This window comes from Burkholderia anthina (assembly GCF_902498995.1).
In the GTDB taxonomy this organism is placed as follows: Bacteria; Pseudomonadota; Gammaproteobacteria; order Burkholderiales; family Burkholderiaceae; genus Burkholderia; species Burkholderia anthina.
In genome coordinates, this window is record NZ_CABVLY010000011.1 from 1 (window position 1) to 57671 (window position 57671).

General features: G+C 66.5%; 47 protein-coding genes and 2 pseudogenes (1 of these 49 running past the window's edge). 24 read left to right on the plus strand and 25 right to left on the minus strand.

The window, feature by feature from the left end:
• Positions 1-824: RNA-guided endonuclease InsQ/TnpB family protein (locus tag BME24068_RS15785; protein WP_174926598.1), on the minus strand; the 824-nt coding region annotated here is incomplete at its 3' end.
• Positions 825-831: 7 nt separating this feature from the next.
• Between BME24068_RS15785 and tnpA the strand changes: the two are divergent.
• Positions 832-1315: pseudogene (gene tnpA / locus BME24068_RS15790) on the plus strand (IS200/IS605 family transposase).
• A gap of 42 nt (positions 1316-1357) precedes the next feature.
• Positions 1358-2290 carry an AraC family transcriptional regulator gene (locus BME24068_RS15795; RefSeq protein WP_174926599.1) on the plus strand — a complete coding sequence of 311 codons (933 nt, stop codon included), beginning with the start codon at positions 1358-1360 and terminating at the stop codon, positions 2288-2290.
• A gap of 262 nt (positions 2291-2552) precedes the next feature.
• Here the strand turns inward: BME24068_RS15795 and BME24068_RS15800 are convergent, their stop codons facing one another.
• On the minus strand, positions 2553-3812 hold the full coding sequence (locus tag BME24068_RS15800) for a hypothetical protein (protein ID WP_174926600.1): 1260 nt from the start codon (positions 3810-3812) through the stop codon (positions 2553-2555).
• A gap of 678 nt (positions 3813-4490) precedes the next feature.
• On the opposite strand from BME24068_RS15800, the gene BME24068_RS15805 reads away from it, so the two are divergent.
• From BME24068_RS15805 to BME24068_RS15820, 4 genes are all read left to right on the plus strand, one after another.
• Positions 4491-4817: a hypothetical protein gene (locus BME24068_RS15805; protein WP_174926601.1), complete on the plus strand. Its 327-nt coding sequence runs from the start codon at positions 4491-4493 to the stop codon at positions 4815-4817.
• A gap of 139 nt (positions 4818-4956) precedes the next feature.
• Positions 4957-5277, plus strand: a complete 321-nt coding sequence (locus tag BME24068_RS15810) for a hypothetical protein (protein WP_174926602.1) — start codon at positions 4957-4959, stop codon at positions 5275-5277.
• A gap of 11 nt (positions 5278-5288) precedes the next feature.
• Entirely contained in the window at positions 5289-7625 is a 2337-nt protein-coding gene (gene bamA, locus BME24068_RS15815) for an outer membrane protein assembly factor BamA (protein WP_174926603.1), read from the plus strand.
• 82 nt (positions 7626-7707) lie between these two features.
• Positions 7708-10044 (plus strand): LPS-assembly protein LptD, encoded by a 2337-nt coding sequence (locus tag BME24068_RS15820; RefSeq protein WP_420887523.1) that lies wholly within the window; start codon positions 7708-7710, stop codon positions 10042-10044.
• A gap of 150 nt (positions 10045-10194) precedes the next feature.
• Here BME24068_RS15820 and pqqE read toward each other — a convergent pair whose 3' ends face one another.
• The 7 genes from pqqE to BME24068_RS15855 all read right to left on the minus strand — a co-directional run bounded on the left by pqqE (position 10195) and on the right by BME24068_RS15855 (position 15911).
• Positions 10195-11319: a pyrroloquinoline quinone biosynthesis protein PqqE gene (gene pqqE / locus BME24068_RS15825; RefSeq protein ID WP_174926605.1), complete on the minus strand. Its 1125-nt coding sequence runs from the start codon at positions 11317-11319 to the stop codon at positions 10195-10197.
• 1 nt (position 11320) lies between these two features.
• Positions 11321-11602, minus strand: a complete 282-nt coding sequence (gene pqqD / locus BME24068_RS15830) for a pyrroloquinoline quinone biosynthesis peptide chaperone PqqD (RefSeq protein WP_096508948.1) — start codon at positions 11600-11602, stop codon at positions 11321-11323.
• Entirely contained in the window at positions 11599-12318 is a 720-nt protein-coding gene (pqqC, locus tag BME24068_RS15835) for a pyrroloquinoline-quinone synthase PqqC (protein WP_096508949.1), read from the minus strand. The genes pqqD and pqqC overlap by 4 nt, the downstream gene beginning before the upstream one ends.
• A 4-nt stretch (positions 12319-12322) precedes the next feature.
• Positions 12323-13246, minus strand: a complete 924-nt coding sequence (gene pqqB, locus BME24068_RS15840; protein WP_096508950.1) for a pyrroloquinoline quinone biosynthesis protein PqqB — start codon at positions 13244-13246, stop codon at positions 12323-12325.
• 64 nt (positions 13247-13310) lie between these two features.
• The gene (gene pqqA, locus BME24068_RS15845; RefSeq protein WP_006410019.1) at positions 13311-13385 is read right to left on the minus strand and encodes a pyrroloquinoline quinone precursor peptide PqqA; all 75 of its coding nucleotides are present in this window, start codon (positions 13383-13385) and stop codon (positions 13311-13313) included.
• Between the two features lie 288 nt (positions 13386-13673).
• Complete coding sequence (locus BME24068_RS15850) at positions 13674-15680, minus strand: sigma-54-dependent Fis family transcriptional regulator (protein ID WP_174926606.1); 2007 nt, start codon at positions 15678-15680, stop codon at positions 13674-13676.
• A gap of 24 nt (positions 15681-15704) precedes the next feature.
• Positions 15705-15911 carry a hypothetical protein gene (locus BME24068_RS15855; protein WP_174926607.1) on the minus strand — a complete coding sequence of 69 codons (207 nt, stop codon included), beginning with the start codon at positions 15909-15911 and terminating at the stop codon, positions 15705-15707.
• Between the two features lie 84 nt (positions 15912-15995).
• Between BME24068_RS15855 and BME24068_RS15860 the strand changes: the two genes are divergently transcribed.
• Positions 15996-17003 carry an alpha/beta fold hydrolase gene (locus BME24068_RS15860; RefSeq protein ID WP_174926608.1) on the plus strand — a complete coding sequence of 336 codons (1008 nt, stop codon included), beginning with the start codon at positions 15996-15998 and terminating at the stop codon, positions 17001-17003.
• Here BME24068_RS15860 and BME24068_RS15865 read toward each other — a convergent pair.
• The 4 genes from BME24068_RS15865 to BME24068_RS15880 all read right to left on the minus strand — a co-directional run bounded on the left by BME24068_RS15865 (position 16988) and on the right by BME24068_RS15880 (position 21372).
• Positions 16988-19279 (minus strand): TonB-dependent receptor, encoded by a 2292-nt coding sequence (locus tag BME24068_RS15865; protein WP_174926609.1) that lies wholly within the window; start codon positions 19277-19279, stop codon positions 16988-16990. The two genes, BME24068_RS15860 and BME24068_RS15865, sit on opposite strands and share 16 nt — an antisense overlap.
• A gap of 68 nt (positions 19280-19347) precedes the next feature.
• Positions 19348-19776, minus strand: a complete 429-nt coding sequence (locus BME24068_RS15870) for an ExbD/TolR family protein (RefSeq protein ID WP_096508952.1) — start codon at positions 19774-19776, stop codon at positions 19348-19350.
• On the minus strand, positions 19773-20492 hold the full coding sequence (locus tag BME24068_RS15875; RefSeq protein WP_174926610.1) for a MotA/TolQ/ExbB proton channel family protein: 720 nt from the start codon (positions 20490-20492) through the stop codon (positions 19773-19775). The genes BME24068_RS15870 and BME24068_RS15875 overlap by 4 nt, the downstream gene beginning before the upstream one ends.
• 10 nt (positions 20493-20502) lie before the next feature.
• Positions 20503-21372: an energy transducer TonB gene (locus BME24068_RS15880; protein ID WP_239007695.1), complete on the minus strand. Its 870-nt coding sequence runs from the start codon at positions 21370-21372 to the stop codon at positions 20503-20505.
• A gap of 634 nt (positions 21373-22006) precedes the next feature.
• Here BME24068_RS15880 and BME24068_RS15885 point away from each other — a divergent pair.
• From BME24068_RS15885 to proP, 7 genes are all read left to right on the plus strand, one after another.
• Positions 22007-23734 (plus strand): methanol/ethanol family PQQ-dependent dehydrogenase, encoded by a 1728-nt coding sequence (locus BME24068_RS15885; RefSeq protein ID WP_096509036.1) that lies wholly within the window; start codon positions 22007-22009, stop codon positions 23732-23734.
• Positions 23735-23808: 74 nt separating this feature from the next.
• On the plus strand, positions 23809-25071 hold the full coding sequence (locus tag BME24068_RS15890; RefSeq protein WP_174926611.1) for a c-type cytochrome: 1263 nt from the start codon (positions 23809-23811) through the stop codon (positions 25069-25071).
• Positions 25072-25142: 71 nt separating this feature from the next.
• On the plus strand, positions 25143-25466 hold the full coding sequence (locus BME24068_RS15895; protein WP_174926612.1) for a high-potential iron-sulfur protein: 324 nt from the start codon (positions 25143-25145) through the stop codon (positions 25464-25466).
• Positions 25467-25482: 16 nt separating this feature from the next.
• The gene (locus tag BME24068_RS15900) at positions 25483-27339 is read left to right on the plus strand and encodes a sigma-70 family RNA polymerase sigma factor (RefSeq protein ID WP_174926720.1); all 1857 of its coding nucleotides are present in this window, start codon (positions 25483-25485) and stop codon (positions 27337-27339) included.
• Between the two features lie 257 nt (positions 27340-27596).
• Entirely contained in the window at positions 27597-29591 is a 1995-nt protein-coding gene (acs, locus tag BME24068_RS15905) for an acetate--CoA ligase (protein ID WP_174926613.1), read from the plus strand.
• Between the two features lie 223 nt (positions 29592-29814).
• Positions 29815-30882, plus strand: coding sequence for a porin (locus tag BME24068_RS15910; protein WP_174926614.1), 1068 nt, complete (start codon positions 29815-29817; stop codon positions 30880-30882).
• 477 nt (positions 30883-31359) lie between these two features.
• A complete protein-coding gene (proP, locus tag BME24068_RS15915) occupies positions 31360-32829 on the plus strand; it encodes a glycine betaine/L-proline transporter ProP (protein ID WP_174926615.1) in 1470 nt (489 codons plus the stop codon).
• Positions 32830-32847: 18 nt separating this feature from the next.
• Here the strand turns inward: proP and BME24068_RS15920 are convergent, their stop codons facing one another.
• The 4 genes from BME24068_RS15920 to BME24068_RS15935 form a co-directional block, all read right to left on the minus strand.
• Entirely contained in the window at positions 32848-33939 is a 1092-nt protein-coding gene (locus BME24068_RS15920; protein WP_420887518.1) for a lactonase family protein, read from the minus strand.
• A gap of 109 nt (positions 33940-34048) precedes the next feature.
• Positions 34049-35401 carry a TRAP transporter large permease gene (locus BME24068_RS15925; protein WP_096508613.1) on the minus strand — a complete coding sequence of 451 codons (1353 nt, stop codon included), beginning with the start codon at positions 35399-35401 and terminating at the stop codon, positions 34049-34051.
• 4 nt (positions 35402-35405) lie between these two features.
• Complete coding sequence (locus BME24068_RS15930; protein WP_174926617.1) at positions 35406-35984, minus strand: TRAP transporter small permease; 579 nt, start codon at positions 35982-35984, stop codon at positions 35406-35408.
• A complete protein-coding gene (locus BME24068_RS15935) occupies positions 35981-36967 on the minus strand; it encodes a TRAP transporter substrate-binding protein (protein ID WP_096508611.1) in 987 nt (328 codons plus the stop codon). The genes BME24068_RS15930 and BME24068_RS15935 overlap by 4 nt, the downstream gene beginning before the upstream one ends.
• A 398-nt stretch (positions 36968-37365) precedes the next feature.
• Between BME24068_RS15935 and BME24068_RS15940 the strand changes: the two are divergent.
• Positions 37366-37917: pseudogene (locus BME24068_RS15940) on the plus strand (glycosyl hydrolase family 28 protein); the annotation flags it as partial.
• Positions 37918-38180: 263 nt separating this feature from the next.
• Here BME24068_RS15940 and BME24068_RS15945 read toward each other — a convergent pair.
• Both BME24068_RS15945 and abaF read right to left on the minus strand, forming a co-directional pair.
• Positions 38181-38861, minus strand: coding sequence for a GntR family transcriptional regulator (locus BME24068_RS15945; RefSeq protein ID WP_174926618.1), 681 nt, complete (start codon positions 38859-38861; stop codon positions 38181-38183).
• Positions 38862-39060: 199 nt separating this feature from the next.
• The gene (abaF, locus tag BME24068_RS15950) at positions 39061-40440 is read right to left on the minus strand and encodes a fosfomycin efflux MFS transporter AbaF (protein ID WP_275404968.1); all 1380 of its coding nucleotides are present in this window, start codon (positions 40438-40440) and stop codon (positions 39061-39063) included.
• A gap of 587 nt (positions 40441-41027) precedes the next feature.
• On the opposite strand from abaF, the gene BME24068_RS15955 reads away from it, so the two are divergent.
• Positions 41028-41969: a dihydrodipicolinate synthase family protein gene (locus BME24068_RS15955; RefSeq protein ID WP_174926619.1), complete on the plus strand. Its 942-nt coding sequence runs from the start codon at positions 41028-41030 to the stop codon at positions 41967-41969.
• Positions 41970-42272: 303 nt separating this feature from the next.
• Here the strand turns inward: BME24068_RS15955 and BME24068_RS15960 are convergent, their stop codons facing one another.
• From BME24068_RS15960 to BME24068_RS15970, 3 genes are all read right to left on the minus strand, one after another.
• On the minus strand, positions 42273-42869 hold the full coding sequence (locus BME24068_RS15960) for an FAD-binding protein (RefSeq protein WP_203368128.1): 597 nt from the start codon (positions 42867-42869) through the stop codon (positions 42273-42275).
• Between the two features lie 109 nt (positions 42870-42978).
• Positions 42979-44139: a MurR/RpiR family transcriptional regulator gene (locus BME24068_RS15965; RefSeq protein ID WP_239007693.1), complete on the minus strand. Its 1161-nt coding sequence runs from the start codon at positions 44137-44139 to the stop codon at positions 42979-42981.
• Positions 44136-45551, minus strand: coding sequence for an FAD-binding oxidoreductase (locus BME24068_RS15970; protein WP_174926620.1), 1416 nt, complete (start codon positions 45549-45551; stop codon positions 44136-44138). Before BME24068_RS15970 ends, BME24068_RS15965 begins: the two co-directional genes overlap by 4 nt.
• Before the next feature lie 209 nt (positions 45552-45760).
• Between BME24068_RS15970 and BME24068_RS15975 the strand changes: the two genes are divergently transcribed.
• From BME24068_RS15975 to BME24068_RS16000, 6 genes are read left to right on the plus strand one after another with little or no spacing between them, the layout of a single operon-like run.
• Positions 45761-46402: a glucose-6-phosphate isomerase gene (locus BME24068_RS15975; protein ID WP_174926621.1), complete on the plus strand. Its 642-nt coding sequence runs from the start codon at positions 45761-45763 to the stop codon at positions 46400-46402.
• Positions 46333-47373 carry a shikimate dehydrogenase family protein gene (locus tag BME24068_RS15980; RefSeq protein WP_239007692.1) on the plus strand — a complete coding sequence of 347 codons (1041 nt, stop codon included), beginning with the start codon at positions 46333-46335 and terminating at the stop codon, positions 47371-47373. The genes BME24068_RS15975 and BME24068_RS15980 overlap by 70 nt, the downstream gene beginning before the upstream one ends.
• Before the next feature lie 37 nt (positions 47374-47410).
• On the plus strand, positions 47411-48187 hold the full coding sequence (locus BME24068_RS15985) for an SDR family NAD(P)-dependent oxidoreductase (RefSeq protein ID WP_239007691.1): 777 nt from the start codon (positions 47411-47413) through the stop codon (positions 48185-48187).
• A gap of 2 nt (positions 48188-48189) precedes the next feature.
• Positions 48190-49098: an MBL fold metallo-hydrolase gene (locus BME24068_RS15990; RefSeq protein ID WP_174926622.1), complete on the plus strand. Its 909-nt coding sequence runs from the start codon at positions 48190-48192 to the stop codon at positions 49096-49098.
• A gap of 26 nt (positions 49099-49124) precedes the next feature.
• Complete coding sequence (locus BME24068_RS15995) at positions 49125-50645, plus strand: xylulokinase (protein ID WP_174926623.1); 1521 nt, start codon at positions 49125-49127, stop codon at positions 50643-50645.
• Between the two features lie 32 nt (positions 50646-50677).
• A complete protein-coding gene (locus tag BME24068_RS16000; RefSeq protein ID WP_244962173.1) occupies positions 50678-51343 on the plus strand; it encodes an HAD family hydrolase in 666 nt (221 codons plus the stop codon).
• A gap of 216 nt (positions 51344-51559) precedes the next feature.
• On the opposite strand, the gene BME24068_RS16005 is transcribed toward BME24068_RS16000, so the two are convergent.
• The 3 genes from BME24068_RS16005 to BME24068_RS16015 all read right to left on the minus strand — a co-directional run bounded on the left by BME24068_RS16005 (position 51560) and on the right by BME24068_RS16015 (position 55714).
• Positions 51560-52984 carry an aldehyde dehydrogenase family protein gene (locus BME24068_RS16005; RefSeq protein ID WP_174926624.1) on the minus strand — a complete coding sequence of 475 codons (1425 nt, stop codon included), beginning with the start codon at positions 52982-52984 and terminating at the stop codon, positions 51560-51562.
• A gap of 94 nt (positions 52985-53078) precedes the next feature.
• Positions 53079-54071: a zinc-binding dehydrogenase gene (locus tag BME24068_RS16010; protein ID WP_174926625.1), complete on the minus strand. Its 993-nt coding sequence runs from the start codon at positions 54069-54071 to the stop codon at positions 53079-53081.
• A 44-nt stretch (positions 54072-54115) separates the two neighbouring features.
• Positions 54116-55714, minus strand: coding sequence for a GMC family oxidoreductase (locus tag BME24068_RS16015; protein WP_174926626.1), 1599 nt, complete (start codon positions 55712-55714; stop codon positions 54116-54118).
• Between the two features lie 288 nt (positions 55715-56002).
• Here BME24068_RS16015 and BME24068_RS16020 point away from each other — a divergent pair, with 288 nt between their 5' ends.
• Complete coding sequence (locus BME24068_RS16020; protein WP_174926627.1) at positions 56003-57256, plus strand: substrate-binding domain-containing protein; 1254 nt, start codon at positions 56003-56005, stop codon at positions 57254-57256.
• Between the two features lie 13 nt (positions 57257-57269).
• Positions 57270-57671, plus strand: the start of a protein-coding gene (locus tag BME24068_RS16025) for a sugar ABC transporter ATP-binding protein (RefSeq protein ID WP_174926628.1). 1092 nt of this gene lie beyond the right edge of the window; 402 of the gene's 1494 nt are visible here — the first part of the coding sequence; its start codon is at positions 57270-57272; its stop codon lies beyond the right edge, outside the window.

Here is a 57671-nt window from a genome sequence, read left to right on the forward strand (position 1 = left end):
TTTCGTACCTGCAAGTCCTCGATGCACACCATCGCGTGGTTTTGGCTGATCGTGGTCGTGGCTTTGTGCAGGTAGTCACGGCGGGCATTGCCGATGCGGGAATGAATACGCTGGACACGGGCTTTCGCCTTCTTCCAGTTGCTGCTGAACTTCGACTTGCGGCTCATTGCCTGCTGCGCTTTGCGCAGCCGATCCTCGTGCCGCTTGAAGCTGTTGAGCGGCGCGAGAAAGCTGCCGTCGCTCAGGGTGGCAAACCGTGCGATGCCCAGGTCGATGCCGATCGCACTAGTGGCCTGCGGCGCCGGCTGCGCGACTTCACGCCCGGTCTGGATCGACACGAACCATTTGCCCGCGTTTCGCGACACGGTGGCATTACGCACTTCGCCCAACACATCCCGGCTGTTGCGATAACGAAGCCAGCCGAGCTTGGGCAGAAAGACGCGGTTGTTGACCTGATCGAGCTTGATCTGCTTCGAGTCCGGATAGCGAAAGCTGTCGCTGTGCCCCTTCTTCTTGAAGCGCGGGAACGCCGCACGCTTGGCGAAGAAGTTCTTGTACGCTCGCTCCAGATCCTTGAGTGCGTGTTGGAGCGGATGCACCGGAGCATCTTTGAGCCAGGGCGTTTCCGTGCCGTTGCGCCACGCCGTCAAGTGCTTTGCCATTGCCACATACCCGATGAACTTGCCGCCCGCCTCGTGGTTCTCCTTCTGCAACGCCAGCGCCTTGTTGAAAACGAACCGGCATGCCCCAGCGAAGCGGCGCATCTTGCGCTGCTGCTCGCCATTAGGCGTCAGTTCGAACTTGAAAGCCTGGAGTCGTTGCATCGGGCCATTGTATGCGTGGCCCACAAGCGAGAGTCAAGCCATTCGACGTGGTCGCCATTGCGTCTTTCTGATCCGTGTGCATGTGGTCTTCCTGACCACAAGCACCGGCGCAATGTGCTTACCACGGAGATACTGAACGACATGCGCAGCATCTTAGCCAGTGTCTGTCTGGACTTCGAATCCGAACGGGTGAAGTTCGACGGTGCGGACGGCCATGTACACCTGCTGGTGCACTACCCGCCCAAGGATTCCGTGCCGTCGCTGGTGAACAGCTTCAACGGCGTCTCAAGTCGCATGAACCGGCAGAATGCGCCCGCATTCGGAAAAAGTCGTGGGGCGGGGCGCTGTGGTCTCCGTCTTGCTTTGCGGGAAATTGTGGCGGAGCGCCTATCGAAATCGTCCGCCAATACATCGAACAGCAAAAAACCGCATTAGCAGCCGCAAAGGACGCCTACGGCGTCCGCGCTATCCTTCCTCGTCCTGAAGAATGAGGTTTGACGCGCCTTCAGATCAAAAATACGGAATACTGTCGCATGAGTTCAGAAATCGAAGGCGATCCCCTATCAGACATTCTCCGGCTGCTTGACGCGCAACCGGTTGTGGCGGGCGGCTTCTCCGCTGGCGGCACGTGGGCGATCCGCTTTCCGCAACCGAACAAGATCAAGTTCTTTGCGCTGGTGAAGGGCCGTTGCTGGCTTAGCTTCGGGCCCCGGACTGAGCCGGTCGATGTCGGCGAAGGCGATGTGTTTTTATTGAATGGCGAACGCTCATTCATCCTCGCAAGCGACCGGGACGCCGAACCTGTCGAGGCGACGAGCCTGTTTTCCGGCAGCGGGAGGCGGACTGTGCAGATCGGCGACGGCTGCGGCTGCACGCAGATCGGCGGCCACGTGAAACTCGCTCCATCCAACGATGCGCTGCTCACCGACGTTCTGCCACCGCTCATTCATATCCGCGCAGACTGTGAACAGGCGGGTGTTCTCCAGTGGTTGCTCGCACGGCTGGTGAAGGAATTCGAGACTGAGAGGCCCGGCGCCAGTCTGGCCTCGGCATACCTCGTGCAGTTGATGTTTGTCGAAATGCTACGCGTTCAACTCGACACAGGCGCGGACATCCCCAACGGATGGTTGCGTGCCATCGGCGACCCGCGGCTTGGCCCCGCGTTGCGGCTGATGCACGGCGATCCGGCCAAGGCCTGGCGGCTCGACGAGCTTGCAGCAGCGGCGGCGATGTCGCGCACGGCGTTTGCCACTCGTTTCAAGTCGCTCGCAGGCATGGCACCGCTTACGTGGCTGACACACTGGCGCATGCGCATGGCAAGGCACGCACTGATTCAGGAGGCAACGCCGATCGCCGTCCTCGCGGCCAGGTTCGGATATGCGTCGGAAAGCGCGTTCAGCAGCGCGTTTAAGCGCGTGTCGGGCGTGGCGCCGAGAGACTATCGGCGTACGGGCGCCGGATCTTGATGCGGAACCGGCCGCTTGAACGTCCCGACAGCGATCATGGCGAATGGCGCTTGCTGGCCGGGTGCCGCCGTCCCCACCGGCAATCAGCCAACCGATCGCTTCGCTCCGGCATGTTCGAGCCGCCGGAGAACCCAGCGCTGCCAAGGCCACTTTTCCCGATCAAATGTGCACGCACACTTGCGACACCCCGGCATACGTCACGCCAATGACGCATCAGCCCCGGCGATGTCACCTGCACGCCGGCCTCGACCGCCCCACCCGCCTACCGCCGAGCCGCGAGAAAATTCCTCGCGGTACGCGTCAAACGCGACCACGGCCCCGCCCGTCGGCCGGCGCCCTGCTCGGCGAACCCGCCGAGCGCCGCCCTCATCATCGCCAGTTCGCTCGCGAGCGCGGTATCGCACCCGAAGCTGCCCGCCGCCGCGAGATCGACGATGCGGATCGCCTGGTCCACGCACATTTGCGCATAAGCGGCAGTGGCATCCGCATCGGCGCGCGCGCTCAACGTCGCATCGGCCAGCTTGCTCGCCCACAGCGCGAGCGCCTCGACCGGCGCGCTGCCGTCGCGCACGAGCGCGTTGCCGACTTCCATCGCGGCGAGGTGTGCGTCCTCGTTATCCGCGAACGATAGCGTCCGGCCGCGCACCGCGTGGTTGCGGTGCGCGGCACGCATCGGCGGCGTCAATCCGGTCAGGTTCGCGATCCACGCCTCCGCGGCCCCCAGATACGCGTGCGAGCGCGCCGCCAGATCGCAATCGAACACGGCGTCCGCATGGGTCGGCGCATGTCGCATCGCGAGCAGCCAGTAACCGAGGAAGGCGCGATACGCGGCGGCCGGGCCGACGTAGCCCGCATGCGCCTTGAAGAATTCGACACAGCGATCGGCCATGCGATCGCCGATGCCCGGAATATCCTCCGGCAGCTCGATGCGCAGCCCGACGATCACGCGCTCGACCGCCGGCACGTTGCGGCTGCACGCGAGCGCGAGAAACGGCAGCGCGATCCAGTGCGCGTCGTGGTGAGCGACGAGCCGGTCGCAATACGACTGCCATTGCGCGAGCGGATTGCGCGCGACGACGATGTGCAGCACATCGGGGAAGGTGCGGCGCATCCACGCCAGACGGCCGGGCGATTCGCCGAAGCGGAACACGGGAATGCAATCCCGCTCGAACGCCTGCGACATCAGCGTACGTAGAAAATATTCGATGTCGCTCGCGTATTCGGGCGTCGCCTCTTCGAACTGGTTGGCCGAAAAGGCCGTTTCGATCCGCGACATGCCGAGCGCATCGCGCCTCAGCGAATCGGACACGCTCACGGTCGGTCTTGCGCCGGAAGCCCGCATCGCCACCGCCGCGCCGTCCGATCCGGTGCTCGCGTATTGCTCGTAGTCGACCGACGCGACCATCGCGCGCAGCGGCTCGTCGTAAGCGATCACGCCGTCGAGATCGCGCAGGCACGACCACAGCCAGCCATCGGTCGCACCATATCCGGAATGCAGAAACACCGCTTGCGTCGAGTTCATGAATACCGTCGTCAGATCGTTGCGTGGGGGTTTCCATCACGTCGATCCAGTGTAGGTGCCGCTGCGTTTACCCGCGTTACGGGTTTCATTACCGGGATTTACCGTCGACGCCAACGCGGACGGAACACTCGCTGCTTCAGTTCGGGCCTGGCCGCCGACGCGGAGAAACTTACGTTTTTCTTCTGCTTCCCATATTGGTTGTGAATGCAACCATATTGCCGACGGAGCGCCGTCTGCTGGCGACACCCCGCCGCCTCGATACCGCTCGCGCCGCATATTTCAATGCAATGGTTCGAAATATTTCGTTAATTCGACTGACCCAACATCGCTTTTCGACACGAAAAACCCGCAAACAAAGGCACCTTTCGCACGACGAAGCGGAATCGATTACCGATCGAGCACATCGCCCGCTGTCACGGTCGCCAAGTCTCTCAATAATGAGCGCCTACTCTTGCGCGTGATCCCGTTCATTCCGCTTACAACGCGAGCGACGCGCTTGCGCGGAATATGACGAAACAATCCTGAAATTTATTTGACGATTGTGTGACCTATTCTTTCGTCACCGCGCACCCCGGCCCCGCCGGACGCGGCAGTTCCCCGATAGTGAAAGCGAAAGTGAAAGGCCCGATCATGGATTACACGATGCAGATGGAAGTCTCCAGCGAATCCGGAGTTCCAGTGATCAGGTTCACGATCGACGGCCACACGTGCGCGCTCGGCGTTCGCGATATCGACGAACTGATCATGCAGCTCGCAGCCGCACGCGCCGCGATGCAGCCGACGCATCCGCCCGAGCCGCCGGATAGACGCTATCCGTTGCAGGTCGACCCGTGCTGGCGCGTGGACCGGCTTGCCGACTACAACGGCGCGGTGCTGTCGATGCGCCACATCGGGATGGGCTGGATCGCGTTCGCGCTGCCGTCCGGCAATCTGATGAACCTCGTTGAAGCGCTCGCTTGCGAGCCGGAAGCGAGCGCGCCCATGAATCACGCGATGCTCAACTGATGCGCTGACGGCATTGATCGTCATCATGCCGACGATCATCGTCAAGCGATTTATTTCGTCATGCGAATCATATTGACGACTCCCGCGATGCCTCGCCGGATCGCGGCCTTCCGCTTCTTTCTTCCAGGACACGCCCATCATGCGAATCTCTTCCCCGACCATCACGCTCGCCCGGCGCACGGCTGCCTATGCTCCGTCGGATCTCGGCGCATGCGCATGGCGCCTGCTGCCGGTCGAGACGCGGCAAGCCGAAGCCGAGCCTGCCGGCATGCATGCGTTCGACGCGAACCCGATATTCCGCTGCCGGCTGGCCGGCCGTTATGCAGCGGGGCTGCCGCTGAACGCAGCCTGCGGCAACGCGTACGCGACGGTGCGCCTGCTCGCCGAATCGCATGTCGACACGGTGTCGCGACTGCGCATACGCCATGCGCAATACGACGACGGGGCCCGCCCGCAGTGAAGACGCGTTCGATGACGTTCCGCTGGCTTGCCCGGCTCTGCTGGCTCACGCCGGTCGCACTCCCCGTTCACGCGCAGCCGGCGCCGGCCGCGCAAGCGACGTCCGGCGCACCGGCATCGACCGGTTTCGCGATCCGCGACATCCGCGTGGAAGGCCTGACGCGCATCGAGCCGGGCACGGTGTTCTCGTATCTGCCGTTCAGGATCGGCGACACCTTCACCGACGACAAGGCATCCGCCGCGATCCGCGCGCTCTATGCGACCGGGTTCTTCAACGACGTGCGGATCGGCACCGAAGGCGACGTCGTAATCGTCAACGTCGCCGAGCGTTCGGTGATCGGCACGATCGATTTCTCGGGCCTGCACGCGTTCGACAAGGACGCGATCGAGAAGGCGATGAAGTCGGTTGGCCTGGTGTCCGGGCGCCCCTACGATCCGTCGCTCGTCAGCAAGGCCGAACAGGAATTGAAGCGCCAATACCTGACGCGCGGCTATTACGCGGCCGAAGTGACGACCACCGTGAGCCCGATCGACCGCAACCGCGTCGGGCTATTGTTCTCCGTCATCGAAGGGCCGAGCGCGAAGATCCGGCAAGTCGCCTTCATCGGCAACCACGTGTTCAGCGACAGCACGCTGCGCGACGAGATGCAGCTTTCCACGCCGAACTGGTTCTCGTGGTACACGAAGGACGACCTGTATTCGAAGGACAAGCTCGCGACCGATCTCGATGCCGTGCGCGCGTACTACCTCGATCGCGGCTATCTGGAATTCAACATCGATTCGACCCAGGTGGCGCTGTCGCCGGACCGCAAGGACATGGATCTGACGATCGTGCTGCACGAGGGCGCGCCGTACACGATCTCGGGCGTCCGGCTCGCCGGCGACCTGCTCGGGCGCGACGCCGAACTGACCCGCATCGTCGCGATCCACGCCGGCGAGCGGTTTTCCGCGGCGAAACTCAAGGACACGACGCAGGCGCTGATCGACAAGCTCGGCGAATACGGCTACGCGTTCGCGACCGTCAACGCCGTCCCGCGGATCGACGCGAAGCATCACACGGTCGACCTGACGCTGCAGGTCACGCCGGGCCGCCGCGTGTACGTGCGGCATATCACCCTCTCCGGCAACACGCGCACACGCGACGAGGTGATCCGCCGCGAAATGCGGCAGATGGAGGACGCGTGGTTCGACTCGTCGCGGCTCAAGCTGTCGAAGGATCGCATCAACCGCCTCGGCTACTTCACCGACGTCGACGTGACGACCGTGCCGGTCGAAGGCACCCAGGATCAGGTCGACGTGGACGTGAAAGTCACCGAGAAACCGACCGGCACGATCTCGCTCGGCGTCGGCTACGGTTCCGGCGAAGGCCCGATCATCTCGGCCGGCGTGTCGCAGGACAACGTGTTCGGCAGCGGCCAGTCGATCGCCGTCAACGCGAACACGGCCACGACGATGCGCACGCTGAGCGTGTCGCAAACGGATCCGTACTTCACGATCGACGGCGTCAAGCGCATCACCGACGTGTACTACCGAACGACGCAGCCGCTCTACTACTCGAGCACGAACGACACCAGCTTCCGGATCGTGTCGTACGGCGTGGACACGAAGTTCGGCATCCCGTTCTCCGAAAGCGACATGGTGTATTTCGGGCTGGGGCTCGAACAGGATCGCCTCGACGTCGATTCGACGACGCCGCGGAGCTACCTCGACTACGTGAACACGTTCGGCCGCGTGTCGAATGTCGCGCCGTTCACGATCGGCTGGTCGCGCGACATGCGCGACAGCGCGCTGATTCCGTCGCGCGGGTACTACATGCAGGCGAATGCGGAATACGGCACGCCGATCGGCACCGTGTCGTATTACAAGACCGACGTGCAGGCGCAGTACTACCACTCGTTCACGCGCGGCCTCGTGCTCGGCATGAACTTCCAGGCCGGCTACGGCAACGGTCTCGGCGGCCAGCCGTACCCGATCTTCAAGAACGACTTCGCGGGCGGCATCGGCTCGGTGCGCGGCTACGCGCCGAGCTCGCTCGGCCCGCGCGACGCGACGACAGGCGACCCGATCGGCGGCTCGAAGATGGTGGTCGGCAACGTCGAGATGACCGTCCCGCTGCCCGGCACCGGCTACGACCGCACGCTGCGCGTGTTCACGTTCGTCGACGGCGGCAACGTGTGGGGCACCGAAGGCAACAGCGTCGGCGCGAACGGCCTGCGCTACAGCTACGGCCTCGGGCTCGAATGGATCTCGCCGATCGGCCCGCTGAAGATCGACTATGCGCTGCCGATCGTGCGCCACGCCGGCGATCAATACCAGAAGTTCCAGTTCCAGATTGGCACGTCGTTCTGATCCCCCTGCCGGCCCGCTCGATACCGCGCGCGGGGTGACGTCACGGCGCGCGCACGCGTGCCCGGCTGCCGCGGTCGACGGCATCGCGATACCAGGCATTGCACGGTTGCGCGCGTGGGCGGTCGCGGCGCTCGTCGACGTCGCGCTGTCGGTCGCGCTCGGCGCGCCGCGCAACGCCGATGCGCAATTGCTGAACGCGGCCGCCGATCCTTACCGGATCGGCGACGCGTGGGGCCTGCGCATCGCGTCGCAGCTCGTCGAGCATCCGCTCGCGCCCGGGCAGACCGCGACGACGTTCGGCATCGGCGCGACGGCCGCCGGCACCGTCGACGAGGACTTGTCGCTGCACGGCAACGCCGAACTGCGCCGCGGCCCGTCGGTCGTGAAAGCCGATGCGATCCACTACGACGAGGATACCGACACCGCCGACGCGTACGGCCACGTGCTGATCGTGCACGACGGCAACGCCTTCTCCGGCCCCGACGCCCATCTGCGGATCGACAGCGTCGAAGGCACGATGACGTCGCCGCACTACCGCTTCAACCTCGCCAGCGGCACGGGCTCGGGTTCGCGCATCGACCTGGTCGACGACGCGCGCGAAGTGGTCTACGACGGCACGTATACGACCTGCCACTGCACGGCCTCGCCCGCGTGGTATCTGCATGCATCGCGACTCGATCTCGACAACGATGCCGGCGAAGGCGTCGCGCACGACGGCGTGCTGGTGTTCGCCGGCCTGCCGCTGTTCGCGTCGCCGTGGATGTCGTTTCCGCTGAACGGCGAACGGCATACCGGGATCCTGCCGCCCACGTTCGCGGTCAGCTCGACGAGCGGCTACGACATTGCCGTGCCGGTCTACTTCAATCTCGCGCCGAACTACGACCTGACGGTCACGCCGCGGCTGATGACCAAGCGCGGCGCGATGCTGACGACCGACTTCCGCTATCTGAGCCCGACCTATTCCGGCTCGTTCTCCGCCAGCGTGCTGCCGGACGATGCGACGACGCACACCAACCGGTATTCGATCGCGTTCCAGCATCGCGAGAACCTCGGCAACGGCTTCGCCGCGTATGCGAACTACAACCGCGTGTCCGACGCGTCGGTGCCGTCGGACTTCTCGAGCGCGAATTCGCTGGTGGTCGGCTCGCAGACGCTGTTCCAGCAGGAAGCGGGCGTCACGTGGAACCACGGCCCGTGGTCGGTGCTCGCGCGCGTGCAGAACTGGCAGTCGTTCACGACCGCGCCGCCGTACAACCGCGCACCGGAACTCGACGCGAAATACACGCGCTACAACGTCGGCGGATTCGATTTCGGCGTCGATGCGAACGCCACGCGCTTCACGATCCCGACCGCCGATTCGACCGAAGGCAACCGGATGACGTTCGATGCGCACGTGGCCTACCCGATCGTCGCGCCCGGCTGGTACGTCACGCCGATGCTGCAGTGGCACGCGGCGTCGTACGACCTGACGTCGATCGGCAGCGACGCACCCGCCGGGCAACCGAAGAATTTCACGGTCGACGTGCCGACCGCGAGCCTCGACATGGGCGCCACGTTCGAGCGCGCGGTCCGGCTGTTCGGCATCGACATGATCCAGACGCTCGAACCGCGGCTGTACTACGTCGATACGCCGTACCGCAACCAGACGTTCGCGCCCGCGTTCGACACCGCGCCGATCGACTTCGGCCTCGCGGAGATCTTCACCAGCAACCGCTTCGTCGGCGGCGATCGCGTGAGCGACATGAACCGGCTGACGGCCGGCGTCACCACGCGCTTCATCGACGCGGGCAGCGGCACCGAGCTCGCGCGTTTCGTCCTCGCGCAGGAATACTACTTCCGCGCGTCGCAGGTCACGATGCCGGACGACACGCCGCCGAGCGTCGGCCCGTCCGACGTGGTCGCGGGCGCCGCGCTCCATCTCGGCCCCACCCTCGAGCTGCAGCAGGCGGTCGAATACAACCAGTCGAGCAACGAACTCACGCAGGCGACGGCCGGTGTCGACTGGAAGCCGGCCAACGGCAAGGTGATCAATCTCGCCTACCTGTATGCACGCGCGAACGCGACGCTCGACGACGAGCCCGAAAACCAGGTGCTGCTGTCCGCGCAATGGCCGCTGACGCATGCGTTGTCGGGCGTCGGGTCGGTCGACTACGATCTGGCCGCGCACCGGCTCGTCGGCGGGCTGCTCGGGTTTCAGTATGCGGCCGACTGCTGGGCCGTCAGCGTCGCGCTGCAGAAATACACCAACTACAACGGGACGACGCAGCCGACCACCGGTACGCGTGTGCTGGTGCAGTTGCAGCTCGACGGGCTGAGCCGCATCGACAACGGACTGCTGCAGCAATTCCGCGCGAACGTGCCCGGCTATTCGACACCGACGCTGCCGGCGCCGACGTCGCGGTTCACCGACTATCCGTAAGCGCGACTCGGCGACGATGCCGCGACGCATCCCGCATCGACGCGTCACGCAGGCGCACGGGCGCACGGGCAGATCGTCGAAGCGGCATTCGTCGCGTTGCCGGAGAACGCGGCATGAAAATGACGCGCCGCGCGCCGGAATCCGCGATTCTCAGCGCATCATCGAATTGGCAACGCTCCGAAAAACCAGCGGATGCTCGTCCTGCCGCCCTGCCCGTCGCGCGAATTGCACCGCCTGTTCCACGCGACCGTGATGCGCGGACTTCGCGCACACGGGATCGGCCTCCGCCGGGTCGCCCGCCAGCATGTATGCCTGGCACCGGCACCCGCCGTGATCCGCATGCCGCTCGTCGCACGTGCGACACGGTTCGCGCATCCATGCGTCGCCGCGAAACGCGTTGAACGCATCGCTCTCGTACCAGATCTCCTTCAACGACCGGTCGCGCACGTTCGGCAACGAGAGACCGGGCAGCGCGCGCGCGGCGTGGCAAGGCAGCGCGGTGCCGTCCGGCGCGACGCCGAGAAAGACCGAGCCCCAGCCGTTCATGCACGCCTTCGGACGCTGCTCGAAATAGTCGGGCACGACGAACAGGATCTTGCAGCGCTCACCGACGAGCTTGCGGTAGCGGTTGACCGTTTCCTCGGCTTCGCGAAGTTGCTCGATGGTCGGCATCAACTGGTCGCGGTTGAGCATCGCCCATCCGTAGTACTGCGTATTGGCGAGCTCGAGAAAATCCGCGCCGAGGTCGAGCGCCATCTCGATGATCTGGCCGACGTGCGGCAGGTTGTAGCGATGCAGCACGCAGTTCAGCACCATCGGGTAGCCATGCGACTTGATCAGCCGCGCGACGCCGCGCTTGAGCTCGAACGTGCGCGTGCTCGTCAGGAAATCGTTCAGCTCGCGCGTCGAATCCTGCAGCGACAACTGGATATGGTCGAGTCCGGCCGTCCTGAGCCGGTCGATGCGCTCGACGTTCAGGCCGATGCCCGACGTGATCAGGTTGGTATAGAAACCCAGCGACCGCGCGTGCTGGACCAGCACTTCGAGGTCGTCGCGCTGCAACGGCTCGCCGCCGGAAAAACCGATCTGCGCGGCGCCGAGCGCGCGCGCGTCGCTGATCACCGTGCGCCACGCGTCGGTATCGAGCTCGGCGCCGTGCGTCGCGAAATCGACCGGGTTGTAGCAGAACGCGCAGTGCAGCGGACAGCGGTACGTGAGCTCCGCGAGCAGCCACAGCGGCGCGGACGGCTGGTTCGGATCGGATGTCGTATGCATGTCAGTCGAGCCAGCCGCGCAGCCGCGCATGATCGAGGAAGCGATAGACGTCCGACGCGAGGTCGGACGTGCTGAACAGCCGCTCGAGTTCGTCGATGATGTCGTCGAGCTCGCGCGTGCCGTCGCATCGCGCGAGGATCTCGCCCGCGCTCGGGTTGAGCTTGACCATGCCTTCCGGATACAGGAGGACGTACGCATCCTGCGCGGACTCCCATTGCAGGCGGTACATGCCCCTCAGCGAGGGGCGCAGCGGCACGCCGCTGACGGCGTCGTTGGAGTTCATACGGGATACGCCTTTTCAATCGCATCGAGAATCGACCACAGCACATCCAGCTTGAACGACAGGATGTCGAGCGCGCGCCGTTGCGCGTCCGGTGTCGTGAAATGGCTCAACGTCACCGCCAGCCCGTGCTCGACGTCGCGCTGCGCGAGCGGCACGCGGCTGCGGAAATACTGCAGCCCGTCCGCTTCGATCCACGGATAGTGGGACGGCCAGCCCGCGAGCCGGTCGAGATGAATCTGCGGCGCGAACATCTCGGTCAGCGACGAGCACACGGCTTCCTGCCACGGCGCGCGCCGCGCGAAATTGACGTACGCGTCGACGGCGAACCGCACGCCGGGCAGCACGTGCGCGAGCGACCACAGTTCGGCGCGATCGATGCCGACCGCCTCGCCGAGCCGCGCCCACGCCTCGATCCCGCCGGCCTGGTCGCCATGGCCGTCGTGGTCGAGAATGCGCTCGACCCACAGCCGGCGCGTGTCGCGGTCCGGGCAATTGGACAGGATCGCCGCGTCCTTCAGCGGAATGCTGACCTGGTAGTAGAAGCGGTTCGCGACCCAGCCGCGGATCTGCGCCGGCGAGCACGCGCCGGCATTCAGGCGCCGGTTGAACGGATGATGAATGTGATAGCGCGCTTCGAGCGCGCGCAGCTGCGCCTCGAACTCCTGCGCACTCCAGGGCGTCGCGTGCAACGCGGCGGAGGAAATCGGTGCGTTCATGTGGTCAAACCTCGAATTGCATGCCGTCGTGGGCGACTTCGATACCCTGCTCGCGCAACTGTGCACTTTGCGCGGAACCGGGGTCGAGAATCGGATTGGTGTTGTTGATATGCGTCAGGACCTTGCGCGTGCCGGCCGGCAACAGCCGAAGCCGCTCGATCATCCCGGGCCGCGCCGCGTCGCCGCATTGCGCGAGATGCCCCATGTCGGCCGCGTGCTTCGACGACAGGCCGAGGTCGATCATCTCGGTGCCGGTCCAGAACGTGCCGTCGACCAGCACGAGATCGGCGTCGCGCATCGCGGCACGCACGCCGTCGTCCATATCGGCGAGCCCGGGCGCGTAGAACGCCTGCCGGCCGCTCGTCGTGTCCTCGATCAGCAACGCGATGTTGTCGCCGGGTACGCTCGCCGCACGACGCGGCGAATAAGGCGGCGGCTTGCTGTCGACCGGCACGGCGGTGAAACGGATGCCGTCGGCGCCCGCAATTGAGAAAGGTTCGCCAGGCACGATCGTGTGGACGTCCACCCCGCAGTAGTGGCCGAGCAACGGCACGAGCGGCAGCCCCGTCGACAGGTCGTCGAGCACCGGCGCGCTCGCGTAGAGCGGCAGCGCCGACGTGCGCTCGCGCAGCATCAGCAAGCCCGTCACGTGATCGATCTGCGCGTCGCACAGCACGACGGCCGCGATCGCGCTGTCGCGAATCGCGCGGGCCGGCTGCAGATCGGGGTCGGCGCGCACCTGCGCGAGGATGTCCGGCGATGCATTCACCAGCACCCAGCCGACGCCGTCGCCGCTGACCGCGATCGACGATTGCGTGCGCGGCACGATGCCGTCGTGGCCGGCGCGTGCGCGGCGGCAGTTGCCGCAGTTGCAGTTCCATTGCGGCAACCCGCCGCCGGCGCCCGAGCCGAGTATCTTGATCTTCATCTGCGTATGCTCCCGATGCCGCCCGCATCGTGTCCGTCGATGCGGGCGGCGCTGCGCGGGTCGATCAGCGGTTGGCGATGTACATCGTGATTTCGAAGCCGAAGCGCAGGTCGGTGTACGCGGGGGTAGTCCACTGCATGATGTGTCTCCTTGTTGAGTGAGTCAGTCGAAAAACCGCATCGATCGAGCGGCCGATACCCGTTCAGCAAGGAGCGTGCCGGGGCGGGGTTGGCGGCGTTCCGGCACGTGCGAAGGCGTGCGATGGCCGCCGCATCGCCATGATGCGGGAAATCTTACAAATTCCCGACCAAAACATTTCAAAAACCGTCGGGCGACGGTTACAGACGGGCGTAACGGGCGTGACAGGTGTTGAATCCTTGAACACTCTGTGTTGCAACCTGACACACCCGTGTGACAGTCGCGGCCGTCACGGTTCGTCCGGCTGCAGCGAATCCGGCTCGACCGCCGGCATCTTGCGGTAGATCGTGTTGCGCGACACGCCGAGCGCGCGTGCGGCGGCCGAGACGTTGCCGCCATGGCGCGCGAGCGCGGCCGCGATCGCCGACGCGGCCACGTCCTGCAGTCGCGCGTCGCCGGTCGCCGCCGCGAACGCGGGCGCGTCCACGCCGAGCGTCGACACGCAGCCGCCCTGGGCCGCCGGCTCGCCGCCGCGCCGCACGTCGTCGAAGAAATCGTCCGGCAAATGCTCGCAGCGAATCTCGCAGTCGTCGTCCACCATCGCGGACGCCGTGCGCAGCAGGTTCGCGAGCTGCCGGAAATTGCCCGGCCACGCGCAGCGCTCGAACAGCGCCATCACGTCGGGCGCGACGCTCAACGGCCGGCGCCCGGGCCCCGACAGCGTCTCCCGTTGCAGCATCTTCTGCACGACCACCGCGAGATCCGTGCGGTCGCGCAGCGGCGGCAGGCGCACGACGAGGCCGTTGAGCCGGTAGTACAGATCCTCGCGAAAACGGTTCTGCGCAATCATGTCGCGCAGGTCGCGGTGCGTCGCGCAGATGATCGCGATGTCGACGCCGATCGCCTTCGTCGAGCCGAGCGGGTTGACGATGCGCTCCTGCAGCACGCGCAGCAGCCGCACCTGCAGCGGATACGGCATGTCGCCGATTTCGTCGAGAAACAGCGTGCCGCCGTTGGCCTGCAGCAGCTTGCCGGTCGCGCCCTTGCGGCGGGCGCCGGTAAACGCGCCCTCCTCGTAGCCGAACAGCTCGGACTCGATCAGCGTCTCCGGAATCGACGCGCAGTTGACGGCGACGAACGGCCCGTCGCGGCGCGGCGAGTCGTTGTGGATCGCCTGCGCGAGCAGTTCCTTGCCGGTCCCGGTCTCGCCGGTGATCAGCACCGGGATGTCCTTGCCGATCACCTTGCGGACCTTCGTGATCACGGCCGCCACCTGCGGATCGCCGGTGTCGAGATAGCTGAGCCGCGACAGGCATGCCGCACTCTGCGCGGCGGGCGGCCGCACGGCCGGCGCCGCGCCGTCGTGCACGTCCGCGGGGCGGCTGCCCTCGGCCCGCAGCGCGCGCCGGAACTGGACGCGTGCGCACACCACCGCCCCGTTGCCGAGGTTCAGCGCCACGTGCGGCTCGGTGCTCCCGCGCATCCGGTCGATCAACTGCGCGCTCGTCACGTCGAACAGCGACGCCAGGGTATGCGCGCGCAGCGCGGCGAGCGGCATCCCGAGCTGGAACTGCGCGCTGCGGTTGGCCGACAGGAAGCGGCCGTCGGCGGTGAACGCGACGATCCCCTCCATCAATGTCCCGAGGAATTCGGGGCGGCCGTGGAACGACACCTGCAGCGTCTCCTGGAAGGTCGTCGTGAACAGGTGGTTCTCGATCATCTGCACCGACATCTTCGCGAGCGCCATCGTGTGCTGGTGATAGCTGCGATGGTCGCCGGTCACGTCGAGCACGCCGATCGCGTCGCCGTACGGATCGAGAATCGGCACGCTCGAGCAGGTCAGGAAATGGTTCGCGGCCAGGAAGTGCTGGTCGCCGTGCACGACCATCGGACACAGCTCCGCGAGCGCGGTGCCGATCGCGTTGGTGCCTTGCCGGCTCTCCGCCCAGTTCGCGCCCGGGCGCAGCGCGACCCGTTCCGCACGCCGCAGAAAGTCGTCGTCGCCGATCGAATGCAGGATCAGCCCTTCCGCATCGGTGAGCACGATCATGCTCTGCGTATTGACGATCTGCTCGTGCAGCGTCTCCATCACGGGCATCGCATGCACGCACAGCACGCGGCTCTGCTCGCGCTTGAGCGCGAGCGCGGTGCCGGACAGCAGGTCGTAGTCGGGGCGTGCCGATGCCTGCAGCCCGAACGTCTCGGACCGCTCGTGTGACTTCTGGATCGTCGGCGCCGGCCAGCCGGGCGCAGGCGTGGCCCGTGCGTTGGCCGTCGGATGAACGTCATCGCGCATTGTCTCCTCCGGGGATCCTTCCGGTCAGTTGCCGGACTCTTTGCCGTCGATACAAGCAAACATCGGGCCACGATGCGAGCCGCGCGCGAATCCGTTTCGTCGCGGCACCGTCCGACCGGAATTGAAAGGCAAATGCAAGACAGCCACCGTCTCGCGGATCGCGCCGTGCGTGGCCGACGTGATAACGCGGAACGGCCGCACGCCGCCACCCTGACGAATCCCTTTCGTCATCGCGGGCGCGATTCTCGCTTCATGCAAGCCGGCCGCGGCAGCTTTACGCCGGGCCTCCGTGTTTCCCCTTCACGCCCGGCCGACATGACCCGACCATCCGAACCCCGCTCCGCTTCCGTTTCCAGCGCCCGGCCGCCGCGCCGCCTGTCCCGCGATGCGCACGCCATCGCGTGGACCGAAGCCGGCAACCCGCACGGCGCGCCGGTCGTCGTGCTGCACGGCGGCCCCGGCAGCGGCTGCCGTCCGGCGGTGCTGCGCCTGTTCGATCTCGCGCGGATGCGCGTCGTGCTGGTCGACCAGCGCGGCGCGGGCGCATCGACGCCGCGCGGCGGCCTGCGTCACAACGACACGATGCGGCTGATCGGCGACCTCGATGCGTTGCGCGCGCAACTGGGCATCGAACGCTGGGGCGTGGTCGGCGGATCGTGGGGCGCTTCCCTCGCGCTCGCGTACGCGGGACAGCATCCGTCGCGCGTCACCGGCGTCGTGCTGCGCGGCGTGTTCCTCACGTCGTCGCGCGAAGTGCGCGCGCTGTTCGTCGGCGCCCGCGCGCGGGCGCCGCGCGAATGGCTGCGCCTGACGGCCGCCGCCGGCACCACGCGCGCCGACCGGCTGATCGCCTGCTGCGCGCGGCATCTGCAACCAGGCGCCGGTCCGGCCCGGCAGCGCGCGATCGCGCTCGCATGGAACGCGTACGAAGACGCGATCCTGACCGGGCGGCCGGCACGCGGTGCGCGCCCCACGCACCGGACCGTCGACCGGCTGATCGACAAATACCGGATCCAGGCGCACTACCTGCAACGCGCGTGCTGGCTCGGCGAACGGCGGCTGCTCGCGCTCGCGCGACAGGCCGCACAGGCCGGCGTGCCGTTGCATGCCGTGCACGGCATGCGCGACCGCGTGTGCCCGGTCGGAAACGTCGAGCGTCTCGCGCGCGCCGTGCCGTCCGCCATCGTCGAGCGCGTGCCGGCCGGCCATCTCGCGAGCGACGGCGCGCTGGCGCGGGGCGTCGCTCGCGCCGTGCGCGAGATGCTGGCCGTCACGGCGGACATGCCGCCGCACGCCGGCTTGCACGCTCAATTCCACGCATAGCGCGCACCGATCCACGCACTGCGCGGCGCGCCCGGCCCGACGAACTGCTCGTTGACGGGGTTGAGTCCGTCGAACGAATGACCCGGCCCGTTGAAGAAGTTCTGGCCGAGCACCCCGAAGCTCGCGTACCGCTTGTCGAGCAGATTGGTGACCGACGCGAACAGTTGCAGGTGCTTCGAAACCTGCCACGTCGTATCGAGATCGATCAGGAAATAGCCGGGGATCTTGCCGTTCGCGTCCTGGTTGTTCTCGTCGCCGCGCGCGAACACGCCGCTGCGATACGTGATGTTGGTGCCGACGGTCCACTTCGGCGTCGCCGCATAGTCGAGCCGCAGCTTCACGGTGCTCGACGGAATGCCGGGAATCCGGTCGCCGGAATGAACGGTGATGTTGCCTTGCGCATCGGCGCTCGAATTGCTCGCACTGTTTTCGGTCCACGTCGAGCGGTAGCTGGCGTCGACGTAGCTGTAGCTCATGCCGATCCCGACCGGTCCGAGCCGCGTGTGTCCGGCGAGCTCGAAGCCTTGCCGGCGCGTCTTGCCGACGTTCTGGAAATAGCCCAGCGTGCTCGCGGCACCGTCGCTGCTGATGAACTGGATGTCGTCGTCGAGCGTCGTGCTGTACACCGCCGCGCTCCACGTCGTCGCGTTGCCCACGCGGCCGCGCGCACCCAGCTCGAACGTCTTCGCGATCACGGGCTTCAGCGCCGGGTCGGCAAGGAAGTCGTTCGGCAGCGAGCACGGCGCGGCGGGGTCGGCACATGCGAGTTCGATCGCGGTCGGCGAGCGCATCCCTTCGTTGTACGTCGCATAGGCGGTGAACCCCGGCACCGGATTCCACGTGAGCCCGACGGCCGGATTGAATCGCGAGAACGAATGGCGTGCGGTCAGTTGCGATTGCAGGCCGCTCACGTCCTCGATGGCCGCGCGCGCCCAGTTGTAGCGCCCGGCCAGCGTCACCGACCATTGCGGCGTCAGCGCCAGCGTGTCGTCGAAGTAGAAGCCGTAGTTTCCGTTGCGCGTTTTCGCGTGCGTCGTCTGCGTGAAATCGCCGATGCCGATCGTCGCGCGCGTATCCGTGAACGCGGCATCCTGCGACGACTGCTGGAAATCCGAGTTCGCGAGATCGGCCGACGCGCCCACCACGAACTGGTTGTCCATGCCGGCGAGCTTGCCGAGCAGGGTCAGTTGCAGGTTCGCGCCGAAGCTGTCGGTCGCGACCACCGATCGGTCGTTGGTGGCCTGTACGGTGCTGTCGTCGTCGTCGCTGCCGAAATCGTCGTTCACGTTGCTGCTGACGTTGGTGTTGCGGTAGTGCCGGTAGTAGAGGTTGCCGCTGAGCTGCACATGGTCGTTGAACGCGTGGTCGCCCGATACCGTCACATACGCGGCGCTGTTCTGATTCAGGTCGGGGTAGGTATAGGCCTGCGCGCGATTGTCGAGAAACGAGCGCGGAATCGTCTGCGTGCCCTGCAGCGAATTGTCCGCGCCGCCGGCCGAGATCGACAGCGTCGTATCGGCGTCCGTGTAGCGCAGCTTGCCGAAGCCCTGCCGCACGCGGCTGCCGTTGTGATCGGCCCAGCCGTTGTCGTTCGTGACGTTGCCGGTCACGTAGTAGTCGAGGTTGCTGCCGATGCGCCCGCCCTGCTCGATCTGCGCGATCTTGCGTCCCCACGAACCGACCGACACCTCCGCCGAGCCGCCCGGGCTCGTCTTGCCGTTCTTCGTCGTGATCGCCAGCGCGCCGCCGAGCGTGTTGAGCCCGTAGGTCGGGTTCGAACCGGGAATCAGCTGCATCGTGTCGATCGCCGCCTGCGGGATGAGATCCCAGTTCACGACGTCGCCGAACGGCTCGTTCACGCGCACGCCGTCGACGAATACCGACAGGCCCTGCGGCGTGCCGAGCACCGGCGACGCCGTGAAGCCACGGTAGTTCACGTCGGTCTGGTACGGATTGCCCTGTGCTTCGTTGATGGCGACGCTCGACACGTTCTTCTCGAAGAAGTCGGTCAATACGCTGCCGTGCTGGCGTTCGACGTCGCTGCCGCGAAACGTCTGCACGTTGGCCGGCACGCGCGACAGCGGCGTGCCGATACCCAGCAGCGGCGTCGTGCCGACGACGACGATCGGCGCGAGCGTCGTCGCGTCGGCGTTCGCCGCGGGCTCGACCTGTGCCGACGCGGGCGTCAGCCAGCCGCCGAGCATGCCGCCGAAGCACAGCGTGACGCCCGCGCGCCGGGCGACGAAGCGGCGCTTCGCCGCATCGGTTTCATTCATTTTCATGTCTCCTGTTTCGTTGTTGTTATCCGGCGCGTGGCCGGCAATCGATGCGACGGCCGACCGGTTCAGTGCGCCGTACCGCTTTCTCCATCGGCTGTCGCGATCGCGACGTGCGCGACGCGTGCGCGCCCGATCGACGCAATGACGGCGGCGACCGTGCCGAACGGCTCGTTGCGATCGGCATGCAGGCTGACGCTCGTGCGCGGATCGCGCGCGACGTGTCGCGCCAGCACGGCTTCGACGTCGGGCGGTGCGGTCGGCCGGCCGTCGACGTAGACCGCGCCGTGACTGTCGACGGTCACGATGACGGTCGCCGCATGCGTGTCGTGCGGCGCCGCGGCGGCCTTCGGCAAATCGACGCGAATCGCATGCGTCATCAGCGGCGCGGCAATCAGAAAAATCACCAGCAGGACGAGCACGACGTCGACGAGCGGCGTCACGTTGATTTCGCCGAGCGGCTCGCCCGCATCGGCATCGCGGCTATCGGGCTTCATACGGCCGCCCGGCGCGCGGCACCCGCGTTGCGGGCGTCCGGCATCGCGGCGTGCACCGGCGCGTCGGGCCGGAATTGCCGCTGCTCGGCCAGCGCGATCAGGTCCTGCCCGAACTCGTCGAGCGCGGCCGTCACGGTCTTGAGCCGTCGCAGGAACAGGTTGTACGCAAGGACGGCCGGAATCGCGACGCCGATGCCGACGCCGGTCGCGACCAGCGCCTGGCCGATCGGCCCCGCGATCGCGTCGATACCGTTGGTGCCCGACGCCGTCATCGATTGCAACGTGTGGACGATCCCGAACACCGTGCCGAACAGCCCGACGAACGGCGCGACGTTCGCGGTCGACGCGAGCACGGTGAGCCCGCGCTCGAGCGGGCGCTGCGCGCGGCGGATCTCGCGCGCGAGCGTGCGTTCGAGCAGGTCGCGGCGATCCCATGCGACGAGCGCGGCCGGGGCGTCCGGCTCGGCGGCGTCGAAGTCGCGCAGCGCCTGACACAGGGTGCGCTGCAGCCGCGCGTTCACGCTGGCGGCCGCATCGTCGTCCGTCGGCATCGCCAGTGCCGTGCGATCGCTCCGACGTGCGGCATAGCGGCGGTTGCCGAGCGCGATGCGCGCGTACAGCAGCGCCTTGGCAACGATCAGCGTCCACGTGAGCACCGACAGCATCGCGAGCAACGCGAACGCGCCCACCACTGCGTACTGGATGTAGTTCGACATGACGGATTCCTCAGTTTTCCAGCTTGAACACGACCGGCACCCTGACCCAGCCGTCGATCGATTCCGCGCCGCGTTTCGCCGGCACGAAGCGCCAGTCGGTCACGGCCGCGGCCGCTGCATCGTCGAGCGCGTCGTGTCCGCTGCTTGCCGCCAGCACGACCCGGTCGGGCCGCCCGTTCGCGAGCACGTGCACGTTCAGGAACGTGGTGCCTTCCCAGCCGCGCCGCTGGGCGACGTCCGGGTAATCGGGCGCGGGATTGTGCAGATAGGCCGCCGCGAAGCGCGGCGCGGTGACGGGCGCCGGTTCGGCCGCGGGCGGTGCGGCCGGCGACGCGCGGGCGGGCGCCGCCGGCACGGTATCGGCCGATGCGATCGCAGCGGCCGGCGACGCGGCCGCCGGTGCCGGTGCGGGGCGGGTGACGTCGCCGTCGGGCCGTTCGACCGCGGTGACGGACGATTGCACGGGCCTCGCGCGACCGGTGGGACGCGGTGCCTGCAAGCCCGGTCGAACGTCCCGATGTACGGCTACGTCACGACTCGCCTGTGCCGGCACCGGCGGCGCAGGCGTCACGGCATCCGTGCGATGTTGCACATCCGGCGCCGCATTCGGCGATTCGCTCGCATCGACTTCGACTGCGAGCGCGCGAGGCAGCGTCGATCGCATCTCGAATGCGGCCGCATGCCAGAGCGCAACGAGGATCGCCGAATGCGCGACGAATACCGTCAGCGCAACGGTCTTCAGCGATTCGCGCGAACGCGCCGCATGCGGCGCCGCGATCGTCGCCGCACGCGAACCGGCCGGCGCCATGCCGTACGCCAGCGCGATCAGACGGCGACGGTCCGACCGGCGAACGGCATCGGACGAAATCGGAGCATTCATGACGGTCTCTCGCTGCACGGAATCGTTTCCCGTTCCGAACGGCAAGAAACATGCCGATGCGCACATCGCCCGTGCGGACAACGGGCCGGCGCATCCGCCCGACGGCGCGACGCCGCGTACCTGTTGCAGTTCGTGCCAACCCTGTTGCACCTTGTGTCAATTTGGATCAACGGCACGGCGCGCGCGCCGCGGGGCACGCGATGCGCTCCGATCGACCGCGCATTCGGGCACGCATCGTCCGTTGCATCGGCGAGTCGCACTGCCCTCCGCAATCCGGGCCCGCCCATCGACGACGCTCGCCTTCCCGCCATCGCGGGCCGACGCGTTCGACGAGGCGCACGCCGCGGTTCGCCGCTCGCCGCCGGTCATCTCGCCACCGCATCGCCCGCGCACTGTCGTGTTTCGCAACACTGCGCCCGCGACTGTCCCCGAACGCAACAGGCGCGGATCACCCGCGACGCCGCGCACATCCCGCCCTGGCGCGCGCAATCCGCCGCTGCGCGTTGCGCGGCGGGGCGCGCGCGGCAATGGCATGCGATTTGCGTGACTGGCTGCGCACTGGATCCGGAACACCACCCTGCCGGCCCGGCCGCGTGTTGGCCGCGGTGCGACCACAATGACTCAGGAGACAACCATGAAGAAAGTCCCGGCTTTGACGAGCCGACTGGCAACGATCGGCATCGCGGTGGCGGCCGCCCTCGTCTTGAATCCCGGCCTGGTGGATGCCGCCGCGGATTATCCGGCCGTCACGTACCAGCGGCTCACGGATGCGCAGCGCGATCCGGGCTGGCTGACCTACTACCGCACGTACAACGGCCAGGCGCATTCGCCGCTCAAGCAGATCGACACGTCGAACGTGAAGCAGCTGACGCAGGCGTGGAGCTACAAGTTTCCCGCCGAACTGAAGCAGGGCTTCGAAGCCACGCCGATCGTCAACGGCCGCTATCTGTTCGTGACGACGCCGAAGGACAACGTCTACGCGTTCGATGCAACCACCGGCGCGCAACTGTGGAAATTCGAGCCGAAGCTCGGGCCGGAGTCGTTCAAGACGGCCTGCTGCGACGTCGTGAACCGCGGCGTGGCGCTGTACGGCAAGAACGTCTACGTCGCGATGCTGAGCGGCGAAGTCGCCGCGCTCGACGCGCAGACCGGCGCGCTCGTGTGGAAGAAGCAGATGTTCGAACCGGGCCTCGGCTATGCGTTCTCGCTCGCCCCGCTCGCACTCGACGGCGCGATCGTCGTCGGCAGCTCGGGCGGCGAGTACGGCGCGCGCGGCTTCATCGCCGCGCTCAGCCCGAACGACGGCACGCTGCTGTGGAAGCGCTTCACGATCCCCGGCCAGGGCGAGAAGCACGGCGACACCTGGCCCGACGGGATGCAGGCGCACGGCGGCGCGCCGGCGTGGCTGACCGGCACCTACGATGCGGCGACCCGCACGCTGTACTGGGGCGTCGGCAACCCGGGGCCGTGGCTCGCGGATCTGCGCCCGGGCGACAACCTGTACTCCGATTCGCTGCTCGCGCTGAACCCGAAGAACGGCGACCTGAAGTGGCACTACCAGTACACGAAGCACGACACCTGGGACTATGACGGCGTCAACACGCCGGTGCTCGCGACGATCACGTACAAGGGCAAGGAGCACGACGCGATCCTCCACGCGGACCGCAACGGCTACTTCCACGCGATCGACCGCGATACCGGCAAGCTGATCTATGCGGAGCCGTTCGTGAAGGCGACGTCGGTCACCGGCTACACGGAAGACGGCGCGCCGATCCAGGATCCCGCGAAGTATCCGAAGGTCGGCACGACGATCGACACGTGCCCGAGCTTCCTCGGCGGCAAGAACTGGTGGTCCGTGTCGTACGACCCCGAACACCATCTCGCGATCGTGCCGTCGCTGCATGCGTGCATGAGCCTGTCCGGCAAGTCGGTCAACTACATGGAAGGGCTGCCGTATCTCGGCGAAGGCTTCGAGATCAAGCCGGAGCCGGGCAGCGAAGGCTACGGCGAACTGCAGGCGATCGACGTCAACACCGGCAAGAAGGTATGGAGCCACTGGAGCAAGCTGCCGTGGAACGGCGGCGTCGCGACGACCGCGGGCGGCCTCGCGTTCAGCGGCTCGCTCGACGGCCACCTGTACGCGTTCGACGTGTCGACCGGCAAGGTGCTGTGGGAGAGCCCGCAGCTCGCGAGCGGGATCATCGCGCAGCCGTCGGTGTTTGAAGTCGACGGCAAGGAGTACGTAGCAGTCCTGGCAGGCTACGGCGGCGCGAACCCGATCTGGGGCGGCCCGATGGCCAAGGCGGCGGACGACGTGCCGCGCGGCGGCACGCTGTACGTGTTCGCCCTGAACCGCGGCTGATCGACGTCCGGTCGACCGCATTGCGCCCGCGCCGACGGCGCGGGCGCCTCCCCGTTTCCAACCGAGCGACGATCATGAACCTTCGACTTTCCCGCCTCGCCGTGGCCTGTGCGCTCGCGGCGGGCACGGCGCTGACCCCGGCGCTGTCCACGGCCGCGACGCCGGTGCGTATCTGCTCGCTGCCCGGCACGCCGACGGCCGCACTCGACAAGGCCGTCGCCCGCGACGTGTTCCGCACGGCCGGCGTCGCCGCCACCTTTTCCGCACACGACGCCGGCGGCAGCGACGACGACGGCGTCTCCGCACACGAACTCGCGGGCATCCTCGAACGCGATTGCGACGTGCTCGCGGGCTTCCCGCGCTCGGCGATCGCCGACGCATCCGACACGAAGCTGCTGTTCTCGCAGGGCTACCTGCGTTCGGGCTACGTCAGCGTCACGCGCCGCGACGCGGGCGCACCGCCGGCCGGCCGCGAAATCGTCGCGGCGACCTACGCGAGCCCCGCGCAACTGATCGCGGTCCAGCAGAAGGACGCGCGCTTCGATCTCGAGAATACGTCCGAGCAAACGGTCGACGCGGTCGCCCGCGGCCGCGCGCATCGCGCGATCGTCTGGTATCCGGCCGTCGTCGCGTATCAGGCCGCGCATCCGAAGCAGACGTTCCGCGTCGGCGCGACGTCGTCTCCGTATGCGGACTGGCAGCTCACGTTTGCATTCGCGCCGCGCTCGGCTGCGTTGCAGCAGCGGATCGACGCAACGCTCACGCAGATGAAGCACGACGGCCGGCTCGCGGCGCTGACCCGCAAGTGGGCGCTGCCCGGCAGTGCGCTCGAAGCGCACGAGTCGCGCGTGCCGTCGCGCTTCGCCGACGGCGCGATGGCAGCCGGCCTGCACGCGCCCGGCGGCCTGCTGCGCGCGCGCAACCTGCCCGCCGGCGGCAGCTTCATCCGCGTCGCGGCGAGCACCGGCGGCGACGCGGCCCCTGCATTCGACGCCGCACAGGCCGCCCACGGCAAGGCGATCTACGGCAATGCGTGCGCGAAATGCCACGGCGCCGACCTCGAAGGCAATACCGCGCCCGCGTTGAGCGGTCCGTCGTTCGCGCCGCTGTCGCACTCGCACCTGACGATCGGCGGCGTGTTCGGCTACATGGCGACCAACATGCCCGCCGACCAGCCCGGCAAGCTGAAAGACGACGACTACGCGGACCTGATGGCCTTCCTGCTCGCGTCGAACGGCTATGTCGCCGGCAACGGCAAGCTGACGGCCGATACCGCGCGCGCCTCGACCGCGCCGCTCATCGCGGGCCCCGCCGCGCACAAGGACGCGAGCCAGTAATCCCCCGGGCAAGCGGCCCCGCCACGCGACGCGGGCCGCGCCCTTCCCCACGATTTCATCTTCACCAGGAAATGACCGTGACGCACCCCACCTCCCGCAGAACCTTCATCGTCAACACCCTCGGCCTGTGCGCGGCGCTCGCTGCCTCGCGTGCGGCACTCGCGGCGCCGCCGCTCGTCGACGAAAACGACGCCGCCGCGAAGACGCTCGGCTATCGCGCCCGTGCATCGAGCGTCGACACCGCGAAGTTCCCGAAATACCAGGCCGGCGAGCGCTGCGCGAATTGCCGCTTCTACAAGGGCGAAGCGGCCGATGCGAGCGGCACGTGCCCGATGTTCGGCGGCAAGTCGGTGGCGGCGGACGGCTGGTGCAACGTGTATGCGAAGCGCGCGTGACGCATCGCGCGACGGGATGCCGGCGCGGCACGCACCGGCGCCCGTCGTCACGCCCGACGACGGTTCGCTGCCGCATGCCGTCGCGCATCTGCATGCGCTGATCGCGACCGGCCTCGCGCGCGGCTTCGTCACACGCGGCGACATCATCGACGCACTGCCCGACGATGACGCGAACGACAGCGGCATCGACGCGGCCGCCGCGGTGCTCGGCGAACTCGGCATCGCGGTGTGCGACCGCGCCGATACCGCGAGCGGCTGGACGCTCGAACGCTACTTCCGGCCCGTGCGCGCATGGGCCGACGGTGCCGGCACGCTCGCCGCGGCCGACCTGCTCGCGCCGCGCACGACCGATCCGGTCCGGCTGTATCTGCGCGAGATGGGCACGACGCCGCTCCTCACGCGCAACGAGGAATTCGCGTACGCGCAGCGGATCGAACGCGGCCGCGCGGCGTCGGCCGCGGTGCTGTGCGGCGATCCGGATGCGCTCGATGCGCTGATGTCGATTCGCCGCGAGATCGCCGAACGCCGGAGCGCCGCGTCGACCTATGTGATCTTTCTCGCCGACGGGCCGCGCGACGATGCGCTGTCTGCCGGCGCCGCAACGGAGGAATCGTCCGGCTCCAACGCCGAACCCTCGCACCAGGACGACGATGACGCGCAGGCGCGGCAGGACGATTCCGCGTGGCGCGCCGCGGTCGTCGCGCGGCTCGCCCGCATCGACGCGCTCGTGGACGGCATGCGCGCGGCGCTGGCGTCCGGCGGCACCGCTTCCGCCGCGTATCGCTCGCCCGTACGCGACGCCGCGGCGCTGCTCGGCACATTGCGCCTGTCCGCGCGCGCGCTCGAGCGGATGAGCGAGCCGTTGCGCGACCGCGCACGCCGGCACCGTGCCTTGCGCGGCCGGCTGGAACGCATGCTGGGCGACGTCGGCGTCCCGCCGTCGTTCGCGCGGTCGGACGACGACGACCACCTCGGCTGGCTCGCGTCGTGCATTGCCGCGCATCCCGCCTGCGGGCCGGCGCTGACGCGACGGGCGGCCGACTTCGTCGACGCACGCGACGCGATCGTGCGCGACGCGGCTGCATCGGCACTGCCGCCGCGTGCGACCGCGTCGCTCGATGCGCGTCTCGCGGTCATCGAACGCGCGATGCAGCCGGCGCGCACGGGGCTCTTCGATGCGAATCTCCGGCTGGTCGTGTCGATCGCGAAGCGCTACCCCGATCGCGGCCTGCCGTTCGCCGACCTGATCCAGGAAGGCAACATCGGGCTGCTGAAAGCCATCGAGCGCTACGACTACCGGCGCGGCTTCCGGTTTTCGACCTACGCGACGTGGTGGATCCGGCAGGCGATCACGCATGCGCTCGCCGACCTCGGGCGCACGATCCGCGTGCCGACCCACACGGTCGACGCGCTCAACAAGCTGAAGCGGCTCGCGCGCGACCATCGGCAGCGCTCGGGCGCGACCGCGACGCCGGCGGAACTCGCCGTGCACATGGGCGAGCCGGTCGACAAAGTCCGCGACCTGATGGCGATCGTGAAGGAGCCGATGTCGACCGACGTGCCGGTGTCGCCGGACGGCGAGATGACCTTCGTCGACGTCGTGCCGGACCCGGCGATGCCGTCGCCCGAAGACGCCGCCGGTGCCGCGCAGTTGCGCGATGCCGTCGCGTGCGCGATCGACCGGCTGCCGCCGCGCGAAGCGATGGTCCTGCGGCTGCGCTACGGGCTGCATGCGGGCGAGGGATGCTCGCTGCGCGACATCGGCCGCCATCTGAACCTGTCCGCCGAACGCGTGCGTCAGATCGAGGCGTCGGCGCTCGACCGTCTTCGCGCGTCGGACGCGTTCGGCGTGCTCCGGTCGTTCATCGCGTAGCGCGCGTGCGGCCGGCGGCGCGGGCAACGCACGTCGCGCGTTGCCCGCCGTGTTGACGCCTGCAACACCGCTGCTGCATTTCGACGCAACGCGCGCGGCGGCGACGACGCCCGATATTCCCTCCTCCAATGCTTTGTAGTCCGGATCGAACGATGAAAACCGCGAAAGGACGGCGCTGACGCCGTTCCGGCCGGATACCGGCACGCGATTGGCATGCAAGTTGCGTTTCGACAGGCAAGCCACAACCCGCGATTTTCATGGAGAACACCTTGACCGCCATCGTATCGATCCTTCAGGAACGCCGGATCTTCGAACCGACGGCCGACACGCGCGAGCGCGCAAACATTTCCGGCATGCCGGCCTACCAGGCGCTGGCCGCCGAAGCCGAGCGCGATTACGAAGGCTTCTGGGCGCGTCTCGCACGCGAAGGCCTCAGCTGGCACAAGCCGTTCACCCAGGTGCTCGACGAGCGCGACGCACCGTTCTACAAGTGGTTCGACGACGGCGAGCTCAACGCGTCGTACAACTGCCTCGACCGCCACGTCGAAGCCGGCAACGGCCAGCGCGTCGCGGTGATCTTCGAGGCCGACGACGGCACCGTCACGCGCGTCACCTATGCCGACCTCCTCGCGCGCGTGTCGCGCTTCGCCAATGCGCTGAAGAAACGCGGGATCGCCAAGGGCGACCGCGTCGTCATCTACATGCCGATGTCGATCGAAGGCATCGTCGCGATGCAGGCCTGCGCGCGCATCGGCGCGACGCACTCGGTCGTGTTCGGCGGCTTCTCCGCGAAATCGCTGAACGAGCGGCTCGTCGACGTCGGCGCCGTCGCGCTCGTCACCGCCGACGAACAGGCGCGCGGCGGCAAGACGCTGCCGCTCAAGAGCATCGCCGACGAAGCCATCGCGATGGGCGGCTGCGAAGCCGTCAAGAGCGTGATCGTCTATCGCCGCACCGGCGGCAAGATCGACTGGCACGCCGAGCGCGACCTGTGGATGCACGCGCTGGCGGACGCCGAGTCCGACACCTGCGCGCCGGAATGGGTCGGCGCCGAGCATCCGCTGTTCATCCTGTATACGTCGGGCTCGACCGGCAAGCCGAAGGGCGTGCAGCACAGCACGGGCGGCTACCTGCTGTGGGCCGCGCAGACGATGAAGTGGACCTTCGACTGGAAACCCGACGACGTGTTCTGGTGCACGGCCGACATCGGCTGGGTCACCGGCCACACGTACATCACGTACGGCCCGCTCGCATGCGGCGGCACGCAGGTGGTGTTCGAGGGCGTGCCGACCTGGCCGGACGCCGGCCGCTTCTGGAAGATGATCGGCGACCACAAGGTCACGGTGTTCTACACCGCGCCAACCGCGATCCGTTCGCTGATCAAGGCCGCCGAGGCCGACGACAAGGTCCACCCGAAGAGCAACGACCTGTCGAGCCTGCGCATCATCGGCACGGTCGGCGAGCCGATCAATCCGGAAGCGTGGATGTGGTACCACAAGCACGTCGGCCAGGAACGCTGCCCGATCGTCGACACGTGGTGGCAGACCGAAACCGGCGGCCACATGATCACGCCGCTGCCGGGCGCGACGCCGACGGTGCCGGGCTCGTGCACGCTGCCGCTGCCGGGCATCATGGCGGCGGTGGTCGACGAGACGGGCCAGGACGTGCCGAACGGGCAAGGCGGCATCCTCGTCGTCAAGCGCCCGTGGCCGGCGATGATCCGCACGATCTGGGGCGACCCGGAGCGCTTCAGGAAGAGCTACTACCCCGAGGAGCTCGGCGGACGGCTGTATCTGGCCGGCGACGGCACCGTGCGCGACAAGGACACCGGCTACTTCACGATCATGGGCCGGATCGACGACGTGCTGAACGTGTCGGGCCACCGGCTCGGCACGATGGAGATCGAGTCGGCGCTGGTGTCGCACGAACTGGTTGCCGAAGCGGCGGTGGTCGGGCGCCCGGACGACACGACGGGCGAGGCGGTGGTCGCGTTCGTGGTGCTGAAGCGTTCGCGTCCGGAAGGCGAGGAGGCCGCGGCGCTCGCGAAGTCGTTGCGCGACTGGGTCGGCAAGCAGATCGGGCCGATCGCGAAGCCGAAGGACATCCGCTTCGGCGACAACCTGCCGAAGACGCGCTCGGGCAAGATCATGCGGCGCCTGCTGCGCTCGCTCGCGAAGGGCGAGGCGATCACGCAGGACACCTCCACGCTCGAGAACCCGGCGATCCTCGACCAGCTTGGCCGCTCGCTCTGACCGGAGAAGCTGGCTTCACCCCACATCTTCGACGCACGCGCGTTCCGGCATCCATCCCCGCCATGAACGCGCCTCACGCGGCCGCTACCCGACCGCGCACGTGCGTCCCGCCGCGCCCCCACCCCGCGTGCGCGGCCCGCGCGCCGGACACCGCCACGCGGGCGTCCGTCGCATCCCCTGTTCGATGCATCGACGTACAACAACACAACACTGGAGACACTCAATGAAAAGCAGAATCGTGATCGGTTGCACCGCGCTGGCAGGCGCGCTGGCCAGTACCAGCGGCTTCGCGCAAAGCAGCGTGACGCTGTACGGCAACCTCGACGCCGCCGTGCTGTATACGAGCAAGACGCTCGACGCCGCCACCGGCGGGAACGCGGGCCATCAGTTCGCGATGACCGACACCGGCATGACGCCGACGACGTTCGGGATGACCGGCACCGAGGATCTCGGCGGCGGCCTCAAGGCCCGGTTCCAGCTCGAAAGCGGCTTTGCCGTCACCAACGGCGCGTTCGCCCATTCGAACGGCAACTTCTTCGGCCGCCAGGCGTGGGTCGGGCTCGACGGCGGCTTCGGCACGGTCAAGGCCGGCGTGCAGTACTCGCCGTTCCTGCTCGCGATCTTCGATTCGGACCCGCGCAGCTTCTCGCACTTCGGCAGCGGGCTGGTCAACTACGTCGACAACGTGCTCGTGACGGGCCTGTTCAACCCGAACGCCGTGTCGTATACGAGCCCGACGATCGCCGGCCTCACCGGCAGCGCGATGATCGCGCTCGGCGGCAAGGCCGGCGACTTCCAGGCCGGCCGCCAGTACTCGGCGAGCCTCAAGTACGAGCATGGCGGCTTCATGATCAACGCCGCGTTCTACGACGGCAACGACGGCACCGACCCGACGCCGACGCCGAGCACCGTCGCGTTCGTCGGGCGCACGATCGGCGCCGCGTACCGGTTCGGCCCGGTCACCGCGAAGGCGTCGTTCGCGAGCTACAAGGTCGGCGGCTCGTTCAGCAGCAACGTCTACGGCGGCGGCCTCGACTACCAGGCGACGCCGGCCGTCGACGTGAACGGCGGCGTGTGGTTCACGAGCGATCGCAACGACACGGCCAATCACTCGCTGCTCGCGGCCGTCGGCGCGAGCTACAACCTGTCGAAAGCGACCGCGCTCTACGCACAGGTCGCGATGGTCAACAACCACGGTGCGATGGATACCGGGCTCGGGATCACCAACGCGCTTTACGCGGTCACCGGAACGACCGTCGGCGCGAACGTCGGGATCCGCCACATGTTCTGATGCACGAGCGGCGGCGGTTGTGTCGAACCGTCGTCGCTCTGCATTCGCACTCCGAATCGTTTTCCGTCCGGATTCACGGCGACTTTCGCACCATGTGAATCCGCGTTCATCCCATCGTTCCGCGTGAATGCCGCACGCGCCACATCGTGCGGCGGTCATGCTCGTCCCGGCCCGGTATAGACCACTCGCGCCACTGCCCGGACCGCGGGATGCGCGCCTGCCCCTGCCGCGCGGCGGGTTGTCCCGCTGCGCCAACCGTGTCGTTTACGACCGGTTTCCGGGCGCATGACCGATAGCCGGCTCCGCCCGTTTCTCTACACTGCTTCACACCAACACACTCGCCGGATGTCGCGTGCTGCGTGCCGCATCCTCGACATCACGGCGATCCAGAGACAACCGCCTTCGTCCCCGACGGTCCTGCGGCCTGCGCGCCGCACACCTGCCGTCCGGCGGCGACGGCCCTGCCAGGAGCATTCCTTGAGTTCATCGCACGCGTACGCCGCGAAAGCCCGGTCTTCACGCAAGGCCCTCAAGCTGGATGACATCACGATCGTCGATTCCGCCGTCCTCAAGCGCGCGGTCGGGGCGATGGCGTTCGGCAATGCGATGGAATGGTTCGACTTCGGCGTCTACAGCTACATCGCCGTCACGCTCGGCAAGGTGTTCTTCCCGTCCGGCAGCCCGTCCGCGCAGTTGCTCGCGACCTTCGGCACGTTCGCGGCCGCGTTCCTCGTGCGCCCGCTCGGCGGCATGGTGTTCGGCCCGCTCGGCGACCGCATCGGCCGCCAGCGCGTGCTCGCCGCGACGATGATCATGATGGCCGTCGGCACCTTCGCGATCGGCCTGATCCCCAGCTACGCATCGATCGGCATCATGGCGCCCGTGCTGCTGCTCGTCGCCCGTCTCGTGCAGGGCTTCTCGACCGGCGGCGAATACGGCGGCGCCGCCACCTTCATCGCCGAATTCTCGACCGACAGGCGCCGCGGCTTCATGGGCAGCTTCCTCGAGTTCGGCACGCTGATCGGCTACACGCTCGGCGCGGCGACCGTCGCGGTGCTGACGGCGACGCTGTCGCAGGAAGCGCTGCTGTCATGGGGCTGGCGCGTGCCGTTCTTCATCGCGGGCCCGCTCGGCCTCGTGGGCCTGTACGTGCGGCTCAAGCTCGAGGAAACGCCGGCGTTCAAGAAGGAAGCGGAAGCACGCGAGGCGGACGAACGATCGCGCCCGAAACAGTCGTTCGGCACGCTGCTCGTCGAACAGTGGCGGCCGCTGCTCCAGTGCGTCGGGCTCGTGCTGATCTTCAACGTGACCGACTACATGGCGCTGTCGTACCTGCCGAACTACCTGTCCGCGACGCTGCACTTCAACGAAACGCACGGACTCTTCATGGTGCTGCTCGTGATGGTGCTGATGATGCCGATGACGCTCTACGCGGGGCATCTGTCGGACCGGCTCGGCCGCAAGCCGGTGATGATGTTCGGCTGCGTCGGGCTGCTGGTGCTGTCGGTGCCGGCGCTGCTGCTGATCCGCACCGGCGGGATGCTGCCCGTGTTCGGCGGGATGCTGATCTACGGCACGCTGCTGTCGACCTTCACCGGCGTGATGCCGTCGGCGCTGCCCGCCCTCTTCCCGACGCGGATCCGCTACGGCGCGCTCGCGATCGGCTTCAACGTGTCGGTGTCGCTGTTCGGCGGCACGACGCCGCTCGTCACCGCGTGGCTCGTCGATCGCACCGGCGACCTGATGATGCCGGCCTACTACCTGATGGGGGCGTCGTTCATCGGCATCGTGTCGGTGCTCGCGCTGCGCGAGTCGGCCCGCCGGCCGCTGCCCGGTTCCGCGCCGTGTGTCGGAAGCCGCGCGGAAGCGCAGGACCTGATTCGCCGCGGCGCCGACGAGGGCCGCGTGCGCGAGCGCAAGCTCACGCCGATCGGCGAACGCGCGTAACCCGTGCCGCACCGGCCGTCAGTTCGTCCCGTCGTACGTGACGATCTCGACCCAGTTCGCGCCCTTGCCGACCGGATACTTGCCGATCGCGTCGAGTTGCCCGGTGCTCCGGTCGATCCGGTACACCGCGAGCGTCGGCGACAGTTGCCCGGCCGCGAGCAGATACCGGCCCGACGGATCGATCGCGAAGCCGCGCGGCTGCTGCTCGGTCGCGAACGTGCCGATGCGCGTCAGCCTGCCTGACGCTGCGTCGACACGATATGCCGCGAGCGTGCTCGACGTGCGCTCCGACGCATAGAGGAACGCACCGTCCGGCGTCAAATGCAGATCCGCGCCCCACGGTTTGTCGCCGTGAAAATCCGGCGGCAGGATCGACACGGTCTGGACCGGCCGCGCATCGGCATCGCCGTGCGACAGCGCGATCACGTGCAGCTTGCCGTCGAGCTCGTCGATCAGATACGCGAACCGCCCGTTCGACGAAAACACGAAATGGCGCGGCCCCGACTTCTCCGGCAGCCGGTACGCGGGCTCGGCCGTGTCGGTCAGCGTGCCGTGCGCTGCATCGAACGGCAGACGCAGCCACGCATCGGCGCCGAGCACCGACGCGAACGCATAACGGCCGTCCGGCGATTGCCGGATCGCGTGCGCCATCGGGCCGGTCCCGATCGTCTGCTGCACGTCGCCCGCGACGCCGTTCGCGCCGATCCGGTTCACCGCCAGCAGATTGCCGCCGTACGACGCGGAGAACAGGTAGCGGCCCGACGCATCGGTCGACACGTAGGCCATGCTTTCCGCGAGCGGCGCGCGGCCCAGCTCGATCAGCCGCCCGTCGAGCGGATTGATCGCGAAGCTGACGACGCGATACGGCGTCGAGCGCAGCGCCGCATACAGCCGATGATGATCGGGCGACAGCGCCATCGGCATCACGGTGCCGCCGACCGGCACGGTCTCGATCGCGCGCAGCGCGCCGTTCGACGTGTCGACGCCGAACACCGAGATGTCGCGGCTGTCGCTGTTGGAGACGTACGCATACGTCGCGGCGTGCGCGGCCGATGCGGCCAGCGCGAATGCGGCGGCCGCGGCGGCGCGCCGAAGTGTCTTCATGTTCATGGCGTTCGAGGTCGGGAAATGACGCGGCACATGTGATTGCGGCGCCGAACGACGCGAGTCGTCCGGCGCCGCGGCGGGTCATGCAAACGATCAGTACACCGGCAAGCGATCAGTACACCGCGTGACCGCTGATGAGGCTCGGCAGCCAGGTCGAGAAGAACGGCAGATACGTGACGATGTTGATCGCGCTGAAGATCGCGAGGTAGTAAGGCCACGCCATCTTCGTCGTCTCGCCGATCGACACGTTGCCGATCGCGCAGCCGACGAACTGCACGGAGCCGATCGGCGGGTGCACGAGGCCGAGCGAGCAGTTCAGCAGCAGCATGATCCCGAACTGCACCGGCCCGACGCCGCACGCCATCGCGATCGGCAGGAACAGCGGCGTCGTGATCAGGATGTGCGCGGCCATGTCGACGAACGTGCCGAGGAACACCTGGATGACGTTGATGTACAGCAGCATCAGCCACGGCGCGGCGGTCGACTGCTTCAGCAGCCCTTCGATCGCATCCGGAATCTCCAGGTACGACATCTGGAAACGCAGCATGTTGGACACGGCGATCAGCAGCAGCACGACGCCCGTCGTACGCGCCGCATGCGACAGCGCGCGGCGCAGCTTCTCGACGGTCAGCGTGCGGTACACGAACGCGGTCAGCACGAGCGAATACACCACCGCGATCGCAGCCGCTTCGGTCGCCGTCGCAATCCCTTTCGCCACGCACACGAGGATGATCGCGATCACCATCAGCCCCGGCACCGCGCCGACGAAGCTGCGCAGCACCGCGTACCAGCCCGGGAACAGCGGCAGCGCCGACGAGCCGTCCTCACGGCGCGGATAGCCGTGGCGCACGGCCTGCCAGTACGCGGCGGCGAGCACGAAGCCCATCACCCACAACACCGGCAGCAACCCGGAGAACAGCAGGTCGCCGATCGACACGCCGCTCACCTGCTCGCCGTGCAGCAGCCCCGTGATCCCCTGCGCGGCGAACGCGTAGATGATCATGTTGGTCGACGTCGGCATCAGCGCGCCGGCGAGCGACGCATGGGTCGTCACGTTGACCGCGTAGGCCGCGCTGTAGCCTTCGCGCTTCATCAGCGGAATCACCACGCCGCCCATCGCCGACGTATCGGCGGTCGGCGAGCCCGACACGCCGCCGAACAGCGTGCACGCGACGACGTTGGCCATCCCGAGACCGCCGCGGAAATGGCCAACGGTCGCCTGCGCGAAACGCAGGATCCGGTCCGCGATGCCGCCGTGCAGCATCAGCTCGCCGGAGAAGATGAAGAACGGCACCGCGAGGAACGAGAACGCGTTCATCCCCGAGATCATCGACTGCATCGCGGTTGCGATCGGCAGCCCTTCGACCATATAGGTCAGCACGCATGCCAGCCCGAGCCCGAACGAAACGGGCACGCCGAGCACGAGGAATATCAGAAAACTGACGGACAGAATCGCGAGTTCCATGGCGTTATTGTCCCGGCGGAGAGCGACGAAGCGCGAGCAGGTGCTCGAGCGAGAAGAGGATGATGGCGATCGCCGCGGGAATCGTGATCAGGTAGCGCACGCCTTCGGGCAGCCCGATGATCGGAATGCGGTCGCCCATCGTCTCGGCGGCCATGCTGCCGCAGCCGACGATGATCGCGATCGCGAACGCGATCAGGCTCAGGTGCTGGATCGCGATCACCGCCGTGCGCGGGCCCGCCGACAGACGCCGCACGAGCGAGTCGAGGCCGATATGGCCGCCGTCGCGCACCTTCATCGCCGCGCCGAACATCGCGATCACGATCACCAGCAACAACGCGATCGGCTCGACGAAGTCGGGGGCGTTCTCGAACACGTAGCGCATCACGACCGCATAGAACACCAGCAGCGTGAGCGCCGCGAGACACAGCGACGCGATCACGGCCAGCGCGCGGAACAGCAGGTCGTTCACGCAGCGCAAGCGCGGCGCGGCCGCGCGCGGGCGGCACGGTGCCGCCCCGTCCGCGGCGGCCGCGTCCGGAGAGCCCACGGCCGCCGCGCCGTTCAGGGAAGTGCGACGGGTCACTTGGTCGCCTCGATCTCGTCGACGATCTGCTTCATCTGCGGCGTCTTTTCATACTTGCTCCACAGCGGCTGCATCGCCTTCACGAACGCCGCGCGGTCGATCTGCGCGGCCGGCACGATCTTCGCGCCGCCCTTCGTCACCGTCTGCTGCGCCGAGGCCTCGCGCGCCGTCCACAGCTTCTGGTAGTACGGCACCGAATCGGCCGCGGCCTTGCGGATCGCCGTCTGCTCCTGCGGCGACAGCGTGTCCCAGATCTTCTTCGAGAACACCAGCACTTCCGGCGTCATCGCGTGTTCCGTCTCCGAGTAGTCGGGCGCCACTTCGTAGTGCTTGGTTTCTTCGTACGACGGCATGTTGTTTTCCGCTGCGTCGACGAGGCCCGTCTTCAGGCCCGTGTACACCTCGGCGAACGGCATCGGCGTCGGCGTGCCGCCCATCGCCTTGATTTCGTCGACCATCAGGTCGGACGGTTGCACGCGCACCTTCAGCCCCTTCATGTCGGCCGGCGAGCGCACCGGGCGCTTCGCGTAGATCGAGCGCGCGCCGCTCTCGTAGAACGTCAGCGCGATCATCCCCTTCGCCGAGAACGCGTCGAGGATCTTCTGGCCGGCCGGGCCGTACATCGCCTTGCGGAAATGATCGATGTCGCGGAACAGGAACGGGAACGACGGGATCAGCGACTCCGGCACGATCTCGTTGAACGACGCACCGTTCACGCGCGCCATGTCGATCGCGCCGATCCGCACCTGGTCGACCGTGTCCTTCTCCGAGCCGAGCGCGCTGTTGCCGAACACCTTGATCGAGTCCTTGCCGCCCGTCATCTTCGACAGCTCGTCGCCCATGTACTTGACCGCCATGTTGGTCGGGAAGTTGTCGCCGTGCACGTCCGCCGAGCGGAACACGCGGGCATGGGCGGAGGCCGCGAAGCCGGCCATCAGCGCGACGGCCAGTGCAGTACGGGAGCGGGTGAATCGGTGTTTCATCGTCAGTCTCCTTGATGGTTGCTCGTTGTTTCGCGGCGATCGTGGCGCCCTCCGCAAGCGTCGGTGCCCGGCCTTTCGTCTCATCACAGTCATACGTTGTATGACGTGTCGCTGGAAATGTACGTCGGTTAATCGTTTAACTCACTTGGTGCATACCCCTATAACGGCTTCTGAAACGGGTTTACAGCCGTTCAAGGGGAAAAGCGTTCTCTGTTTAGTGGATAGCCGGCGAAACGTTTTCCGGAAATAGGTTCGTATTTGAATCGACGCGCCGCAGTGTCGTTTTCCCGACGCCAACCGCCATCTTTCGTTTTCATTTCCATAGTCATAGGATGACTGACTACAAAGTCGCCACGGCCCCACAACGCCACGAGCGTGTGCCGATCGAGCGCATCGCGGTTCAGGTCTACGACAATTCGTTCCGGGATTCGGAGGAAGGATTGCGGATCAAGTCCGACTATGCGCGCGGCGGCGAGGTGAGCAACATCCACTACTCGGACATCTGCATCCGCGACGCGAAGAACGCGTTGCTGTTCACGCCGTACTACAGCACCAAGGCCGTGCCGGCCGGCGGGCCGCTGTATCCGGACTTCCATGACATCTCGATCGCCCACGTCGTGATCATGGGCACGGCGGGCGTGAAGCTGCAGGGGTTCGAAGCGAATACCGGCGGCTACGGCGAACCGGCGTTCCCGCTCGTGATGTCGCTCACCGACGTGGTGGCCGATACGCCCGACGGCATCTCGACGATCGCATCCGACGCGAACCTCACGCTGCGCAACGTGAACCTGCCGGTGTTCGCGTCGACCGCGAACCGCGTCGTCGTGAACGGCACCGCGACCCGCCCGATCGATCCGGCCAGCGTGCTCGACTGCAGCAAGGCGTTCGTCGACTTCCCGGGCATCGATCAGTCGAACCCGTTCGGCTCGACGTGGGTGCCGTCGTTGTAACGACGATACGACGACCCCGGTTTCCTGCGTTCGTGCGGGGGATCGGGGGCGGGGTTGCGAGCGCACCGCGCTTGCGCGATTCCGTCACGCGGGCCGACGACGGCTCGCGTGACGTCGCGGCGAGCACGCATGATGCGTGCTCGCCGCGATACGCGAATCGTGAAAGGAGGGGTGCGATGCAGAACATCGGAACGTCGGCGCGACAGCGTCAGCGCGGCAATCGACCACGGCAGGTTTGCGCCGCGCGGTGCGCGGCAACGATGTCAGCGACCGACGCGCCGGTCCCGCAAAAACGCATTCAACTCGCCGCCCGCATGCTCGATATGCCGTTTCAGCAGCGATGCCGCCGTACGCGTATCGCCCTTGCGGCACAACGCGACCAGTTCGGCGTGCTCGGATTCCGCGACGTCGCGCGCGGCTTCGGACAGCGACAGTTGCACACGCGTGTAGCGGTCCGTCTGCTGCAGCAGCGACGCGACGATCGCGGCCGTCTTCGGCTGGTCGGCGCGCGACAGCAGCAGATGATGGAGTTCGGTGTTCAGTTCGCCCCAGCGCCCGGACTGGCTCGCGTGCAGCACGGCGCTGTATTCCTCGAGGATCGCGTCGAGCCGCGCGAAATCGTCGACGGTCAGCTTCGGAATGGATTTTTTCAGCAGCACGGGCTCCAGCAACGCGCGCAGCTCGAACAGTTCGGTGATGTCCTCCGGGGACAGCTCCGACACGATCGCGCCCTTGTGCGGCAGGATCTTCACGAGCCCCTCGCTCTCGAGCTGCACCAGCGCTTCGCGCAGCGGGATGCGGCTGATGCCCAGTTCGGTGGCCAGCGCATCCTGGCGCAGTTGATAGCCGTCGACATACTCTCCCGTCAGAATGCGGCGGCGCAATTCGTTCGCCGCGGCTTCGGCGCGGGTGGCGTAGACAAGAGCTGGGCGTTTCTCGTTCATGTTGCGGTTCGGGCTGGGGATGGCGGTCAGGCAAGCGGCGACGGATATTGCATATTTTCTACAATATTAGCAGAGCGCCCCTGCCGCCGAGCGCCGACGGCAGGATATCTCGACGCAGCGCCGCGCTTGCGCCGCTCCATCGAAAAAGCCACCCGCGCGGGTGGCTTCCATGCATGCGCGCCGGTTTCGGCCGCCGCAATCACGCACGCGTGCGCCGATTGGCCTCGGCATCGACCTCACGCAGCGACTTCCCCCGCGTTTCCTTCGCGAGCCCCACGCACACGATCGAGATCGCCGCCGCCGCGACCAGATAAAGCGCGATCGGCGTCGACGAATGATAGCGATCCAGCAGCGACAGCCCGATCAGCGGCGCGAGCGAGCCGGCCATCAGCGGCGCGACCTGGTAGCACAGCGACAGCGCGGTATAGCGCACGTTGGTCGGAAACATCTCCGTCATCAGCGCCGAATACGGCGAGTACGTCATCGATTCGATGAACAGGCCCAGCACGATCGCGGCCATGATGATCCAGTCGTTGCCGGTGTCCATCATCGGGAACGCGACGAAGCCCCAGCCGGCGGTCAGCACGGCGCCCGTCAGGTACACCGGCTTGCGGCCGACCAGGTCGGACATCAGCCCCATCAGCGGGATGAAGATGAAGTGGATCGCGTTGGCCGCGAACATCAGCTTCAGGATCCGCGTGGTGTCGAAGCCGACGACCAGCTTCAGATAAGTCAGCGAGAACGTGACGACCATGTAGTACAGGATGTTCTCGGCAAAACGCGCGCCGATGCCGATCAGCACCTGACGCCAGTGATACTTCAGCACGTGAACCACGCCGAGCTGCTTTTCCTGCTTCTTCTCGCGGCGCGCCTGCGCTTCCTTGAAGATCGGCGCATCGTCGACCTTGCGGCGAATCCAGAAGCCGATCAGCACCACCACCGCCGAGAACCAGAACGCCGCGCGCCAGCCCCATGACAGGAAGTCGGCCTCCGACAGCGCGCTCGACAGCACCAGCAGGATGATGGTGGCGACCAGGTTGCCGGCCGGCACGCCGGCTTGCGGCCAGCTGGCCCAGTAGCCGCGGCGGTTGTCGGGGCTGTGTTCGCTGACCAGCAGGATCGCGCCGCCCCATTCGCCGCCGAACGCGAAGCCCTGGATCAGGCGCAGCGTGACCAGCAGCGCCGGCGCCCAGTAGCCGATCGAATCGAAGGTCGGCAGGCACCCCATCAGGAAGGTCGTGATGCCGACCACGACCAGGCTCACCTGCAGCAGATATTTGCGGCCGAACTTGTCGCCGTAGTAACCGAACACCAGCCCGCCGATGGGACGCGCGGCGAAGCCCACCGCATAAAGTGCGAACGCGGCGAGCAGGCCGTCGATCGGGTTGCCCGTCTTCTTGAAGAAGTGCGTGCCGAACACCAGTGCCGACGCCGTTCCATACAGGAAGAACTCGTACCACTCCGCCACCGAGCCGACCATCGACGCCGCGACGACCCGCTTCAATTCCCGCTTCGACGCCGCGTCCTGCACGCCGGTTGCGTTACCTGGCGAGACTGCCTCGCCGACCTGACTTGTCATCTCCGTATCTCCTCTCGTTATCTTCCATTTCCCTTGACGGGGCGGTTCGCAAGTAAGCGCGCCGAAAGATTTTATACAATATTCAATACACGATCCACGAAATCTCAAAAATGCTTTCGGCGGAAATGCGACGCGGCGGGCGGCGTTTGGCGAACGGGCTGGAAGCTGTCGGACGGAATGATTTTTGTCGGAGGAGAACACGGCGGGAATCGGTTTCGAGAGCGCCGGCCGGGCTTCGAAGGCCGTCGGGCGAGCGCGGAAGCGCCGGGAGAGGCATCGCCCCGCTTCGCCGGGATTCACCCGCGATCCCCGCCGGAGGCCGCTGCGCCGCGATTCGCCGCCCTTCCACATGCCCGGAACGGCCACCTTCGTCACGCCCTTTTTATTTTATATTGTATAAAATATGCGAACTGGCTAGAATGACCTCGTCGATGGCTGACTCTCGGGCGAAACCGGAGGCAACGTTTCGGCACCGAGGCAAACAAGAGGTGGCCAACCGCCGTCCCGATCACGCGGACGAAACGGCAGGCGCATACAGCCCAAGTTGCCAGCAATGGCAGTTGACCCTATCTGAATGAGGAAACGAGATGAGCGACAACATTTTTACCGGCACCATTCCGGCCCTGATGACTCCGTGCACCGCTGACCGTCAGCCGGATTTCGACGCGCTGGTCAAGAAGGGCAAGGAGCTGGTGGCACTCGGCATGCGCGCGGTGGTGTATTGCGGCTCGATGGGCGACTGGCCGCTGCTGACCGAAACGCAGCGCCAGGAAGGCGTCGCGCGCCTGGTCAAAGCCGGCGTGCCGACCATCGTCGGCACCGGCGCCGTGAACTCGAAGGAGGCCGTGTCGCACGCGGCGCATGCCGCCAAGGTCGGCGCGCACGGCCTGATGGTGATTCCGCGCGTGCTGTCGCGCGGCGCGTCACCGGCCGCACAGAAGGCGCACTTCGCCGCGATCCTGAACGCCGCGCCGAACCTGCCGGCCGTGATCTACAACAGCCCGTACTACGGTTTCGCGACCCGCGCCGACCTGTTCTTCGAACTGCGCCGCGCGCATCCGAACCTGATCGGCTTCAAGGAATTCGGTGGCGCCGCCGACATGCGCTACGCAGCGGAAAACATCACGTCGCAGGACGATAGCGTGACGCTGATGGCTGGCGTCGACACGCAAGTGTTCCACGGCTTCGTGAACTGCGGCGCAGCAGGCGCAATCACCGGTATCGGCAACGCGCTGCCGCGCGAAGTGCTGCAACTGGTCGACCTGTGCAAGAAGGCCGCGCAAGGCGATGCAGTGGCGCGTGTGCGTGCGAAGGAACTGGAATCGGCGCTGGCCGTGCTGTCGTCGTTCGACGAAGGCTGCGACCTGGTCCTGTTCTACAAGCACCTGATGGTGCTGAACGGCGACACGGAATACACGCTGCACTTCAACGACACGGATGCACTGAGCGACGCGCAGCGCAACTACGCGGAAGCGCAGTACACGCTGTTCCGCAACTGGTACGCGAACTGGTCGAAGACGATCGCGTAAGCGGTTCGCGCGATGCTTGCGATACGCGGCCGCGAAACGGCTGCGTGATGGGAAAGCCACGGAGGAATCCGTGGCTTTTTGGGGTTGTTCGTCGTCGCGAGCGAGGGTAACGCGCAGAAAAAATCAAACGGACTCGTGCCCGCCCCACTCGTCCCGGCTGCTACGCGAAACGGTGAACACGATGCGCGTCGCGCGGTGCCGATGCATTCGCGGTGTCCGCACATGTCGCCTCCGCAACGCCGCAGAAAAAGCCGCTTGCGACGTGACGGAGCGTGATGCCAACTCGTCGTGAGTCGAACGCGGTTACGCGAATTCGGCGACGAATGTCGGAACGACTTCGAAGAGATCACCAACGAGGCCGTAATCGGCCACGCTGAAGATCGGCGCTTCTTCGTCCTTGTTGATCGCGACGATCACCTTCGAATCCTTCATGCCGGCCAGATGCTGGATCGCACCCGAGATGCCGACCGCGATGTACAGCTGCGGCGCGACGATCTTGCCGGTCTGGCCGACCTGGTAGTCGTTCGGCACGTAGCCTGCATCGACGGCCGCGCGCGACGCGCCGAGTGCGGCCTGAAGCTTGTCCGCCAGCGGCTCCAGGATCTTCGCGACGGCCAGCGGCTCGACGCTGTCGTTCGACTCGACCAGGATCGCGCGATCCGCGCCGATCGCCAGCGCCGTGCGCAGCGTTTCCTGCGTTTGCGCAACGCCAACCGACACCGCGATCACTTCCGTCGCCACGCCCGCTTCCTTCAGGCGCAAGGCTTCTTCCACCGCGATTTCGTCGAACGGGTTCATCGACATCTTCACGTTCGCGATGTCCACACCCGTGTTGTCCGACTTCACGCGGACCTTCACGTTGTAATCGACCACTCTCTTTACTGCGACCACAATCTTCATACGACTCCCGATGGGATTTCTGCCCTGATAGTTCCGAACGACGGACGCGACCAGTCGACAGGTCGCCCCGGATCCGTGCAGGCCGCTCACGGGCCCGCAGCACAACGGCTCAAATCACGCCGGAAGTACGCATGTCGGCAAGATGGCGCTTCATGTCCTGCACTTCGCGTGCGTGAGTCTCGCCCTTCCGGAGGGCAACACTCGTGGAAAGAATGTCGATGATGACAAGCGCCGCAAGCCGCGACGTGGTGGGCGTGTAGACGTCGGTGTTTTCAAGCGTTTCCGCCACCACCGCGACATCGCAATAGCGCGTCAACGGCCCTTGCGATCCGGTAATCACGACGACCTTCGCGCCGCGATCCTTTGCCGTGCGCACCACCTCGATCAACGAGCGCGTTGCACCGGTATTGGAGATGGCGACGACGGCATCGCCAGGCTTGAGCATCGATGCGGCGATGAACTGCTGGTGGGAGTCCTGATGCGCGATGCAGGGTACGCCGAACAGCGGAAACTTCTGCTGCGCATCCAGCGCGACGATACCCGAGGCACCGAAACCGAAAAACTCGATGCGCAACGCGGCAGCGAGTATCTCGACTGCACGCCCGATCGCATCGAAATCGAGCTTCTTGCGCGCCCAGTCGAGACTGGTAATGGTGTAGTCGAAAATCTTGGTCGCAACGGTTTCCGGCGTGTCCGTTCCGGACAACACCGAATGCGTGGCCGGCGCCCCGAGGGCGAGGCTCTGTACCGCGCGGATCTTGAATTCCTTGAAACCGCTGCAGCCGACGGTCGCGCAGAATCGCAGCACGGTCGGCTCGCTCACCTGGGCAAGCCGCGCCAGTTCGGAAAGACTCAGCTCGGCAATCAGGTGAGTGTTCTCAAGAATGTAATCGGCGACCTGCCGGCTGCCCCGCCGCAGATTGGGGCGGGCGCGGTCAATCACTTCGAGGATGTTGTAATCGGGCACGCAGGATATCCTTCGTCGACGAACGGGCACGGAACATGGGTGTCCAGACCTCGTCCGCACGTCGCGCAGACTGCCCGCGCGGCGTGTGACCGGAGCCCGGTTGACCCGCCACACCGCCGCCGGAACCCCCGTGGCGAGGCTGGCGCCCATGACCGATTGGTGATGATAACCCGGCGCGCGCACGAGATTCGCCATGACGCGTTTCACACTGAACGCCCGCGCGCCGACGTATGCGCCGGGCACATGATCCGCGCCGCGGCGCCCCAAAAGCGCCGCGTTGCCGCTCTCCGTCGCGCCAGTCATGACGCGAACAGCTTGCCGGGGTTCAGGATTCCGCGCGGATCGAGCGCCGCCTTCAACGCACGCATCGTGGCCAGTTCCGCCGGGCTGCGCGACAGCGCGAGCACGTCGAGCTTCTTGGTGCCGATTCCATGCTCCGCCGACACCGAGCCGTTCATTTCGGCCGTCACACCATAGACAACCAGTTTCACTTCGGCCGCCGCGCTCGCCGGCCAGTCGGGCTGCTGTACGACGATATGCAGGTTGCCGTCGCCCAGGTGGCCGTAGATCAGGATGTGCGCATCGGGCCATTGCGCGCGCAGGCGTTCGTCGCAGCGTCGCGCGGCCTCACCGACGTCGGCAATCGAAAAACTCACATCGAACGAGACCCGTCCCGGAATCAGGCGACCGTACTCGCCGGGCGCGTCGCGGATCGCCCAGAACGCGGCGGCGTGCGCTTCGGTAGCGGCCAGCGCGGCGTCGCCGAGCGTGCCGGCCTCCAGCATGTCCGCAAGAAACGCCTCGAAAGCGGCATTCTGGCTGACGGAATCGGCGCCGCTACTCTCCAGTAGCACATAGAACGCGTGGCGCCCCGTCAACGGCGCGCGCAATTCCGGCAGGCGCGACAGGACGAAATCGTAGTAGCCCGGCCACATCACCTCGAAGGCCGATACCCCGGCGGGCAGTCGTTCCTGCGCCATGCGCAACAGCGCCGTGACGCTTTCGTAGTCGGGCACGCCACACCACGCAGTCGACACCGCGTGCGACTTCGACCGCAGTCGCAACACCGCCCGCGTGATCACGCCAAGCGTGCCTTCACTGCCGATCAGCAGATTGCGCAGATCGTAGCCGGTGTTGTTTTTGATCATCTTGCGTCGGCCGCCGATCACGCTGCCGTCCGCGAGCACCGCCTCGATGTCCAGCGCCTGCTCGCGCATCATCCCGTAGCGAATCACGCGGTTACCACCGGCATTGGTCGCGAGATTGCCGCCGATCGTCGCGCTACCGCGTGCGCCCAGATCCAGCGGAAACATGAAGCCTGCTGCCGCGGCCGCTTCCTGAACGGACTGCAGCGGCACGCCGGCCTGAACGGTCATGGTTGCGCTCACCGGGTCGATTTCCTCGATCGCGTTCATCAGTTCGAGGCTCAGCGCGACTTCACCGCCCAGCAGGCACGCGCCACCCGCGAGACCGCTCAGGCCACCCTGCGTGACGACAGGCTGGCCATGTTCATGGCAGATGCGCAACGCCGTCGCGACCTGTTCGGTCGTGCGCGGCCGCAGCAATGCGACGGGCTCCGCGCATGGCATACGACTGGAATCGGCGTGCCGACGGCCGGAAAATTCCGCCGGCAGGCTGACTACGTCGGTGCCCAGCGCTTCGCGCAACACGTCGATCACTCCAGCGCCATGCGCCGGTTCTGCGGTTCCCTGCATCGTGAGCCTCCTGTCTGTTCGACGAATGTCGCGTCGCATCAAGGCACGACACCCGATAAATTAACGATAGTGTTTATATCATTATATTTACGATAATGCACAAATATCCTAGTAAAAACCCGTATGTTCGTTTGTTTTACAAACTATATCATCATAAACACTAACGTTTAAGAGATTGAACAACCTGACCTCCGAGGGAGAAGAAAGTCATGCAATGGCCCGAACCGCGTTCGTTCGACGTGGATCCGAACACCGGTCTGATGACCGGCACCGATTCGCATTACCAGAAACGTCTCGGCGATCTCGCCGGGCTCTACGCCGACGCGCCTGCATTCGAAGCGCTCGCAGCGTCGCGCGGCGATGACGTCGTATACGACGTGACCGATCACCGGCCGAACACGCGGCCGGGCGACTTGATCACCGGCGTCACGCGGATGAGCGCCGGGAAAGTGGGCGACGAGTTCTTCATGACGCGCGGCCATATCCACGCCAACATCGACCGCCCCGAGCTCTACTTCGGCCTGAAAGGCCACGGTCTGATGCTGATGGAAGCGCCCGACGGGCAAACGCGCATCGTCGAAATCCGCGCCAACACGGTGTGCTACGTGCCGCCCCGCTGGATTCATCGCTCGGTGAACCTGGGCGAGAGCGACTTCGTGATGTTGTTCTGCTATCCGGCGGACTCCGGTCAGGACTACGCCATCATCGAGCGCGCGAACGGCATGCGGATGCGCATCGTCGACGACGGCAACGGCAGTTGGCGCAGCGAACCCAATCCCGCATGGCGCGAACGCACCGCCGACGAAATCGACGCGCTCATCGCGCGCCAAACCCAACCGGACCACGCCTGATGACCTATCCCCCCGCTACCAAACCGACCTTCTACTTCATCGGTGTGACGACGGCGCAAAGCTCGATCATGCGCGTGTTCCCCGCATGGGCGCGCCATCTCGGGCTAGGCGACGTCGAAATGAAGGGCATCGACTTCCCGCTGCATGCCAGCCGGGAAGCCTACCGCGAAGTCGTCGAATTCCTGCGCCGCGATCCGCTTTCGCTCGGCGCACTCGTGACCACGCACAAGATCGACCTGTATGCGGCCTGCGAGGACTTGTTTGACGAAATCGATCCGCATGCACGCGTCATGGGCGAAACCAGTTGCCTGTCCAAGCGCGACGGCAAGTTCGTCTGTCATGCGAAGGATCCAATCACCTCGGGCTTCGCGCTCGACGGATTCCTGCCCGCAGGACATTTTGCGCAGACGGGTGCGGAACTGTTCTCGATGGGCGCGGGCGGCTCGACGATCGCACTGACCTGGCATCTGATGCAGCGTAGCCGCGACGCCAATCGTCCGTCGCGCGTGATCGTCTCGAACCGATCGGCCCCCCGCCTCGAGGAAATCGAACGCATTCATCGCGAGCTGGATCTCGGCGTGCCCTGCGAATACGTGATCGCGCCACGCCCCGAAGACAACGATGCCGTACTCGCGCGGCTTTCGCCGGCCGCGCTGGTGATCAACGCAACCGGTCTCGGCAAGGACGCGCCCGGCTCGCCGCTCACCGATCGCGCATCGTTCCCCGAACGCGGGATCGTCTGGGACCTGAACTATCGCGGCAATCTCGTGTTTCTCGATCAGGCGCGCGCACAGTCCCACGCACGCCACTTGCAAATCGAGGACGGGTGGACTTATTTCATCCATGGCTGGACCCGGGTCATCGCCGAGGTGTTCCATATCGACATTCCGACCAGCGGCCCGGATTTCGAACAGATCTGCCGGATTGCCGCCGCGGCAGGCAAACCCGGCGCCGTGCAACCCGCGGCGTGAATCGCGCGCCGCCCGACCCGACTGATACGAGGAAGCCATGATGTATCTCGACAAATTCCGGCTTGACGGCAAGTTCGCCGTGGTAACGGGGGCGGCGCGCGGCATCGGCTTCGCCATTGCCGACGCGCTCGCCCAGGCGGGTGCCCGCGTCGTGCTCACGGATATCGCGCAAAACACGCTCGACGAAGCGGTCGCCCGACTCGAGTCGGCGGGCGCACAAGTGGAAAGCGAATTACTCGATGTGACCGACGTCACCGCCGTGCAGCGCGTGCACGACGCCGTCATTGCGCGGCACGGCCGCGTGGACGTGCTCGTCAATAACGCCGGAATCGCCCTCTCGAATCACCCGGCCGAGACGATGAGCGACGAAGTCTGGGACCGCGTGATCGACATCAACCTGAACGGCGTGTTCCGTTGCTGTCGCGCGTTCGGCAAGAGCATGCTGGCGCACGGCGGCGGCAGCATCGTGAACGTCGGGTCGATGTCCGGCCTGATCGTCAATCGGCCCCAGGAACAGGTGAACTACAACGCATCGAAGGCCGGCGTGCATCACCTGACGCGCTCGCTTGCCGCGGAATGGGGCGCGCGCGGCGTGCGGGTCAATGCGGTCGCGCCGACCTACATCGACACGGACCTGAACCGGTACGTGCACGAAGACGCGCAGATGTATCGCCACTGGGTCGGCGGCACGCCGATGAACCGGCTCGGGCGCGTGGACGAAGTGGCGTCGGTCGTGCTGTTTCTCGCCAGCGAGGCGTCGAGCCTGATGACCGGCTCGATCGTGCTCGCGGACGGCGGCTACGTGTGCTGGTAATCATGAAGAACATCGCGCCGCTCCGCATCGACGTCGAGACGTTCGACTGGCCGCTCGCTGCACGCCTGGCCGCATCCGCGCAACGGCGTGCGACGCTCGCGCCCGGCGTCTCGCTCTACTGGCTTGGCCAGGCCGGATTCGTGATCGAAGGCGCGGGCCTGCGTCTTCTAATCGACCCGTATCTTTCCGACTCGCTGGCCCGCAAGTACCGCAACACGCGCTATCCGCACGAACGCATGATGGCCGCGCCGATCACGCCCGACGACCTCGAGCACGTCGACCTCGTGCTTTGCACGCATCGCCACACGGACCATATGGATCCGGACACGCTGCAGCCGCTTGCACGCCGCTTTCCCGCGCTCCGGTTCGTGGTGCCGACCGCGACGCTCGACGAAGCAGTTCGGCGCTGCGGCGTGGAGACGTCCCGGCTCATCGCCGTCGATGCGGGCCAGTGTGTCGAACCGCTGAGCGGTGTACGCATCTTGCCGATTGCGTCCGCGCACGAGACGCTCGACGTCGATGCACAAGGGCGGCACCCGTGGCTCGGGTACGTGATCGAGATCGCGGGCGTACGTCTCTACCATTCAGGCGACTGCGTCCCGTACACCGGATTGTCGGACAGCGTCGCCGCGCAACGGCCGCATGTCGCGCTTCTTCCCGTGAACGGACGCGACGACGAACGCTCGAGCAACGGCGTTCCCGGCAACTTCACGCTCGACGAAGCGGTCTCGCTCGCGCGAGACGCCGGCGTGCGCGTGATGATTGCGCATCACCACGGACTGTTCGACTTCAACACGATTGCACCGGACGAGATCGACGCCCGCATCCTTTCAGAAGGCGGCGCGCTCGCGCTCTACCGTGCCCGCACGCAGTGCATGTGGCACGTCTGCGCCCACGCAACCGGTGCATAGACAACGACACCCCAGGACATACAGCCATGCGCTCAACCTATCTGGCAATCGACGTCGGCACCGGCAGCGTACGCGCCGCGCTCGTCGACGCCAACGGCGCGATCCTGCACCTGGCCGTGCGCGAGCTCGAACAGATCGTGCCGCGCTACGGCTGGTCCGAGCAGCGCCCGCTCGACTGGTGGTCGGGCACCGTGCACGCGATTCGCGAGCTTCTGGCGACGGCGCCGCCCGGCGCCGCGCTGCATATCGCCGCGGTTTGCGCATGCGGGCAGATGCACGCCACCGTGCTGCTCGACGCCGACGGCGAGCTCACGCGGGACGCCGCGCCACTGTGGAACGACAAGCGTGCCGCCGCGCAAGTCGCGGCATTCCGCTCGCGTATCCGCGATACCACAGCCATGCAGGAATGGCTCGCCCGCAACGGTAATCCGCCGACGCCGGCGTGGCCCGGCTTCAAGCTCCAGTGGATTCGCGAGCACGAGCCCGCTGCCTATGAACGCGCAACGACCGTTTTCATGCCGAAGGACTACGTGAATTTCCGTCTGACCGGCGAACGTGCGTGCGACTGGAGCGACGCGTCGATGAGCTTCCTGATGGATCCGCGCACGCGTGCGTGGTCGCCAACGATGCTCGACGCGCTCGGGCTCGACGTGCGCAAACTGGCCCCGATCCGGGCGCCGCACGACGTGCTCGGCGCCGTGACGCAGGCCGCTGCCCACGCAACGGGCCTTCGACAAGGCACCCCGGTGCTGGTCGGTGCGGCCGACTACCCGGCGTCGGTACTCGGTTCCGGCGTGCATGAACCGGGACTCGCGTCGGACATTACCGGCACGTCGTCCATCATCACGTTCATCGCCGACACCCCGATGCTGCACCCCGAGGTCTCGAACGTCGCCACGTGCGAAGGCCGGTGGGGCCGCTTCATGCTGCTCGATTCCGGCGGCGATGCGATGCGCTGGGCCCGTCGCGCCTTTCACGAGAACACCCTATCCTACACGGACGTCGCGCAGAAGGCCGCGGAAGCGCCCGTCGGTGCCGGCGGCCTGTTTTTCCTGCCCTATCTGACCGGCGAACGCTACGGCACGCAGCCGAATTCGCGCGCGCAGTTTTTCGGCATCACCGCGCGCCACGGTCTCGCGCACCTTCACCGCGCGACGCTCGAGGGCGTCGCGTTCGGGGTTCGCCGCCAGATGTCGATCCTCCAGCCGGAGCGCGGCACGATCGATCGGCTCGTCGCGGCGAGCGGCGGCGCAAAAGCCGCGCTTTGGCTCGACATCAAGGCAAGCATGTATCGGACACCGGTGCTCGTGCCCGCCGAAGTCGAGTGCGGCGTAATGGGCTGTGCGTTACTCGCCGCGAGCGTCACCGGCCGGTTCGCGTCGCTCGGCGATGCCGTCCGCCACTTCGTCCGCTTCGAGCGCGAAGTCCAGCCCGACGCCCGGGCCGCCGATACCTACGATCGCATGATGCCGATTTTCGAGCGCCTCTATCTGCATGCGCAGCAGTTCTACGATGACCTCGATCGCCTAGCCGGAGAAGAAGCATGAATACGTCGTTGCCTCGCGCCGTGCTATGGGACATGGACGGAACACTCGCACTCAGCGAGCCGCTGCACATGCGCACGTTGCTCGCCGCGCTCGCGCACCACGGCGTCAGCGCCGGAGACGAGCTTCATCCGCTGATGTTCGGCCGGACCGGCCGCGACGTGCATCGCATCTGCGTCGAGCGCTTCGGCATCGACGCGGATTTCGACACATGGTCGGCGCTGCGCGCCGCGCACTATGTGACAGAAGCGCCAGCACTCGCGGCGCGCCCGGGTGCGCTCGAGATCTGGCGTGCCGCACACGCGGCCGGACTGCGTCAGGGGGTCGTTTCGAATGCGGGCCGCATGCTGCTCGAAGCGAACCTCGCTGCACTCGGTCTGCAGGCGCCGGAACGTATTTCGGTCAGCGCGAACGACGTGCGGCGCGGCAAGCCCGACCCCGAAGCCTATCTGCGCGCCGCCTACCTGCTGGATATCGCCCCGGCCGACGCCATCGCGATCGAAGACAGCCCGACAGGCGCGTGCGCCGCGCTGGCGGCCGGCATGCGCGTACTCGGCTGGCCGGACACGGCTGGCGCTCAGGCCAGTCCTGTTTTTCCACAGGGCACGCTGGTTGTGCGTGATGCGGGTGAAATCGCCCGAGCGCTTGGCCTGCCCGATGCGACCGTGTCCTCCCGGATCGAACACGACGCATCAGTTTAGGCAGTCGCACCGCAAGCTGCGCGATCCGGCTGCCATGTCAGAACCGATCGAGCGACGACTGCCGAGGATGCAGTCGTGGAAGCGCCCGCGATCGCGCAATGCGACCGCGGGTCAGACGATGGGAGCAGCCGCTTATCGGTGCCGGCGCCGGATTACCGTCACCCCGATGTAATGAGGAGAACGCAATGCCGCCGCGCCAGATTGCCCGTCGCCGTCCTAGCCACGCGCGCCATTCACGACCTTCGTTTCGAGAAAGTCCTCGAAGCCGTACGCCCCCCACTCCCGGCCATTGCCCGACTGCTTGTAGCCGCCGAACGGTGCGTCGAACGATTGGGGAGCACCGTTGAGATGAACCATGCCAGCCCGCAAATCGGCCGCGACGGCCTCCGCCTCGTCCGCGTCGCCCTGCACGTAGGCCGCCAGCCCGTAGGGGGTATCGTTCGCAATGCGAATGGCATCCGCACGATCGCGATACGGAATCAGCGCCAGCACCGGCCCGAAGATTTCCTCGCGCGCGATGCGCATGTCGTTTCGTACATCGGCGAACACGGTCGGCTTGACGTAGTAGCCATCCTCCAGCCCCGCTGGCTTGCCCGGGCCGCCCGTCACGAGCCGGGCGCCTTCCGCAATCCCCGCATTGATCAGCGACTGGATCTTTTCGTACTGCACCGACGACACCACCGGCCCGATATGAGCCCCCGCGTCGCCGGGGCGGCCGACATGGACCGACTCCGCCGCGTTGCGCGCGATCTCGACCGCGGCCGGATAGTCGCGCTCGGACACGAGCATGCGGGTCGGCGCATTGCACGACTGCCCGCTGTTGCTCATGCAATGCAGCACACCTGCGCGCACGAAGCGCTCGAGATCGGCACCTTCCAGAATGATGTTCGGGGATTTGCCGCCCAGCTCCTGCGTGATGCGCTTCACTGTCTTCGCGCCATTTTCGGCGATCAATGCACCGGCGCGCGTCGACCCCGTAAACGACACCATGTCGATGTCCGGATGCGCGGCGAGCGTCGCGCCCGCCGTGGCGCCGTCACCGTTCACGAGATTGAAGACGCCGGGAGGCAGGCCGATCTCGTCGATCATCTCGGCCCACAGCAGTGCGCTGAGCGGCGCCACTTCGCTCGGCTTGAGCACCATCGTGCAACCCGTCGCCAGTGCGGGAACGACCTTGCACGCGATCTGGTTGATCGGCCAGTTCCACGGCGTGATCATGCCGCACACGCCGATGGGCTCGCGCACGACGCGCCCGCCGTCCACCTCATGGCGGAACGCGAACCGGCGCAGCGCGGCGATGCCCGCTTCGAGATGCCCTTGCCCGGTGCGTGCCTGCTGTTCGATCGCGAAGTCGATGGGCGCACCCATCTCCCTCGAGATCGCTTCGGCGACATCGCGGTAACGCCGGTTATAGACCTCCAACAACTTCACCAGCCACGCTTCGCGTCGCGCGACGGTGGTCTTCGAGTAAGCGGGGAATGCCGCCTTGGCCGCCTGCACCGCATCGTCGACATCCGCGGCCGAGCCGGCCGCGATCGTCGCGATGATCGAACCATCGCCGGGATGCTCGACGTCGATGCGCGCCGTCGCGCGCGGCGTGGTCCATTTTCCGTTGATATAGAACTGCGTTGAGTTCGCCATGCATGTCTCCATAGGAAGCAGGTGGTGGTGTGTTGCCGGATACCGATCCGGCGCGCGATACCCGGCGCGCCGGCATTCAAGTGCGAGCCTGCCGTTACTCGACCGATACGACCGGACGATATGCCGTGCGGTGATCGCGCAATGCCGCCAGCAAGTCGGGCAGAGCACGCATCGGACCGGCTTCAATCGTGACCGGTATGAGCGTGCCGTGCTGCACGTCCTGCATGAGTCGTTCGCCGGCTGCCATGAGCGTGCGCCATTGGGCGTCGGTCCCGAAGCGGTGCATCGCGTTCAGCGCAACCTCGTGCAACGAAACCGACGTCGTGAATGCGTCGACGGGCGGCTGCTCGATGCGATCCTGTACGCAGACCAAATGCCCGTTGGCCGCGATACGCGTGGCAAGCGATGCCGCGTGCGCGCCGCTGACGGTGTCGAACATCGCGTCGAATCGCACGGTTCCGTCGTGTGCGGCGTCGAGTGCATAGGGCACGCATTCGTGCGCGCCGAGCGCCTGCAAGCGCGCCCAATGCCGCTTATCGCACATCGCGACCACCCGCCAGCGACGGGCCAGCAACTGGACGAGCAAGGTGCCGACCGCGCCGCCCGCGCCGGTCACGAGCGCAACGCTGCCGCCGCCCGCGTCGGGTGCGGGCACCTTGGCGAACGCCTGCAATGCGGTCAACGCGGGACACGGCAGCGACGCGGCACGTTCCCACGACAGGCCCGGCGGAATGCGCATCAATGCGCGCGCCGGCAATACCGTATGTGTCGCGAAGCTGCCGGGACGCTCAAGCCACTGGTGATACGCGACCCGCTGCCCGAGCCAGTCGGGACTCACGCCATCGCCGACCGCAACGACCTCTCCCGCGCCATCGACACCGGGGATCTGGTCGCCGGACCAGAACGCCGGCCCCCATTCGATGAATTTCCAGTCGACCGGGTTCAGGCCGATCGCGCGGTTTCTCACCACGACATGCGCGGCGGGCGCAATCGGAACCAGCCGCTCCCGCCACACCAGGTGTTCCGGCATGCCGGGCTGCATCCAGTGCCAGCCGGCGCTCTCCATCGCTGAATATGAACTGCTCATCGATTACCTCGTTCGTGCGCCGGACGCAACCAGCGCGGTCGGATTCAGACGGCGGCGACGGCCAGCGACTGCTTGCCCAGAATCGTATCGGCCGCCTTCTCGCCGATCATGATCGACGCCGCATTAGTATTGCCCGAAATCAGATTGGGCATGATCGACGCATCGACCACGCGCAACCCGGCCACGCCGCGCACGCGCAGCGCCGGATCGACCACGGCCGCACCATCGACGCCCATCTTGCACGTGCCCACCGGGTGATACACGGTCTTCGAGCGACGACGAATGTAGTCCAGCAGGTCGTCGTCGCTGTGCACGGACAGCCCGGGCAGCGCCTCTTCGCCCGTGTACTGCCGCAACGCATCCTGCGCGAGAATCTCGCGCGCGGCCTTGAGCCCCTTCACGGCGAGCCGGCAATCTTCCGGATGCTGGAAATAGCGCGGATCGATCTCGAGCTTCGCATCGGGATCGGCGCTCCTCAGCCGAATCTCGCCGCGGCTCATCGGGCGCAGCACGCACGGATTGATGGTCGCGCCAGCCCGCTTGATCGTTTCCGCATCGAGATCGAGGAACACGATCGGCAGGAAATGCAGCTGGACGTTGGGGCGCGCTTGCGGCTCGTCGACATTGATGAACGCGCAGGCCTCCGCGACATTCGACGCGACCGGCCCCGAGCGAAACAGCAGATACTGCAGCCCGTTCTTTACCGTATTGAGCGGCGTGTCCTCGCCAAAATAGCCGTAGCGGCCCGTGCAATACGAAACGGCGGGAAACTCGGCGTGATCCTGCAAATTGGCGCCGACCCCGGGCAGATCCTGGATCACCGGAATGCCGTGCTGCTCGAGCTGCGCGGCCGGGCCGATGCCGGAGAGCATCAGAAGCCGCGGCGACTGGATCGAGCCACCCGACACGATCACTTCCTTGCAGCCACGCTCGACGACCTTGTGGCCGCCGTGCCGGTACTCCACGCCCACCGCGCGCGCGCCTTCAATGACGATGCGATCGACCTGCGCCCCGGTGACGATCTTCAGGCGGCCGCTTTGCTCGGCCTTGCGCAGATAGGCAACCGCTGCGCTGCAACGACGTCTCTCGCGTGTCGTGATCTGGTTGAAGCCGACACCGTTCTGCCGTGCGCCGTTGAAATCCGGCGAATACGGGATGCCAGCTTCCTGTCCCGCACGCACGAAGGCCGTCGTCAATTCGCTGCGCTGCACGAGGTCCTCGACCGACAGCGGGCCGCCGGCGCCGTGGTACGCATCATGAAACCGCTCGTTGTGTTCCGCCCGCCTGAAGTACGGCAGTACGTCGCGATACGACCAGCCGTCGCAGCCGTCACGCTGCCACTCGTCGTAGTCCTCGCGCTGACCGCGTATGTAGATGAGTGCATTGACCGAACTGCCGCCGCCGAGCGTGCGCCCCTGCGGAACGACGCGCGGACGCGAATCCATGCCGACCTGCGGCACCGTTTCATAGTGGTACAGCAAATCGGTCGGCAACAACCGGGTAAAGCCCGCGGGAATATGAATCAACGGGTGCTTGTCGCGCGGCCCCGCCTCCAACAGCAGCACGGATGCGCCCGCGTCGATCAGGCGTCCGGTCAGTGCGCTGCCCGCCGAGCCGCCGCCCACCACAATATAGTCAAACATGCTGTGTCTCCATCCAATCGTTGTACCGGAGGTCATGCGCGGCACCCGGTGCACGGGCAGCGCTCGCTCCTCCGTTGCGCCCGATGGATCATATATGATGCATCAGAATCACGCAACAGCGATATTCTCGAACGGCGCGAATCCGCGCGGCCCCATGCCATTCTGATGCCCTGCTCAGGGCAAACCCCCACTAGAAGAGGCTCAAGCAGAATATATGATGCATCCGTTATGCGCTGACGCGCGTTTCACAGCCACTTCAACCGATCCTTCATTCATCGACGAGACAATATGAAAACACTGACGGTTAGTTTGTTTGCCAGCGCCGCGCTGGCGGCCGCCCTGACACCGACCCAGGGCGCCCTGGCGAAGGACAAGATCTATACGCTCATGCCCAATACGGCGCTCGCGGGCGTAGTCGACCCCGGCATGCCCGATCGCACGTCGATCCGCAAAGCGTGGCCGAAGAAGCCCGCCGACCCGGCCCATCCGAAAATCGGCTGGACCGAAATCACGCTCGGCAACCCGTGGTTCGTCGAGTTGGTGAACGGCGCGAAACGCACCGCCGCGAAATACGGAATGACGATCGACGTCCAGGTGGCCGATGGCGACCTGCAGCGTCAGTGCTCGCAGATCGACAACTTCGTCACGCGCAAGATGGATCTGATCGTCGTCGATCCGACCGACACGCTCGGCGTCTCGCAGTGCATCAACCGCGCCGTGGACGCGGGCATTCCCGTCGTCACGGTCGGCACCATTCCCGACGCCAGTGCGCGCGTGCTGACGACCATTCAGGCGAATGCATACGGCAACGGCTTCGAGGCCGGCCGCTATGTGGCACGGACGATGGGGCCCGACAAGCCGATCGTCGCAGCGGCGCTGCTTGGCGTGGTCGGCAATTCGACATCCGAATCACGTGTCAACGGGATGATTTCCGGCATCGTGTACGAGCGTGCGCAGCAGCTGAAGCTCGGGATGAAGCGGAGCGACGCGATGCTGCGCGGCTTCACGCTGTTCCAGGCGCTCAAGAGCAGCGGCAAATTCGACGCGTCCGATCTCAAGTTCCAGGTGTTGGCGATGGGTGTCGGCAAGTGGACGGAGGAAGGCGGCCTCGCCGCGACGGAAGACATCCTGTCGGCGCACGGCGACAAGATGAACCTGATCCTCGCCGAAAACGACTTCATGGCACTCGGCGCGCTGCGGGCCGTGAATGGTATCGGCAAGCAAGGCCAGATCCAGATCGCCGCCGCCGCGGACGGCTTCCGGGTGGCGCTGAACCAGGTTAAGAAAGGCAACCTGCTCGTGACCGGCAAGAACTCCGGCGAAGAGAACGGTGTGGCCGCCATTGAATTCGTCAACAACATCTTCCGCAAGGGGCTCGATGCGAACAACCTGCCGATGGGATCGACCTTTCCGGCGGCAATCATCACACGTGACAACGTCGATCAGCTAATCGATCCGAATAAGAGCAATCTGTTCTTCCGCTACACGGTGCCGCCGGTCCGTTCGATTCCGCAGGTACGCGCCGAAGCCGGCGCGTCGTGACGGGGACCATGCCATGGCGAACAACACCCTAACGATGCGCGGCATCACCAAGCGCTTTGGCGGCGTCCACGCGCTGCGCGGCGTGAGCCTGACCGCGCAGGGCGGCGAGGTTCACGCGCTGATGGGCGAGAACGGCGCGGGCAAGTCCACGCTGATGAAGGTGCTCGGCGGCGCGTACTCGCCCGACGACGGAGATATCTCGCTCGACGGCGAGCGCCTCGTGCTGGATTCGCCGCATGCCGCCCGCGAACACGGCATTTCGGTGATCCACCAGGAATTCTCGCTCGCGAAGCATCTGAGCGTGGCGGAAAACATCTTCCTGAGCGACCTTGGAGAAGGCTCGCCGGTCATCAACTGGCGGCGGCTGCGCGAACGCGCGAAACGACAGCTCGACACGCTCGGCTTCGGCGAACTC

Bases quoted from the DNA above. Each gene is read 5' to 3' on its own strand.
- BME24068_RS15795 (WP_174926599.1), top strand. From the start codon at position 1,358: ATGAGTTCAGAAATCGAAGGCGATCCCCTATCAGACATTCTCCGGCTG.
- BME24068_RS15800 (WP_174926600.1), bottom strand. From the start codon at position 3,812: ATGAACTCGACGCAAGCGGTGTTTCTGCATTCCGGATATGGTGCGACC.
- BME24068_RS15810 (WP_174926602.1), top strand. From the start codon at position 4,957: ATGCGAATCTCTTCCCCGACCATCACGCTCGCCCGGCGCACGGCTGCC.
- bamA (WP_174926603.1), top strand. From the start codon at position 5,289: ATGACGTTCCGCTGGCTTGCCCGGCTCTGCTGGCTCACGCCGGTCGCA.
- pqqE (WP_174926605.1), bottom strand. From the start codon at position 11,319: ATGCATACGACATCCGATCCGAACCAGCCGTCCGCGCCGCTGTGGCTG.
- pqqD (WP_096508948.1), bottom strand. From the start codon at position 11,602: ATGAACTCCAACGACGCCGTCAGCGGCGTGCCGCTGCGCCCCTCGCTG.
- pqqC (WP_096508949.1), bottom strand. From the start codon at position 12,318: ATGAACGCACCGATTTCCTCCGCCGCGTTGCACGCGACGCCCTGGAGT.
- pqqB (WP_096508950.1), bottom strand. From the start codon at position 13,246: ATGAAGATCAAGATACTCGGCTCGGGCGCCGGCGGCGGGTTGCCGCAA.
- BME24068_RS15850 (WP_174926606.1), bottom strand. From the start codon at position 15,680: ATGCGCGATGACGTTCATCCGACGGCCAACGCACGGGCCACGCCTGCG.
- BME24068_RS15855 (WP_174926607.1), bottom strand. From the start codon at position 15,911: ATGACGAAAGGGATTCGTCAGGGTGGCGGCGTGCGGCCGTTCCGCGTT.
- BME24068_RS15860 (WP_174926608.1), top strand. From the start codon at position 15,996: ATGACCCGACCATCCGAACCCCGCTCCGCTTCCGTTTCCAGCGCCCGG.
- BME24068_RS15865 (WP_174926609.1), bottom strand. From the start codon at position 19,279: ATGAATGAAACCGATGCGGCGAAGCGCCGCTTCGTCGCCCGGCGCGCG.
- BME24068_RS15870 (WP_096508952.1), bottom strand. From the start codon at position 19,776: ATGAAGCCCGATAGCCGCGATGCCGATGCGGGCGAGCCGCTCGGCGAA.
- BME24068_RS15875 (WP_174926610.1), bottom strand. From the start codon at position 20,492: ATGTCGAACTACATCCAGTACGCAGTGGTGGGCGCGTTCGCGTTGCTC.
- BME24068_RS15880 (WP_239007695.1), bottom strand. From the start codon at position 21,372: ATGAATGCTCCGATTTCGTCCGATGCCGTTCGCCGGTCGGACCGTCGC.
- BME24068_RS15885 (WP_096509036.1), top strand. From the start codon at position 22,007: ATGAAGAAAGTCCCGGCTTTGACGAGCCGACTGGCAACGATCGGCATC.
- BME24068_RS15890 (WP_174926611.1), top strand. From the start codon at position 23,809: ATGAACCTTCGACTTTCCCGCCTCGCCGTGGCCTGTGCGCTCGCGGCG.
- BME24068_RS15895 (WP_174926612.1), top strand. From the start codon at position 25,143: ATGACCGTGACGCACCCCACCTCCCGCAGAACCTTCATCGTCAACACC.
- BME24068_RS15900 (WP_174926720.1), top strand. From the start codon at position 25,483: ATGCCGGCGCGGCACGCACCGGCGCCCGTCGTCACGCCCGACGACGGT.
- acs (WP_174926613.1), top strand. From the start codon at position 27,597: ATGGAGAACACCTTGACCGCCATCGTATCGATCCTTCAGGAACGCCGG.
- BME24068_RS15910 (WP_174926614.1), top strand. From the start codon at position 29,815: ATGAAAAGCAGAATCGTGATCGGTTGCACCGCGCTGGCAGGCGCGCTG.
- BME24068_RS15920 (WP_420887518.1), bottom strand. From the start codon at position 33,939: ATGAACATGAAGACACTTCGGCGCGCCGCCGCGGCCGCCGCATTCGCG.
- BME24068_RS15925 (WP_096508613.1), bottom strand. From the start codon at position 35,401: ATGGAACTCGCGATTCTGTCCGTCAGTTTTCTGATATTCCTCGTGCTC.
- BME24068_RS15935 (WP_096508611.1), bottom strand. From the start codon at position 36,967: ATGAAACACCGATTCACCCGCTCCCGTACTGCACTGGCCGTCGCGCTG.
- BME24068_RS15945 (WP_174926618.1), bottom strand. From the start codon at position 38,861: ATGAACGAGAAACGCCCAGCTCTTGTCTACGCCACCCGCGCCGAAGCC.
- abaF (WP_275404968.1), bottom strand. From the start codon at position 40,440: ATGACAAGTCAGGTCGGCGAGGCAGTCTCGCCAGGTAACGCAACCGGC.
- BME24068_RS15955 (WP_174926619.1), top strand. From the start codon at position 41,028: ATGAGCGACAACATTTTTACCGGCACCATTCCGGCCCTGATGACTCCG.
- BME24068_RS15960 (WP_203368128.1), bottom strand. From the start codon at position 42,869: ATGAAGATTGTGGTCGCAGTAAAGAGAGTGGTCGATTACAACGTGAAG.
- BME24068_RS15965 (WP_239007693.1), bottom strand. From the start codon at position 44,139: ATGACTGGCGCGACGGAGAGCGGCAACGCGGCGCTTTTGGGGCGCCGC.
- BME24068_RS15970 (WP_174926620.1), bottom strand. From the start codon at position 45,551: ATGCAGGGAACCGCAGAACCGGCGCATGGCGCTGGAGTGATCGACGTG.
- BME24068_RS15975 (WP_174926621.1), top strand. From the start codon at position 45,761: ATGCAATGGCCCGAACCGCGTTCGTTCGACGTGGATCCGAACACCGGT.
- BME24068_RS15980 (WP_239007692.1), top strand. From the start codon at position 46,333: ATGGCGCGAACGCACCGCCGACGAAATCGACGCGCTCATCGCGCGCCA.
- BME24068_RS15985 (WP_239007691.1), top strand. From the start codon at position 47,411: ATGATGTATCTCGACAAATTCCGGCTTGACGGCAAGTTCGCCGTGGTA.
- BME24068_RS15990 (WP_174926622.1), top strand. From the start codon at position 48,190: ATGAAGAACATCGCGCCGCTCCGCATCGACGTCGAGACGTTCGACTGG.
- BME24068_RS15995 (WP_174926623.1), top strand. From the start codon at position 49,125: ATGCGCTCAACCTATCTGGCAATCGACGTCGGCACCGGCAGCGTACGC.
- BME24068_RS16000 (WP_244962173.1), top strand. From the start codon at position 50,678: ATGGACGGAACACTCGCACTCAGCGAGCCGCTGCACATGCGCACGTTG.
- BME24068_RS16005 (WP_174926624.1), bottom strand. From the start codon at position 52,984: ATGGCGAACTCAACGCAGTTCTATATCAACGGAAAATGGACCACGCCG.
- BME24068_RS16010 (WP_174926625.1), bottom strand. From the start codon at position 54,071: ATGAGCAGTTCATATTCAGCGATGGAGAGCGCCGGCTGGCACTGGATG.
- BME24068_RS16015 (WP_174926626.1), bottom strand. From the start codon at position 55,714: ATGTTTGACTATATTGTGGTGGGCGGCGGCTCGGCGGGCAGCGCACTG.
- BME24068_RS16020 (WP_174926627.1), top strand. From the start codon at position 56,003: ATGAAAACACTGACGGTTAGTTTGTTTGCCAGCGCCGCGCTGGCGGCC.